The 57,671-nt window shown below is 72.1% G+C and carries 49 protein-coding genes (2 of these 49 cut by a window edge); 21 read left to right on the top strand and 28 right to left on the bottom strand.

Annotated features, from left to right (window positions below):
• Both M3148_RS10490 and M3148_RS10485 read right to left on the bottom strand, forming a co-directional pair.
• Positions 1–686: the 5' portion of a cation diffusion facilitator family transporter gene (locus tag M3148_RS10490; protein ID WP_251304645.1), read on the bottom strand. The gene continues 226 nt to the left of window position 1, outside the view; the window shows 686 of its 912 coding nt (coding positions 1–686); its start codon is at positions 684–686; its stop codon lies off the left edge, out of view.
• Positions 686–1,060: an ArsR/SmtB family transcription factor gene (locus tag M3148_RS10485; RefSeq protein ID WP_251304644.1), complete on the bottom strand. Its 375-nt coding sequence runs from the start codon at positions 1,058–1,060 to the stop codon at positions 686–688. Before M3148_RS10485 ends, M3148_RS10490 begins: the two co-directional genes overlap by 1 nt.
• Positions 1,061–1,143: 83 nt before the next feature.
• Here M3148_RS10485 and cmtR point away from each other — a divergent pair, with 83 nt between their 5' ends.
• Genes cmtR through M3148_RS10465 form a run of 4 tightly spaced genes read left to right on the top strand, consistent with a single transcriptional unit; the run spans position 1,144 to position 4,502 of the window.
• A complete protein-coding gene (gene cmtR / locus M3148_RS10480) occupies positions 1,144–1,503 on the top strand; it encodes a Cd(II)/Pb(II)-sensing metalloregulatory transcriptional regulator CmtR (RefSeq protein ID WP_251304643.1) in 360 nt (119 codons plus the stop codon).
• Positions 1,500–3,416 (top strand): heavy metal translocating P-type ATPase, encoded by a 1,917-nt coding sequence (locus tag M3148_RS10475; RefSeq protein WP_251304642.1) that lies wholly within the window; start codon positions 1,500–1,502, stop codon positions 3,414–3,416. The genes cmtR and M3148_RS10475 overlap by 4 nt, the downstream gene beginning before the upstream one ends.
• A 9-nt stretch (positions 3,417–3,425) precedes the next feature.
• Positions 3,426–4,253, top strand: coding sequence for a PhzF family phenazine biosynthesis protein (locus M3148_RS10470; RefSeq protein WP_251304641.1), 828 nt, complete (start codon positions 3,426–3,428; stop codon positions 4,251–4,253).
• Between the two features lie 12 nt (positions 4,254–4,265).
• The gene (locus M3148_RS10465; RefSeq protein WP_251304640.1) at positions 4,266–4,502 is read left to right on the top strand and encodes a hypothetical protein; all 237 of its coding nucleotides are present in this window, start codon (positions 4,266–4,268) and stop codon (positions 4,500–4,502) included.
• A 2-nt stretch (positions 4,503–4,504) separates the two neighbouring features.
• Here the strand turns inward: M3148_RS10465 and M3148_RS10460 are convergent, their stop codons facing one another.
• Together M3148_RS10460 and M3148_RS10455 are read right to left on the bottom strand one after the other, a co-directional pair.
• Positions 4,505–7,174: an HAD-IC family P-type ATPase gene (locus M3148_RS10460; RefSeq protein ID WP_251304639.1), complete on the bottom strand. Its 2,670-nt coding sequence runs from the start codon at positions 7,172–7,174 to the stop codon at positions 4,505–4,507.
• Between the two features lie 139 nt (positions 7,175–7,313).
• A complete protein-coding gene (locus M3148_RS10455) occupies positions 7,314–7,865 on the bottom strand; it encodes an AMIN-like domain-containing (lipo)protein (RefSeq protein ID WP_251304638.1) in 552 nt (183 codons plus the stop codon).
• A gap of 167 nt (positions 7,866–8,032) precedes the next feature.
• Here M3148_RS10455 and M3148_RS10450 point away from each other — a divergent pair, with 167 nt between their 5' ends.
• The 9 genes from M3148_RS10450 (at position 8,033) to M3148_RS10410 (ending at position 19,014) form a co-directional block, all read left to right on the top strand.
• The gene (locus M3148_RS10450; protein WP_251304637.1) at positions 8,033–8,644 is read left to right on the top strand and encodes a TetR/AcrR family transcriptional regulator; all 612 of its coding nucleotides are present in this window, start codon (positions 8,033–8,035) and stop codon (positions 8,642–8,644) included.
• A gap of 43 nt (positions 8,645–8,687) precedes the next feature.
• A complete protein-coding gene (locus tag M3148_RS10445; protein WP_251304636.1) occupies positions 8,688–11,252 on the top strand; it encodes an MMPL family transporter in 2,565 nt (854 codons plus the stop codon).
• Positions 11,253–11,591: 339 nt separating this feature from the next.
• Positions 11,592–12,581 (top strand): Gfo/Idh/MocA family protein, encoded by a 990-nt coding sequence (locus M3148_RS10440; protein WP_251304635.1) that lies wholly within the window; start codon positions 11,592–11,594, stop codon positions 12,579–12,581.
• Positions 12,582–12,642: 61 nt separating this feature from the next.
• Positions 12,643–13,998: an ABC transporter substrate-binding protein gene (locus tag M3148_RS10435; protein ID WP_251304634.1), complete on the top strand. Its 1,356-nt coding sequence runs from the start codon at positions 12,643–12,645 to the stop codon at positions 13,996–13,998.
• A gap of 192 nt (positions 13,999–14,190) precedes the next feature.
• Positions 14,191–14,997, top strand: coding sequence for a carbohydrate ABC transporter permease (locus M3148_RS10430; protein WP_251304633.1), 807 nt, complete (start codon positions 14,191–14,193; stop codon positions 14,995–14,997).
• Positions 14,994–15,878 (top strand): carbohydrate ABC transporter permease, encoded by an 885-nt coding sequence (locus M3148_RS10425; RefSeq protein ID WP_251304632.1) that lies wholly within the window; start codon positions 14,994–14,996, stop codon positions 15,876–15,878. The genes M3148_RS10430 and M3148_RS10425 overlap by 4 nt, the downstream gene beginning before the upstream one ends.
• Positions 15,879–15,893: 15 nt before the next feature.
• Positions 15,894–16,679, top strand: a complete 786-nt coding sequence (locus tag M3148_RS10420; protein WP_251304631.1) for a sugar phosphate isomerase/epimerase family protein — start codon at positions 15,894–15,896, stop codon at positions 16,677–16,679.
• 62 nt (positions 16,680–16,741) lie between these two features.
• Complete coding sequence (locus M3148_RS10415) at positions 16,742–17,941, top strand: ROK family protein (protein WP_251304630.1); 1,200 nt, start codon at positions 16,742–16,744, stop codon at positions 17,939–17,941.
• Positions 17,941–19,014, top strand: a complete 1,074-nt coding sequence (locus M3148_RS10410) for a Gfo/Idh/MocA family protein (RefSeq protein ID WP_251304629.1) — start codon at positions 17,941–17,943, stop codon at positions 19,012–19,014. The genes M3148_RS10415 and M3148_RS10410 overlap by 1 nt, the downstream gene beginning before the upstream one ends.
• Before the next feature lie 321 nt (positions 19,015–19,335).
• On the opposite strand, the gene M3148_RS10405 is transcribed toward M3148_RS10410, so the two are convergent.
• Both M3148_RS10405 and M3148_RS10400 read right to left on the bottom strand, forming a co-directional pair.
• Entirely contained in the window at positions 19,336–20,208 is an 873-nt protein-coding gene (locus M3148_RS10405; RefSeq protein ID WP_251304628.1) for an NAD(P)H-hydrate dehydratase, read from the bottom strand.
• The gene (locus M3148_RS10400; RefSeq protein ID WP_251304627.1) at positions 20,205–20,969 is read right to left on the bottom strand and encodes a histidine phosphatase family protein; all 765 of its coding nucleotides are present in this window, start codon (positions 20,967–20,969) and stop codon (positions 20,205–20,207) included. The genes M3148_RS10405 and M3148_RS10400 overlap by 4 nt, the downstream gene beginning before the upstream one ends.
• Between M3148_RS10400 and M3148_RS10395 the strand changes: the two genes are divergently transcribed.
• Complete coding sequence (locus M3148_RS10395) at positions 20,968–21,123, top strand: hypothetical protein (RefSeq protein ID WP_251304626.1); 156 nt, start codon at positions 20,968–20,970, stop codon at positions 21,121–21,123. The two genes, M3148_RS10400 and M3148_RS10395, sit on opposite strands and share 2 nt — an antisense overlap.
• A 70-nt stretch (positions 21,124–21,193) precedes the next feature.
• A complete protein-coding gene (locus M3148_RS10390; protein WP_251304625.1) occupies positions 21,194–21,598 on the top strand; it encodes a VOC family protein in 405 nt (134 codons plus the stop codon).
• Between the two features lie 101 nt (positions 21,599–21,699).
• Here M3148_RS10390 and M3148_RS10385 read toward each other — a convergent pair whose 3' ends face one another.
• The 9 genes from M3148_RS10385 to M3148_RS18325 all read right to left on the bottom strand — a co-directional run bounded on the left by M3148_RS10385 (position 21,700) and on the right by M3148_RS18325 (position 33,893).
• Complete coding sequence (locus M3148_RS10385) at positions 21,700–23,832, bottom strand: FAD/NAD(P)-binding protein (RefSeq protein ID WP_251304624.1); 2,133 nt, start codon at positions 23,830–23,832, stop codon at positions 21,700–21,702.
• Positions 23,829–24,671 carry an ABC transporter ATP-binding protein gene (locus M3148_RS10380; protein WP_251304623.1) on the bottom strand — a complete coding sequence of 281 codons (843 nt, stop codon included), beginning with the start codon at positions 24,669–24,671 and terminating at the stop codon, positions 23,829–23,831. Before M3148_RS10380 ends, M3148_RS10385 begins: the two co-directional genes overlap by 4 nt.
• Positions 24,668–25,780, bottom strand: a complete 1,113-nt coding sequence (locus M3148_RS10375) for a FecCD family ABC transporter permease (protein WP_251304622.1) — start codon at positions 25,778–25,780, stop codon at positions 24,668–24,670. The genes M3148_RS10380 and M3148_RS10375 overlap by 4 nt, the downstream gene beginning before the upstream one ends.
• Positions 25,777–26,862: an ABC transporter substrate-binding protein gene (locus tag M3148_RS10370; RefSeq protein WP_251304621.1), complete on the bottom strand. Its 1,086-nt coding sequence runs from the start codon at positions 26,860–26,862 to the stop codon at positions 25,777–25,779. The genes M3148_RS10375 and M3148_RS10370 overlap by 4 nt, the downstream gene beginning before the upstream one ends.
• Positions 26,859–28,064, bottom strand: coding sequence for a peroxidase-related enzyme (locus M3148_RS18330; protein WP_251304620.1), 1,206 nt, complete (start codon positions 28,062–28,064; stop codon positions 26,859–26,861). Before M3148_RS18330 ends, M3148_RS10370 begins: the two co-directional genes overlap by 4 nt.
• 501 nt (positions 28,065–28,565) lie before the next feature.
• Positions 28,566–30,080 (bottom strand): glycerol kinase GlpK, encoded by a 1,515-nt coding sequence (glpK, locus tag M3148_RS10360; protein ID WP_251304619.1) that lies wholly within the window; start codon positions 30,078–30,080, stop codon positions 28,566–28,568.
• Positions 30,081–30,126: 46 nt separating this feature from the next.
• Positions 30,127–30,876, bottom strand: coding sequence for an MIP/aquaporin family protein (locus M3148_RS10355; protein ID WP_308203237.1), 750 nt, complete (start codon positions 30,874–30,876; stop codon positions 30,127–30,129).
• Positions 30,877–30,940: 64 nt separating this feature from the next.
• A complete protein-coding gene (locus M3148_RS10350) occupies positions 30,941–32,671 on the bottom strand; it encodes an FAD-dependent oxidoreductase (RefSeq protein ID WP_440136920.1) in 1,731 nt (576 codons plus the stop codon).
• 142 nt (positions 32,672–32,813) lie between these two features.
• A complete protein-coding gene (locus M3148_RS18325) occupies positions 32,814–33,893 on the bottom strand; it encodes a DUF418 domain-containing protein (RefSeq protein ID WP_251304618.1) in 1,080 nt (359 codons plus the stop codon).
• 318 nt (positions 33,894–34,211) lie between these two features.
• Here M3148_RS18325 and M3148_RS10340 point away from each other — a divergent pair, with 318 nt between their 5' ends.
• On the top strand, positions 34,212–34,982 hold the full coding sequence (locus tag M3148_RS10340) for a fumarylacetoacetate hydrolase family protein (RefSeq protein ID WP_251304617.1): 771 nt from the start codon (positions 34,212–34,214) through the stop codon (positions 34,980–34,982).
• A gap of 2 nt (positions 34,983–34,984) precedes the next feature.
• Positions 34,985–35,413 (top strand): HIT family protein, encoded by a 429-nt coding sequence (locus M3148_RS10335; RefSeq protein ID WP_251304616.1) that lies wholly within the window; start codon positions 34,985–34,987, stop codon positions 35,411–35,413.
• 111 nt (positions 35,414–35,524) lie between these two features.
• Here M3148_RS10335 and M3148_RS10330 read toward each other — a convergent pair whose 3' ends face one another.
• The 6 genes from M3148_RS10330 to M3148_RS10305 all read right to left on the bottom strand — a co-directional run bounded on the left by M3148_RS10330 (position 35,525) and on the right by M3148_RS10305 (position 40,708).
• Positions 35,525–36,106 (bottom strand): DUF1349 domain-containing protein, encoded by a 582-nt coding sequence (locus tag M3148_RS10330; RefSeq protein WP_251304615.1) that lies wholly within the window; start codon positions 36,104–36,106, stop codon positions 35,525–35,527.
• 43 nt (positions 36,107–36,149) lie between these two features.
• Positions 36,150–36,620: a GNAT family N-acetyltransferase gene (locus M3148_RS10325; protein ID WP_251304614.1), complete on the bottom strand. Its 471-nt coding sequence runs from the start codon at positions 36,618–36,620 to the stop codon at positions 36,150–36,152.
• A gap of 183 nt (positions 36,621–36,803) precedes the next feature.
• Entirely contained in the window at positions 36,804–37,856 is a 1,053-nt protein-coding gene (locus M3148_RS10320; protein WP_251304613.1) for a CNNM domain-containing protein, read from the bottom strand.
• Positions 37,853–39,232, bottom strand: coding sequence for a hemolysin family protein (locus M3148_RS10315; protein WP_251304612.1), 1,380 nt, complete (start codon positions 39,230–39,232; stop codon positions 37,853–37,855). The genes M3148_RS10320 and M3148_RS10315 overlap by 4 nt, the downstream gene beginning before the upstream one ends.
• A gap of 148 nt (positions 39,233–39,380) precedes the next feature.
• Complete coding sequence (locus M3148_RS10310) at positions 39,381–40,343, bottom strand: M56 family metallopeptidase (protein WP_251304611.1); 963 nt, start codon at positions 40,341–40,343, stop codon at positions 39,381–39,383.
• The gene (locus M3148_RS10305; protein WP_251304610.1) at positions 40,340–40,708 is read right to left on the bottom strand and encodes a BlaI/MecI/CopY family transcriptional regulator; all 369 of its coding nucleotides are present in this window, start codon (positions 40,706–40,708) and stop codon (positions 40,340–40,342) included. Before M3148_RS10305 ends, M3148_RS10310 begins: the two co-directional genes overlap by 4 nt.
• A gap of 128 nt (positions 40,709–40,836) precedes the next feature.
• Between M3148_RS10305 and M3148_RS10300 the strand changes: the two genes are divergently transcribed.
• The 3 genes from M3148_RS10300 to M3148_RS10290 are packed head-to-tail and all read left to right on the top strand — an operon-like array spanning position 40,837 to position 43,650.
• On the top strand, positions 40,837–41,562 hold the full coding sequence (locus M3148_RS10300) for a DsbA family protein (protein WP_251304609.1): 726 nt from the start codon (positions 40,837–40,839) through the stop codon (positions 41,560–41,562).
• 4 nt (positions 41,563–41,566) lie between these two features.
• Positions 41,567–42,520, top strand: a complete 954-nt coding sequence (locus tag M3148_RS10295) for a cytochrome c biogenesis CcdA family protein (RefSeq protein WP_251304608.1) — start codon at positions 41,567–41,569, stop codon at positions 42,518–42,520.
• Entirely contained in the window at positions 42,517–43,650 is a 1,134-nt protein-coding gene (locus M3148_RS10290) for a PQQ-like beta-propeller repeat protein (RefSeq protein WP_251304607.1), read from the top strand. The genes M3148_RS10295 and M3148_RS10290 overlap by 4 nt, the downstream gene beginning before the upstream one ends.
• On the opposite strand, the gene M3148_RS10285 is transcribed toward M3148_RS10290, so the two are convergent.
• The 7 genes from M3148_RS10285 to M3148_RS10255 all read right to left on the bottom strand — a co-directional run bounded on the left by M3148_RS10285 (position 43,647) and on the right by M3148_RS10255 (position 56,708).
• On the bottom strand, positions 43,647–44,504 hold the full coding sequence (locus M3148_RS10285; RefSeq protein WP_251304606.1) for an ABC transporter permease: 858 nt from the start codon (positions 44,502–44,504) through the stop codon (positions 43,647–43,649). The two genes, M3148_RS10290 and M3148_RS10285, sit on opposite strands and share 4 nt — an antisense overlap.
• Entirely contained in the window at positions 44,494–45,453 is a 960-nt protein-coding gene (locus tag M3148_RS10280; RefSeq protein ID WP_251304605.1) for an ABC transporter ATP-binding protein, read from the bottom strand. The genes M3148_RS10285 and M3148_RS10280 overlap by 11 nt, the downstream gene beginning before the upstream one ends.
• Complete coding sequence (locus M3148_RS10275; protein WP_251304604.1) at positions 45,450–46,559, bottom strand: LolA family protein; 1,110 nt, start codon at positions 46,557–46,559, stop codon at positions 45,450–45,452. The genes M3148_RS10280 and M3148_RS10275 overlap by 4 nt, the downstream gene beginning before the upstream one ends.
• 278 nt (positions 46,560–46,837) lie before the next feature.
• Positions 46,838–49,108: a hypothetical protein gene (locus M3148_RS10270; protein ID WP_251304603.1), complete on the bottom strand. Its 2,271-nt coding sequence runs from the start codon at positions 49,106–49,108 to the stop codon at positions 46,838–46,840.
• A gap of 238 nt (positions 49,109–49,346) precedes the next feature.
• A complete protein-coding gene (locus tag M3148_RS10265) occupies positions 49,347–51,527 on the bottom strand; it encodes an OmpL47-type beta-barrel domain-containing protein (protein WP_251304602.1) in 2,181 nt (726 codons plus the stop codon).
• A gap of 81 nt (positions 51,528–51,608) precedes the next feature.
• Entirely contained in the window at positions 51,609–55,508 is a 3,900-nt protein-coding gene (locus tag M3148_RS10260) for a ThuA domain-containing protein (RefSeq protein WP_251304601.1), read from the bottom strand.
• Between the two features lie 144 nt (positions 55,509–55,652).
• Positions 55,653–56,708: a multicopper oxidase domain-containing protein gene (locus M3148_RS10255; protein ID WP_251304600.1), complete on the bottom strand. Its 1,056-nt coding sequence runs from the start codon at positions 56,706–56,708 to the stop codon at positions 55,653–55,655.
• A gap of 545 nt (positions 56,709–57,253) precedes the next feature.
• Here M3148_RS10255 and M3148_RS10250 point away from each other — a divergent pair.
• Positions 57,254–57,671: the beginning of a hypothetical protein gene (locus tag M3148_RS10250; RefSeq protein ID WP_251304599.1), read on the top strand. The gene runs 554 nt beyond the window's last position; the window shows 418 of its 972 coding nt (coding positions 1–418); its start codon is at positions 57,254–57,256; its stop codon lies off the right edge, out of view.

The following is a 57,671-nucleotide window of genomic DNA, read 5'->3' as shown; positions in this document are numbered from 1 at the left end:
GCGGCGGCGACGCCGTCCGGGTCGATCCCATCGGGAGCGTGCTGGGCGAGGACCGCGACCACCTGCCTGCCCAGTACGAGCGCCCGGATGATGACGAAGACCGCGATGAGCCCGGCGACCACGACGTCCCAGACGGGCTGGCCGGTGAGGATGATCAGCACACCTGCGACCATGACGCCCACCGACCCGGCGGCATCGGCGATCACCTCGTAGTAGGCGCCCTTGACGTTCAGGCTCTCCTTCGACCCGCTGCGCAGCAGGAGCATGGAAGCGACGTTGATGACCAGACCGGCGAACCCGACAGCGAGCATCGCGCCGGAGGCGACCTCCGGCGCATCGCCCAGCCGGCTGATGGCCTCGACCACCACGTACACCCCCACCGCGAGCATCACCAGTACTGCGAGGGCGGAGGCGAAGACCTCCGCCCGGTAGGAGCCGTACGTGCGTCGTCCCGTGCGGTCGGGTCGGCTGGCGATACGGGTCGCGACCAGGGCAGCGCCCAGCACCACCACGTCCGCGGCCATGTGTCCGGCGTCGGAGAGCAGGGCGAGTGACCCTGATACGAGCCCCGCGACGAGCTCGATGAGGAAGAAGCCCGCCGTGAGGGCGAAGGCGCCGGCCAGTCGTCGGCGGTGACGCCCACCGGCATGCCCGATCACCGGCGCGTGGCTGTGTCCCGCTCCCATCAGTCCTGCCCCTCGTGCCGGGCGTGCTCCCGCGAGATGTCCAGCAGCATCCGGACGTGAGCGTCGGCAAGCCGGTAGTACACCATCCGGCCCTCCCTCCGGTTGTCGACGACCCCGGCGGTGCGCAGAACCCGCAGCACCTGGGACACCGACGCCTCGGGGACGACGACGACCGCGGCAAGGTCACACACGCACAGCTCGCCCGCCTCCAGCAGCGCGTACAGCACCCTTGCGCGCCGTGGGTCCCCGAGCAGCTTGAACAGGCCGGCCAACCTGGCGGCCTCCTGCTCATCGGGGATCTGCTCCCGGGTCAGCGCCACCTTCTCCGGGTGGACGGCAGCGACCTCACACGAATCCAACGGCGTCACACTCATGCATCGACCATACATCTATGCAGATGTGCAGACGATGTCGCGCAAGAAGACTGAGGGGTCAGCATGTGCTGTATGGTCAGCGCATGCTGACCATTGCCTCGCGGCTGGACGTGATGAACCGGCTGGGCCGCGCCATGGCCGACCCCACCCGCTCCCGGATTCTCATGACCCTCCTCGAGAGCCCGAGCTACCCGGCGGTCCTCGCCCGGGAGCTGGGCCTGACCCGGTCGAACGTGTCGAACCACCTCACCTGCCTGCGGGACTGCGGCATCGTCGTCGCCGAGCCGGAGGGCCGCCAGACGCGTTACGAGATCGCCGACCCCCACCTCGCGGCGGCGATGACCGCGCTGGTCGAGGTGACGCTGGCCGTCGACGAGGACGCCTCCTGCGTCGATGCCGCGTGCACGGTGCCCGGCTGCTGCTCGAACGCGACCGTGGCATGAGTGCCACGACCCACGCCCCCGTCGAGCAGCACGAGGCCGAGGACGAGCACGACGCCCCCTGGTGGCGTGACCGTGCCGTCATGGTCCCCGTCGCCTCGGGCGTCGCCTTCGTCGCCGGGGTGGCCGCCGAGTGGTCCGGCGCCCCGACGGCGGCGCTGGTGCTGTTCTGGGTCGGCCTGCTGCTCGGGGCCTCCACCTTCGTCCCCGCCGCGCTGCGCAAGCTCGCCACCGGCAAGCTCGGCGTCGCGCTCCTCATGACGATGAGCGGCACCGGCGCCGTCATCCTCGGTCACGTGGGGGAGGCTGCGGCCCTGGCCTTCCTCTACTCCATCGCCGAGGCCCTGGAGGACAGGGCGATGGACCGCGCGCGAGCCGGGCTCCGCGCGCTCCTCAGGCTCGTGCCCGAGACTGCCACCGTCCTCGACGACGGCCGCACCCTCACCGTCCCGGCCCGGGACCTGGCCCCCGGGCAGGTCATGGTCATCCGGCCCGGCGAGCGCATCGCCACCGACGGCACCATCCGGACCGGGCACAGCAGCCTGGACACCTCGGCGATCACCGGTGAGTCCATCCCCGTCGAGGTCGGCCCGGGCGAGGCGGTCTCCGCCGCGGCCATCAACACCACGGGGGTTCTGCAGGTCGAGGTGACCGCGGCCGGCACCGACAACTCCCTCACCACGATCGTGGGCCTCGTCGAGCAGGCCCAGGCGGAGAAGGGGCAACGCGCCCGGCTGGCCGACCGCATCGCCCGGCCCCTGGTCCCCGGCGTCCTGGTCCTGGCCGTGCTCGTCGCGCTCATCGGCTCCCTGGCCGGTGACCCGCAGACGTGGATCACCCGCGCTCTGGTGGTGCTCGTCGCCGCCTCCCCGTGTGCGCTGGCCATCGCGGTGCCCATCACCGTGGTCTCCGCGGTCGGCTCGGCCAGCAGGTTCGGCGTCATCATCAAGAGTGGGGCGGTCTTCGAGAGGTTCGGCGACATCGGGCACGTCGCCCTCGACAAGACCGGGACCCTCACGAGGAACCGGCCCACCGTCACCGCCGTCGTCCCCACCGCCGACGTCACCGAGGAGCAGGTCCTCGCCTGGGCCGCCGCGCTCGAGCAGCACAGCACCCACCCGCTCGCCGCCGCGATCACCCAGGCCGCCCCCGCGGCCCCCGCCGGCCAGGGCGTCGCCGAGGAGGCCGGTCACGGCATCCGTGGCACCGTCGACGGCCACCAGGTACGGGTCGGCAGCCCTCGCTGGGTCGACCCCCGCCACCTCACCGAGCGGGTCCGCGAGCTCGAGGCCCAGGGCATGACCGTCGTCGTCGTCCACCGCGACGGCACGGCCGCCGGGACGATCGGGGTGCGTGACGAGCTGCGCCCCGAGGTTCCCGAGGTCGTCGAGACCCTGACCGCCCGCGGGATCGGCGTGACGATGCTCACCGGGGACAACGAGCGGACCTCGCGTGCCCTCGCCGCGCAGGCCGGTATCGACGACGTGCGCGCGGAGCTGCGCCCCGAGGGCAAGTCGGCCGCCGTGCGGGAGCTCAGCGCCCACCGGCCCACCGCGATGATCGGCGATGGCATCAACGACGCCCCCGCGCTGGCCGCGGCCGGCGTTGGGATCGCCATGGGAACGACCGGCTCCGACGCCGCGATCGAGTCCGCCGACATCGCCTTCACCGGCCAGGACCTCCGCCTCCTGCCCCAGGCCATCGCCCACGCCCGCCGCGGCCGGCGCATTGTCAACCAGAACATCGCCCTGTCGCTCGTCATCATCGCCGTCCTCCCGCCGCTGGCCGTCACCGGTGTCCTCGGCCTGGCCGCCGTCGTGCTCGTCCACGAGCTCGCCGAGGTGCTGGTCATCCTCAACGGCCTGCGTGCGGCACGGACCCACCACGCCAGCACGCTCGCAGACCGCCGCAACTAGGGTGCGGGCATGCTGCAGCGGCGATTCCTCCAGGTGGACGTGTTCGGGGCCGAGCCTTACGAGGGCAACCCGGTAGCCGTCGTCGTCGACGGGGAGGGCCTGTCCACCGAGCGCATGCAGCGCTTCGCGGCGTGGACCAACCTCTCCGAGACCACCTTCCTCCTCCCGCCCACCGACCCCGCCGCGGACTACCGGGTGCGAATCTTCACCCCCGGCACCGAGCTGCCCTTCGCCGGCCACCCGACCCTCGGCTCCGCGCACGCGTGGCTCGCCTCCGGCGGGACCGCGGCGAGCCCGGGGCGGCTCGTCCAGGAGTGCGGCGTCGGGCTCGTCGAGCTGCGCGAGTCGGGCGGCCGCTGGTCCTTTGCCGCCCCCGCCCTGCGCCGCTACGAGGCGCCCGACGACGAGACCCTCGCCCGCGCCGGCGACGCCCTCGGGCTGGACCCGGGCGACGTCGTCGCCGCGTCCTGGCTCGACAACGGCCCGCCCTGGCTGGCGCTGCGGCTGCGCTCGCGGGAGGCCGTCCTCGCCGTCAGGCCGCGCTACGACCGCTTCGGTGACCTCCACCTCGGCGTCGTCGCCGCGCCCGGCAGCGACGGGACCGCCGTCGAGGTCCGCGCGTTCGGCGCCGACTTCTCCGAGGACCCGGTCACGGGCAGCCTGGGCGCCGGCCTCGCGCAGTGGCTCACCGACACCGGCGTGGTCACCGCCCCGTACGTCGCCGCGCAGGGCACCGCGCTCGGCCGCGCCGGCCGGGTCCATGTCACCGCCCCCGACGGCGGGCTGTGGGTGGGCGGGCGGACGACGACGGCGATCGCCGGCACCGTCGCGCTCTGACGGAGGGTGGACATGGACTCCTGGCCGCTGTGGGGGCAGTGGGTGGTGCTGCTCCTCGTCGGGGGGACCTTCCTCGGCAGCTCCTGGTGGCTGGCGCTCGCCCGAGCCCGGGCTGCCGGAGTCGAGCCCGCGACGTGGGGTGAGAGGACCCGGACCGTCGTCGGGGCGCTGCGCCTCGCCGACTGGGCGGTGCCCGTCCTCCTCGTCGTGTTCCTCGTCCCGCTCGTGGTCCGGACCGTCGCGCTCTGACCTCAGCGCCGCCGCAGCGCCTTGTCCACCTCGACGACGGCGAAGACGACCACCCCGACGCCCAGCGGCACCAGCCAGTCCGTCAGCCCGACCGCGGTGGAGCCAAAGGCCGTGTGCATGAAGGGCGCGTAGACGAAGAGCAGCTGGAGCCCGAGCATGACGGCCACGCACACCCACGAGACCGGGTTGGTCGTGAGGAGCTCACGGCGCAGGCTCGTGGTGCGGCTGAACCGGCTGGCGAAGAGGTAGCAGATTTGCGCGACGACGAGGGTGTTGACGGCGACCGTCCGGGACTCCGCCACGCCCCGCCCGGCCTCCTGGCCGAGGAGGAAGACCGCGATCGTCGCGCCGCCGATGAGCACCGAGACGTAGCCGATCCGCAGCAGCCCCGAGCGCGGGAGGATCGAGCCGCCGGGCGTGCGTGGCGGGCGGCGCATGATGTCGGGCTCGGAGGGCTCGAAGGCGAGCGCGAGCGCGAGGGTGACCGCGGTGATCGTGTTGACCCACAGCACCTGGACCGGGGTGATCGGCAGCGTGAGCCCGAGGACGACGGCGACGAGGATGACCAGCCCCTGGGCGCCGTTGGTCGGCAGGATGAAGACGATCGCCTTGCGGAGGTTGTCGTAGATCGTGCGGCCCATCTCGACGGCCGACTCGATCGAGGCGAAGTTGTCGTCGGCGAGGACGACGTCGGCCGCCTCCTTCGTCGCCTCCGTCCCCTTGATCCCCATGGCGACCCCGACGTCGGCCCGCTTGAGCGCCGGGGCGTCGTTGACGCCGTCACCGGTCATCGACACGACCTGGCCGTTCGCCTGCAGCGCCCGGACCAGGCGGAGCTTGTGCTCGGGGCTCGTGCGGGCGAAGACGTCGTGCCGTGTCGCGAGGGTGCGCAGCTCCTCGTCGGTGGCGCGCTCCAGCTCGGCGCCGGTGACGGCCGGGGCGCCCTCCCCGATCCCCATCTCCCGCGCGATGGCGGTCGCGGTGCCGGCGTGGTCGCCGGTGATCATCTTGACGCGGATGCCGGCCTGCCGGCAGGCGCGGATCGCGGCGACGGCCTCCTCACGGGGCGGGTCGATGATGCCGTAGAGGCCGAGGAGGATGAAGCCGCCGGCGTCGACGTCCTCGGTGCTCACCGAGGTGGCGCCGTCGTCGGCGCGGCGGGCGGCGGCGCCCAGCACCCGCAGCCCGCGGGCGCCGAGCTCCTCGATCTGCGCCTCCCAGAACGCCCGGTCCAGCGGCGCCGTGGCCTCCAGGCCGGTGCCCTGGGAGTCGCAGCGGTCCAGCAGCCGGTCCGGGGCGCCCTTGAGGTGGATGACCGTGCCCCGCGCGGTGCGGTCGAGGGTGGCCATGTACTTGTAGGCGGAGTCGAAGGGGACGGCGTCGAGCCGGGCGTCGTCGTCGCCGACCACGCCGGCCTTGAGCGCGAAGGTGCGCAGCCCGCCGTCGGTCGGCTCGCCGGACAGCACCCACTCCCCTCCGCGGCGGGAGATGGTCGAGTCGTTGGCCCGGGCCGCCACCTCGGCGAGGGCGAGGACGTCCTGGGCCGTCGTCGTCGTGCCGGTGGCCGGCAGGATCTCGCCCTCGGGCGCGTACCCGGTGCCCGTGACGTCGACGCGGCCCGTGGGCGTGACGACCGTGCGGACCGTCATCTCGTTGCGGGTGAGCGTGCCGGTCTTGTCGGTGCAGATGACGGTGACCGAGCCGAGGGTCTCCACCGAGCTCATCCGCCGGGTGATCGCGTGGCGCCGCGCCATCGTCTGCACGCCCAGGGCGAGGGTGATGGTGAGGACGGCGGGCAGGCCCTCGGGGATCGCCGCGACCGCGAAGCCGATCGCCGCGAGGGTGAGCTCGCCGAGCGCGTCGTCGTACAGCAGCGCGCCAAGCCCGAACATCACGACGGCGAGGACGACGACGACGAGCGACAGCGCCCGCCCGAAGGCGTTCATCTGCCGGGTCAGGGGCGTCTCGAGGGACTCGACCTCCTCGAGCAGCGTCGTGATGTGGCCGATCTCGGTGTCCTGCCCGGTGGCCGTGACGACCCCGGTGCCCGAGCCCGCGGCGACGACGGTGCCTGAGAAGGCGATCGACGTGCGGTCCCCGATGCCGGCCTCCGGGGCGACCGGGTCGGTGCCCTTGTCCACCGGGACGGACTCACCGGTGAGCGCCGACTCCTCGATGCGCAGCGTGCTCGCGCGGATGAGCCGGACGTCGGCGGGCACCCGGTCCCCGGAGGTCAGGCGCACGAGGTCTCCGGGGACGAGGTCCTCGGCGGGGACGGTCTGCCACGCGCCGTCGCGCCGCACCTGCGCGTCCAGGGAGAGCATCTGGCGGATGCCCTCGAGGGCGTTCTCCGCCTTGCCCTCCTGGACGTAGCCGATGACGGCGTTGGTGAGGACGACGGCGGCGATGACGATCGTGTCGACCCACTCGCCGAGCACCGCGGTGAGCACGGCGGCGGCGATGAGGACGTAGATCATCGGGTCGGCGAACTGGCGCAGCAGCCGCCGCAGCGCGGACTCGCGCTCGGGCTCGGGCAGCCGGTTGGGACCGTGCCGCTCGAGACGGGCGGCGGCCTCCTCCCGGCTCAGGCCCTGGTCACCGGCGCCGAGGTGGGCGAGGACGTCGACGACGGCGCGGGCGTGGGCGGGAGCGGCTTCGGGGGGTGGCGTCATGGTCCCTGTCGCATCGGCGAGGCGGTACGGCTCGTCCCATTCTCGTCCCCGGTCGCGCCGTCCGCCTGGGCCCTGTGGTCGGGGCGGCGCGCGGACGGCGGGTGACCGGCCGACGTGGCCGGCCACCCGCCGTCGGGCACTACCAGCGGTGGGCGACGTCGATGACGAGCCGCGAGCCGGAGCCCGGGCCGTCGAGGACGAACACCCGGAAGGGCAGCCGGGCGCGCACGCCCAGGCCGATGGTCGTCTGGCCCTCGAAGCTGCCGCCGGAGGCGATCTGACGGAAGGTCGAGTAGCCGCTGACGTTGCGCAGCTCCTTGCGGTTGGAGGGGGTGTAGGTGCTGCGCCCCGTCACGGGGTCGTAGGTCGGTGCGTGTGCGACGACCTCGAGCTTGGCGCCGCCGCGCAGCGGGACACGAGCGCCGCTGCCCTCGGCGTACACCTGGTCGACGTAGCGGACCGAGTAGCCGCGCACGTCACCGTGGACGTCGATGACCATGCGGTCGTAGCAGGAGTGCTCGCCCGCGCGCACGCCGGTGATCGACGTGAGGGAGGAGCCGGGGCTCTGCGCCTTGGCGAGGGAGCCCCAGGAGATGCCGCAGTACGGCGCGGCCTGTGCAGAGGCGCCCATCGGGATGACGAGCGCGAACCCGAGAACGAGTCCGAGGAGGATGCTGACAAGTCGTTTCATCGCGATCTCCTTGAGGAGTGACCGCGGGCGGCAGCGTGCTGCTCGCGTGGTGTCGCGCAACCTACTCCGGACGCGCGCCCGCCGGAAGGGCCGAAAGGGCAACGTGTGCCGCACTGCACAGCGGGCAAAGTTGCACGGTGTGCACTGTGAGGCGGAGACTCGACGGTATGTCCGAAACGGCCGGCCGGCGCGAGCTCAACAAGGCGCGTACCCGTCAGGCCATGATCGACGCCGCCCGCGGCCTGGCGCGCGAGCGCGGCCTCGAGGACGTCACGGCTGAGGACATCGCCGACCGTGCCGGCGTCTCCCGCCGGACCTTCTTCAACTACTTCGCCGGCATCGAGGCCGTGGTCGCCGCGGGGCTGGCCGACCCGCTCGAGCGGATGGCGGACGCGCTGCGCCGGCGCCCCGCCCGCGAGGAGCCGCTCGTCGCGATCCGCGCGGCGCTCCGCGAGGAGCCCATCGGCGCCGAGATCCTCCTCGCCTGGCTCCCGACCGACCCGCGGGCCTCCCTGCGTGGACGCGAGCTCCACCTGCGGGTGTGGCAGCACCACGAGGAGTGGCTCGTGGACGTGCTTCGCGACCGGCTGGGCGGCGAGGACGACCTGCGGGTGCGGTCCCTGGCCGCCTCGGTCATGGCGATGTTCGAGATGGTTCAGAAGGCGTGGGTGCCCGTCGCGACCGCGCTTCCCGCGGACGACGCCGTCGCCGCCTTCAACGACACGCTCCAGCGGGTCCTCGACCATGCCGGCGCCGGGTGGCGCCGGTCCGCTTCCTGACGTCCCCTTTTCTCTGCACCACCACACTCCGGAAGGACCCCCTGTGGCCTCACTCCTGCACCGCCTCGGACGATGGAGCGCCCAGCACCGCTGGGCCGCCGTCATCACGTGGCTCGTCGTCATCGCACTCGCCGTCACCGGCGCCGCCACCCTCAGCGAGCCACTGAGCGATGAGTTCACCATCCCCGGCAGCCGGTTCCAGGAGGTGCTCGACGACCTCCACGAGGAGATCCCTGAGGCCGCCGCCGGTATCGGCACCGTGACCTTCTCCGCCGAGGACGGCTTCACCGACGCGCAGCGCGCCGCCGTCGCTGACGTCACCGAGCAGTGGAGCGAGCTGGACGGCGTGGTCGCCGCGATGAACCCCTTCGCCACCCAGGAGCAGCTGGACGGCAGCCTCGACGAGATCGAGGCCGGGCGCACCGAGCTCGAGGAGGGCCGTTCGCAGCTTGAGGCTGGTCGCGCCGAGCTCGACACGGGCCGCGAGCAGCTGGAGGCCGCCGAGGCCGAGCTCGCCGCGGGCCGGGAGCAGCTGGAGGCCCAGCGCGCCGAGCTCGAGGCCTCGATCGACATGATGCCACCCGCCATGGCCGCCGGCGCCGAGCAGCAGCTCGCTGCCGCCGAGGCCGAGCTGGCCGCCGGTGAGGAGCAGCTCGCCGCCAACCGCGCCGAGCTCGAGTCCGGTGAGGAGGAGCTCGCTGCCGCCGAGGCCGAGATCGCCGCCGGGCAGACCCAGCTCGACCAGGGCGAGCGGCTCGCCGAGCTCACCTCCGGCCTGCGCCAGGTCTCCGAGAACGGCACCGTCGCCATGACGCAGGTGCAGTTCGAGTCCTCGGGCGGGCAGCTCGACCCGGACGTCACCGCCGCGGTGCAGGAGATCGGCAACACGCTCACCGACGAGGGGGTCGAGGTGAACTACAGCGCCGAGATCGTCTCGGACATCTCCTCCATCCTCGGCCCGGCCGAGGTCGTGGGTGTCGTCGTCGCCGTCGTCGTCCTCCTCGTGCTGCTCGGGTCCCTCCTTGCCGCCGGCCTGCCGCTGCTCACCGCCCTCGTGGGCGTGGGCGTGGGCGTCGGTGGCTCGCTCGCCCTCAGCGGCGTCGTCGACATGACGAGCGTGACCCCCGCGCTCGCCCTCATGCTCGGCATGGCCGTGGGCATCGACTACTCCCTGTTCATCCTCAACCGGCACCGCATGCAGCTGGCCGACGGCATGGGGGTGCGCGACTCGATCGCCCTCGCCACCGGCACCGCCGGCAACGCCGTCACCTTCGCCGGCGCGACAGTCGTCATCGCCCTCGCCGCGCTCGGCCTCACCGGCATCCCCTTCCTCGCCGTCATGGGCTACGTCGCGGCGGGCACCGTCGTCGTCGCCGTCCTCGCGGCTGTCACGCTGACCCCCGCGCTCCTGTCCTTCCTCGGGGAGCGGGTGCTGCCCGCCAAGCAGCGCAAGCGGCTGGAGCGTACGAACGGCGCCGACTCCCGCGGCTGGGCGGCCAAGGTCCAGCAGCACCCGTGGCTGGCGATCATCGGGGTCGTCGCCATCACGGGCCTGCTCGCCATCCCCGCGACGCAGCTGCGCCTGGGCCTGCCCGACGGCAGTCAGGAGCCCGCGGACTCGACCGCCTACCGCACCTACGACCTCATCCGCGACAACTTCGGTGCGGGCGCCAACGGCCCCATCATCGGCGTCGCCACGCTCGAGGAGCCGACGCAGGACGAGGCGGCCCTCACCGAGGTGCAGCTCGACATCGCCGAGGACCTGATCGCCGTCGAGGGTGTCCAGTACGTCGTGCCCTTCGGGACGAGCGAGGACGGCGACACCCTCGCGTTCCAGGTCATGCCGGCCGACGGGCCCTCCGAGGAGTCCACGGTCGCGCTGGTCAACCGGCTCCTGGACAGCGAGGACGAGCTCGGTGCCACGCACGGGGTGGAGATGGGCTTCACCGGCCAGACGGTGGCCAACATCGACATCTCCGACCAGCTGGCCGACGCGCTGCCGATCTACCTGCTCGTCGTGGTCGGCCTCTCCCTCGTCCTGCTGCTCCTCGTGTTCCGCTCGATCTGGGTGCCGCTGCTGGCGTCGGTGGGCTTCCTCCTCACGGTGGTCGCGTCCTTTGGCGCCGTCGTCGCGGTCTACCAGCTCGGCCACCTGGCGGGGCTGTTCAGCGTCAACGAGGCGGGGCCGATCCTCAGCTTCCTGCCGGTGCTCCTCATCGGCGTGCTCTTCGGCCTGGCGATGGACTACCAGGTGTTCCTCGTCTCGGGGATGCGGGAGGCGCACGTCCACGGGGCCGACGCACGCGTCGCCGTCGTGCGCGGCTTCAACGTCAGCGCCCGGGTGGTCACGGCCGCGGCGATCATCATGGTCTCCGTCTTCGGCGGCTTCATCTTCGCCGAGCTGGCGATGATCCGGCCGATCGGCTTCGGCCTGGCCTTTGGCGTGCTCGTCGACGCGTTCCTCGTCCGGATGACGCTCACCCCGGCGGTGCTCAGCCTCCTCGGGGAGAAGGCGTGGTGGCTGCCGCGCTGGCTCGACAAGATCCTGCCGAACGTGGACGTCGAGGGCGCCAAGCTCGAGCGGCAGGTGGTCAAGCGACAGGTCTGAAACGGCGGCGCGCCCCGGCGGCAGCGAGCCCCGGGGCGCCGGCGCTAGCCTTCCGCTGAGGCTTCACCCCCGGTCGCTCGGACGCACGCAGACGGCAGTGGGCAACGGCCGGAGGCTCCGCACGTGCGCGCCAGCACCGTGCAACCCAGCCCTCTTCTTTCGAAGCAAGACCACGCGGCCGCCCGGCACATGACCGGACGGCCGTGAGGTCGTTCTGCGCTACTGCTAGCACCAGATGCCGTCGCCCGTCTCAACATCTGGACCGGGTCTTGAATATCCGATGTGATTGCGCGCACACTGCGAATAGGTTTTGCACCACACAAAACAAATGGAGGTGCTGTGCTCAGGGTCGGGCTCCTTGGTCTTGGCTTTATCGGCAGGACTCACCTTGCTGCGTTCAACGAACTCGAGGACGCGGAGGTGGTCGGGGTCGCGACGGCTGGCTCGCCCTCCGACGGGCCCTTCCGGCACTACACCGACCCGTACGCGCTAATCTCTGCTGCAGACGTCGACGCGGTCGTGATTGCGGTGCCGACCGATCTCCACGCCGACTTCGCTGTGGCCGCACTGGACCTCGGCAAGGACGTGCTGATCGAGAAGCCGGTGACTCTCACACTCGGCGAGGCTGCACGCATTGCCGGGAGCAGCGCGAAGGGTGGCGTGGCGATGGTGGCCCACGTCCTTCGGCACACCGCCGAGTACGTTGCTGCTGTCGACCTCATTGCCGGCGGTTCCCTTGGAGAGGTCCAAGGCGCCCGAAGTCATCGGATGTCGGCGCCGCCGCGCTGGTCAAGCTGGCTCGCGGACCCGGCGCGCAGCGGGGGCGCGCTCTTCGACCTGCTGGTCCACGACTTCGACCTCATGAACTGGATCCTGGGCGCGCCGACGTCCGTCGTCGCCTTGGGGCATCAGGACGCGCAGGGCGGCTGGGATCACGTCGAGGTGAGCCTGCGTTACGCCGACCGTCCGGCGCTCGCGCACGTGCACGGCAGCCAGCGCATGCCGAAGCAGTACCCCTTCACCGCAGGCCTCCACGTGGTCGGCGACCGCGGCGCGCTCGAGCTGGTCAACCGGCACGACGGTAGCCAGATCGACGGCGAAGCGGAGTCGGCCGTCATCCGCTACTTCGACGACGAGCCGCCTCGCCGCGAGGGCGTGGCCGCTGAAGACCCGTTCGTCGTCCAGGCACGCGCCTTCACGGCAGCCGTCCGTGACCGCCGAGTGCCAGCTGGACTCGGCGTCACCGAGGCGGCAATGGCGGTGCGCACCGCGGTGGCGGCGCACCGGTCCCTCGTCGCGTGCGAGGAGGTGGTCGTGTCCACCGTCTGACGTCGCGGACTCTCCGCCTGTGCAACCCGAACCAAGAACAACGTTGTTCGAAGGAGTCACCATGAAACGACGCGCTTCACTCCCGACGGCCGCTGTGCTCGTCATCGGCCTCGCCATCGCCGGCTGCGCCAGCGAACGCGATACCAACCCCACCGCTACCGCTGATGTCGACCCAGCGGTGGCCGAGTGGGCAGAGACGGTCAAGGAGCAGCACGAGGGTGAAACCGTGACCATCGCGGCGCAGACACACCCCAGCACCGAGGCCATGCAGACGATGACTCCTCAGTTCGAGGAGCTGACCGGGATCGACGTCGTCTGGGACGTCGTTGACCAGAACAGCCTCAAGCAGAAGATCGAGCTCGATTTCCAGAGCAACAACCAGGCGTACGACGTCGCCATGATCGACAGCTTCTGGATCAGTGGCTTCACCGAGAAGGGTGTTATCGCCGACATCTCCGACCGGGTCACCGACGCCGAGCAGACCCCGGAGTTCTTCGACTACGAGGACATCCTCCCTGCGTACCGCGAGGGGCTCGACAAGTACGACGGCGTCACCTACGGCGTGCAGATCGCGGGCGAGTCACGCTTCCTCGCTTACCGCACGGACCTGTTTGAGGAGCACGGGAAGGAGCCGCCCACGACGACCGACGAACTGCTGGAGCTCGCGGCCTACTTCGACGAGAACTCCGACGTCAGCGGCATCGCGATGCGGGCACAGAAGGGCATCCACTTCACGTCCGGGCTCATGACGCTCATGTACCAGTTCAGTGACGGATTTTTCGACCCGGAGACCAACGAGAGCATGGTCACGAGCGAGGACAACGTCCAGGCGCTGGAGTACTACCTCGCCCTGCTCGAGTACGCGCCCTCCGACGTCGCCAGCTATACCCACGAGGAGGCGCTCTCGGCCTTCATGGGTGGGCACGCGGCCATGTGGTTTGACGCGACCGCCATCGCCCCGTCGATCATCGACCCGGACCAGTCGGTCGTCGTCGACGACGTCGCCTTCGTGGGGCCGCCCGAGGGTGAGAACGGCACCTACGGCGCCCTGGCCGGCTGGAGTTTGGGCATCGCCGGGAACAGCGAGAACGCCGACGCGGCGTGGGCGTTCATTACCTACATGACCTCCGGAGCCATGGCCCCCACGTACGTGGAGCTCGGCGGCGTGCCGACCCGCACGAGCGTGCTGGAGAACCCAACGACGCCGGAGCAGGAACTTTACTACGGCGCGATGCTCGAGGCGCTGGACGCCGCTGGGGCGCTCGTCGACCGTGGCATCAGCTGGCTGCCCCAGGTGCCCCTGTCCGACGAGAAGCTGACGGTCATCGGCAACTACGGCTCGGAGGCGCTCGCCGGGAGCCTCACCGCCGAGGAGGCGCTGCAACGCGCCGACCGGGAGATCGCCGCTCTCGGCTGACGCCGCCCGGGTGGGCGGTCGCGTGGCCGCCCATCCGGGCCCTATCCCTACCCGACCCCACACGAGAGGTTGACGTCCTTGTCCGGCCGCACTCTTACTCGTCGCACGCACGCAGACAGGACCCGCCGCCAAGGGTGGCGCTACATCGCGCCGTCGCTGATAATCATGATCGGCGTAAGCGTGGTGCCGGCTGTGTTCCTGTACGTGACCAGCCTCTTCAACTACGACCGCGGTACGCCACTGAGCAGCGCCTCGTGGGTGGGCTTCGACAACTACGTCCGCCTCCTCAGTGGTGCCGATGACAACTTCTGGCCCGCCGTCGGGGTCACGCTGGGTTTCCTTGTCGCCGCGACCGCAACGACGGTGGTGCTGGGGACCATGCTCGCCGTCCTCCTGGACAACGTCACGCGAGCGCGGTCGCTCTTCACCACCCTCATGCTCGTCCCGCTCGTCATGGCCCCCGTCATCGCCGGACTCATCTGGCGGCTGATGTTCAACGACCTGTATGGGGTCCTCAACTCGCTGCTGCGCCCACTCGGGCTCGATCAGCCATGGCTGGGGTCGGGGCCGCTTGCCTTTATCTCCGTCGTCATCGTCGAGACCTGGCAGTGGACACCGTTCGTCGCCCTCATTATGTTTGCGGGGCTGCAGTCGATCGACCCCCGCCCGCGAGAGGCCGCGATGCTCGACGGCGCCGGGCCGCTCCAGATGCTTCGCCATGTGACGTTCCCGATGGTGGCGCCGTTCTTCGGACTGGTCGTGGCGCTACGCGTCATCGACTCCATGAAGATCTTCGACACCGCCTACATCCTCACCCAGGGCGGCCCCGGTAAGGCGACGGAGACGTTAGGCCTCATGGTCTGGCACTACGGCCTTTACCAGACGGGTTGGATCGGCCGGGCCTCTGCTGTCGCCGTGCTCCTCCTCGTCCTCGTCCTGGTCCTGTCCAACGTCGTCACGCGTTACCTCAAGCGCGTCGAGATGCAGGAGTCGGTATGACCGCCACGCTTCACGCACCCTTCCGGGCCCGTCGATCGTCGACCATGGGCGATCGATCTGCCGCGCATACGGGAGGCAGGCTACGTCGCAGCGCGTTCTACGGGCTGCTCATCGCCTGGACGCTCGCCTCCCTGTTCCCCTTCTACTTCACGCTCGCGACGTCCCTGAAGCTCAAGCGCGATGTCCTCGACCCGACGTCATGGTTCTTCGTCCCTACGCTCGACAACTACGTCGAGATCTTCACGAGCCGCAACATCCTGCACTACTTGGGCAACAGTGCGTTCATCTCGGTCGGTACCGTCGTCCCGTCCCTCGCACTGGGCCTGCTGACCGCGTATGGAATGACACGTTTTGGTGTGGTGAAGGAGCGGTCCGTCGCTGCGACGTTACTGTCGTTCCGAATGATACCGGCCATCGCCGTCGTTATTCCGTACTTCCTCATCGCCCAGTTGCTCGGGTTGATCGACACTCACCTGATCCTCGTCATCGCCTACACGACAATGAACCTCCCGCTAGCCATCTGGATGCTACGCGGATTCATGCGGCAGATCCCGATCGAGATCGACGAGGCCGCTCAGCTTGACGGTGCGACGCGCTGGCGGATTTTGTGGGGGATCCACCTGCCGACGATTGCCCCCGGCCTTGCGTCTACGGGAATTCTCCTCCTCATCCAGTCGTGGAACGAGTTCGCGTTTGCCCAGTTCCTCACCTCGACCGGGGCGCGCACGTTCCCCACGACCGCCGGCTTCTTCTTGTCCATCACCGGAACGAACTTCGGGGAGATGGCGGCCGTCGCGATCGTCGGCACGCTCCCGCCGCTGACGTTCGCGATCCTCATGCGCCGGAGGCTCGTCTCCGGCCTGTCATATGGTGCAGTCTAGAAAGGGTACTCATTCATGAACCTGATCATCGCCGGCCACACGAACAGCTACCACACCTATACCTTTGAGGAGGCGCTTCGCGGTATTGCGCGCGCTGGATTCACCTACGCCGAACTCACGGCCGTCCCGGACTGGGCGGACTTCGTCAAGCCGACCGACGACCCCGCGCGTATCCGGGGAGTCTTGGAGGACGCCGGCCTCGACTGCGTCGCGATGAGCATGCACCTCGAACCTGGCGACGAGCAGAGCGTGGCAGCGGCTCGGGAGCTCGTGGACTGGGCCGGCAGGTTCGGGCTTCAGCACCTCAACTGCGCGCTCGGTGAGGCTCCCGAGGGTAGCAACGAGTGGCACACCAACGTGGCGGAGCTCGTGCGGCGAGCCGACGCGGCGGGCGTCTCTTTCAACATCGAGGTGCACGGGCCGTTGGCGCGCACCGGCGCCGAGGTGGCTGCCGTGCTCGACCAACTCGGTGAGACGGCGGGCGGCATCAACTACGACACGGGGAACGTCGAGTTCTACGGTGGCGTGGCGATGACCGACGACCTCCCGGGCGTCGTCGACCGTGTCCGCCATTTCCACCTCAAGGACAAGCTCGGTGGGACGAAGGACTGGGCGTTCCCGGCGCTCGGCGGCGGACACGTTGACTTCGCCACGCTGGGCCAGCTCCTCGGTGAGCGCGGAGCGACGCCGGCAATGTCGGTCGAGCTCGAGTTCCACGGTGAGCCCTGGCCGCCGCTCGCCGTCGTCGACGACGCGATGGCCGTGTCACGCAACCACCTAGCAGCCGTTGGGCTCCTCTGAGAGCGTCCGTACACACGCCGCGCGGACGTGGAGAGCGGCGGGAAGGCATGAGGGGAACAGCGATGAGCACGACAGGGGCGGCAGGACGTCTACTGAGAGAGTTGGTGGACGGCGGCGCAATGTCGCGCGCAGAAGCGACGGCGCGCGCAGCCGTGTCGCGCAGCGCGGCCGGCACAGCGGTCGAGGAGCTGCTACGGCTCGGTCTCATCCGCGCCGACCTGCCACTTGCCAACGGCCGTGGCCGGCCGTCCTCCATGCTCACTCTCCGCGCAGATGGTGCGGCCGTCGTCGCCTGTGAGGTCGGGACGCATGAAACGGTGATCGCCACTCACCATCTCGACGGGACGCTCGATGACCGCAAGATCGTTGCCCTCGACGTCCCCTCCATGGCGCCCGAAGAGTCAGTGGTAGCCGTCGCTGCGCACCTAAGGCAGCGCGTGGAGACGGTCGGCCCTCGGTGCGTCGGCGTCGGGGTCTCGATACCGGGAATGATCAACCGCGCGACGGGCGTCGCCACCCTCGTCCTGCCGCTGAATTGGCGGAACGTGCATGTACGCGACATTTTGGAGCGCGAGCTGCAGGACATGTATGTCACGGTCGGGCAAGACGCCCTGCTCGCGGCACTTGCGGAGTTCCATCTCGGCGCCGGGGCCTCGGCCGACCGGATGCTGCTTCTCATCGCTGAAGCCGTCGGACTCGGCGGGGCGATCGTTGGCCTGTCGAGCGGTCAGCAACCCGCCAACCACTCGCTGCAAGCAGGGCACGTCATCGTTGATCCCCGTGGTCCGAGGTGTGTATGCGGAGCTGCTGGCTGCCTGGAGATGTATGCGGACGGCCGTGCCTTCGTCCGGGCACTGGGATTGGGACGGGGCGCGACCCCGGCAGACGTGAGCGCGGCCGTCGCCGCAGGGCTAGACGACAACGCCCTCCGAGCGCTGACAAAGGAGATTGTCGTGCCTTTCACCACGGGTCTCGTCAGCCTTGTCAATGCGCTAGGGCCCGACCGCGTCGTCCTCGCCGGTCTTCTCGCAGAACTTCCTCGTCTCGCAGGCGTTCGCCTGGAGGAAGTCCTGGCCCAGTCGGTCGTCGCCACCGCAGAGCGCGTCAGCGTGGTGCCCGCCGAGCTCGACGACGGTGTTCTGCGAGGCGCCGCCTACGACGCATTCAGCAGCCTGTTTCGCGACCCGAGCGCAGCAATCGGTGCCCGGCTGACGGAGGCAGGTACCGCCGTCGCCGGTGGGCGCATGGATAAGGAGGTTTGATGAAGAGGATCGGAATCATCGGCGCGGGCATCCGCGGGAGGCTCTTCGCCGAGGTGGTCCGGGCCAGCCCTCATGCGATGGTCGCGGGGGTCGCCGACCCACATGTGCGCCCAGAGTGGATAGGTGAGACGCCCTTCTACAACGACCACACCCAGCTGCTCCGGCAGAGCGCGCTTGATGGCGTCGTCGTCGCGACGCCCGACTACGCGCACCGGGACCCCGTCATCGCGGTAGCGAACGCGGGCTTGCCGATGCTTGTGGAGAAGCCCTTCGCGACCACGACGCAGGACAGCGAGGCGATGGCGGAGGCTATCGTGCGCAATGCCGTGCCAGTCACCGTCGGATTCGAGAACCGGTGGAACCCGCACCTGGTGAGAATTCGTGAGGCAATAGACGCCGGTGAGTTGGGTCGCCCGGTCTGGCAGCAGGCCGAGTTGTCCAACACTCAGTACGTACCGCTCGAGATGCTTTCCTGGGCGGGGCGGTCATCACCGGTGTGGTTTCTGATGCCGCACACGGTCGACCTGGTGACGTGGTTCGCGCGCTCCTCTGTGACGTCGGTCCGTGCCGTCGGGTCCCGCGGAATTCTCCGCGCCCAGGGGACAGATACGTGGGACGCGGTACAGGCGCTGCTCACCTTCGAGAACGGCAGTTCGGCGACACTGACCTCATCCTGGGTGCTGCCCGCATCGACGCCGGGCATGGTGGAGTTCACCTACGCCTTCAACGGAGCCACCGGAGCGGTCCGGGCGGACGTCATCGACCAGGGTCTTACCGTGCTCGCGGACGAGCTGCGCCGGCAGGCGCCGCTTGGCGGTCCGGTCGGTGGCCAGCTCGTCGGCGCACCGGTGTGGATGATGCAGTCGTTCCTCGACTCACTGGTACGCGGTGCCTTCGGTGCTTCCGGTTTGCGAACGGGTATGGCCGTGACTGCGACTCTCGTGGCGGTCGAAGAGAGCTTGAACACCGGGATGACGGTGGTGCCCTCGAAGTTGCCCGGATGGCTGCCGGATGCCGTGGCCACGGCCGACGACCCCGGGGAGGCCGGAGAGAGGTCCGCCACGGCCCCTTGACCGGTCTCCGGGCTGTGTCAGGGCGTCATCGCAAGGCTGTCGGTGAGTAGGCGTTCCAAAGCTCCAGGTGAGATGAGGTCGCGGAGGTCGGCGCGTGGTCGATCAACGCGTCGGCGCGGTGCCCTCTACCCTTCCTGGCGGCAGTCAACGTCGCGGTGAACCGCGTGGTGCGCTTCAACCAGTGCCGCCGCCGCGGACCAGCTGTAGGCCCCGGTCACCATCAGTCGACGTCTTCGTCGACCCAGCTGAAAGGCCTCGTCACACCCTCTCACTGCTGTGGTGCAGGCGTTCTTGCCTAAGCCTCGGCGTCTGTGGGGCCGGTCAGGTGCCGCCGAGCTCCTCGAGGACGGCGGGCAGGACGTCGAGGAGCTCGCGGGCGAGGTAGCCGATCCCGCCCACCGTCCCGGCCAGGCGGTCACCGGCCGTGGAGTGGAGGTGGGTGCCCCAGGCGGCGGCCTGCCCCGGGTCGGCGCCGCGGGCGAGCAGGCCGGTGATGGCGCCGGCGAGGACGTCGCCGCTGCCCGAGGTGCCCAGGCCCCGGTTGCCGGCGACCTTGCGCCACAGCCGCCCGTCGGCGGCGACGACGTCGTCGCAGGACACCGCGGCGCCGTAGCGCTCGGCGACGGTGCGGACGGCGCCGGGGAGGTCGTCGGCGAGGACGTCGTCGACGTCGAGGAGGTGGGCGATCTCGTCGGCGTTGGGCGTGAGGACGAGCCGGCCGTGCAGGGACCGGGCGAGGCCCTCCAGGCGCGGCAGGACCCCGACGGCGAAGGCGTCCAGGACGAGCGGGACGTCGTCGTCCACGCGCTCGAGCACCCCGGTGAGCAGGCTGACCGTGCTGCCGGGGTCGCTGAGGCCCGGGCCGACGAGGACGGCGGACGCGCGGGCGAGCTTGCGCTCCAGCGGCTCGAGCCCGCTGCCGGTGAGCGTCCCGCCGTCGTCCTCCTCGAGCGCCGTCACCCCCGCCTCCGGGACCGCGACGGCGAGGGCCGGCGCCACCGAGGCGGCGACGGCGACCGAGAGCTTGCCGGCCCCCACGCGCAGGGCCGCGAGCCCGGACAGCAGGACGGCGCCGGGGGCGCCCGCCGAGCCGCCGACGACGACGACCGCGCCGCGAGCGTACTTGCCGTGCCCGGGCTCGGGCAGCGGCCACCCGCGCAGGACGTCGGGCGTGAGGTCTGGCCGGTCCGTCACCGGACCTCGCCCGCCTCGTGCTCCACGGCCTGCTCGTCCGACGGCGAGTGCTGGGTGGTCACCGGGACGCCCCGGTCGCGGAGGTGGTCGGCGGAGTTGAACTCGGCGAGCGTCCAGCCGTCCGCGTCCTCCTCGCGGACGAGGCGGGTGACCGCGGCGTTGCGCACCGACTGGGTGCGGCTGATCTCGAGGATGCTCGCCTCGTCCATCTCCTCGCAGACGTAGCGGAAGACGAGGAGCACGGCGTCGTGGCAGGTGACGAGGACGCGACGGTGGCGGCGCTGGCGCTCGAGGTCGGCGAGGAGCGAGCGCACGCGCAGGGCGATGTCGGCCCACGACTCCCCGCCCGAGGGGCGGTAGTAGAACTTCCCGTGCCACTCGCGGCGCTCGGCCTCCTCCGGGTACCGCCGCCGGATGCCGGCGGTGGTGAGGGTGTCGGTGATGCCGAGGTCCCGGTCGCGCAGCCGCTCGTCCAGTCGCACGGGCACGTCGAGGCCGGCGACGTCGAGCGCGGTGCGCGCCGTCTCGTGGGCCCGGCGGAACGGGGAGGACCACACGGCGTCCGGGCGGTCCGCGGCGGGGACCTCGGCGAGCCACCGGCCCAGCGCGCGGGCCTGCTCGACGCCGGTGGGCGAGAGCTCGACGTCGGCGTCCCTGGCCGGGACGTCGATGACCTCGGCCCCTGACTGCCGGGCCTGCGCAGCGGCGACGTTCCCCAGGCTCTCCCCGTGGCGGACGAGTATCAGCTCGGTAGCACCCATGGGCGGCAACGTAACCGAGCGGCCCGTCGCCCGCTCGCGGTGGTGGGCGAGAAGTGAGCCTCGAGGGGGGCAGGGCTACATCGGAGTGGACCTGGCGCCCGAAGATGCCGCGGCGCTCGCGGCCACGGTGACGGGGGAGCGGGTGGTGGCCTGACCGACCGGCCCTTCCGGTGACGGGCGCACGGTGGCAGACTGCCGGGTCCCAGACCTCGAGGAGGACACTCATGGCCGTCCGCTGGTACAGCGTCGTCGTTGGCTGCCGGGACCCGCGGGCGCTCGCGGCGTGGTGGGCGCAGGTGCTCGGGTGGCGCACCGCGTACGAGGCCGACGACGAGGTCGTCATCATCCCGCCGCACATGTTCGAGGACGGGTTCGCCGAGCGAGTCTCGGCGCGTGAGCGCGGTCAGGGGCTGGTCTTCGTCCCCGTGCCCGAGGGCAAGACGGTGAAGAACCGTCTCCACATCGACCTCGCGCCGGAGGCCGACGACGACCAAGACGTCGAGGTGCAGCGGCTGCTCGACCTCGGCGCCCGGCGCGTGGACGTGGGGCAGGGACCGGAGGTCACCTGGGTGGTGCTCGCCGACCCCGAGGGCAACGAGTTCTGCGTCCTCAGCCCGCGGGACCTGTAGCGCGGGATCGCGCCACAACCGCGACCGGGAGGCCGCGCCATGCCGCGCTCGCCCGCGGCCCACTCGGCGTGCCGGGGCCCTTTGTGGCGGGATCCTGACGGTCAGGCCACGGGCAGGGCCTCCCGGGTGAGGGCGAGGACCTGCGCGGCCGCCCGGTCCGCCCCGGCGACGAGCGGCGAGGGGATACCCGGCGTCGCGCCGATCGCCGAGCCGGGCTGGACGTCGCCGGCCGGGATGCCGATGACGACGACGCGCGGGTCGGGCCGGCCGGCTGCGTCGAGGAGGTGGAACTCCTCGGGCGTCACGTCGAGGGTCCGCGTGGCGGACACCGTGCCGTCCGGGCCGCTGCGCGCGTGGAGGCGGGCACGGCCGGAGTCGAGCAGGGAGCGCAGGAGGGGGTCGTCGGTGACGTCGGCGTGGCCCTTGGACATACGCGTCTCGACGAAGGCCCGCACCCGGTGCTCGCGCCCGATCACCTGGGAACGGGCGACGAAGCGGCCGCGCTCCACCGTGACGGACAGCCCCTCACCGAGGAGCTCGACGACACCGCCCCGCACGAGCGCGAGCAGCTGAGCGGTGCGCTCCGGCGGCGGGCCGGACGCGAGCGCGAGGCCGAGCGCGCCGAACCAGCCGTTGACGTCGCGGACGGCCGACGCCGGGTGGATGGCCCCGGCGCGCACGAGCCCGGCGACCTGCCCGCGCAGCAGCGCCATCGCCCGGTTGACCTCCGCGCGCGGGCTGGCGAGCGGCCGGGTGATCGACTCGTGCTCCGCGGCGACCCACCGGCGCGTCCACGCGTTCCACTCCTCGAGAGAGGGGCGGCGCACGCCCGGCCGGTCGAGCCGCGTGACGACCAGCCACCGCTCGTCGTCGACGACGACATCGCGGACCAGTTCATCGAGGTCCGCGAGGTCCGTGCCCGCGATGCGAGCGAGCAGGGCCGGGGGGAGCTCGCCGTCGTCGTCGGAGATCGACGGGACGGTGCCCGGGTGGTGGCGCAGGAGTGTGAGGAGGTGGGCGACGACGAGCTCGCGGGCGAGCTGGGGCCAGACGTCGCGGGTGAAGTCCTGGTCGGGGATCGTCGCGGCAGCCGTGAACCACTCGCGGGTGGCCAGGCGCGGGGTGTAGCGCGGCGGGAAGCCGCCGTACCAGGACTTCGAGCGGTACGGCAGGCCGCGACGCGAGCCGACGAGCAGACGAGGCTCGCGCCCGGAGGGCAGGTAGGTGAGGTCGAAGGGGGAGTCGCCGGGGACGAAGCGGCCGCCGCGGCCGGCGGTGAGGACGGCGACGACGTCGAAGAAGTTCGCCCCGAGCCCTGCGACGACGACGTCCTCGCCCGCCGGGACGACGTCCCAGTCCCGCTCGGCCGGCATGCCCGGCTCGACGTAGACGAGCCCGTGGTCCTCCGCGGCGGCGACACGCTCCGCAGTCTCGCGCGACCGCTGCGCCTGGACCATCCCCTGCGCCAGCACGACCGCCGCGGCGGTGAACGCCCGCCCGTCGGCCAGCCGCACCACCCGCCGACCCCCACCCCCCGCCGACAGCTCACGTGGTACTGGCTCGATCTCGACGACGGTGCCCTCCACCGCGGTCAGCTCCACGCCGCCGCGAGCCAGGATCGCCTCGAGCTGCTCGCGGAAGTACACGCCCTGCAGACGCCGCGTCGGATAGGACCACGGCTGGACGGCCGCTGCTTCCTCGGCCACCCAGTAGGGGCGGGGCCCTGCGCTCCAGCCGGCGGACGCGGGCGCCGTCGGGCGCGGGACGCCGGCGATGACGTCGCGCGCCCACTGCACGAGGTCCGGCCCGGGCGTCACCGGCCCGGACATCGGGGTGGAGTCGTCGGGGTAGATGGTCGTGTGCGCGCTGTAGGTGTTGTTGAGGAGCTGCGGGCTCTGGTCGGTGCGCCAGGTCGCGCCGGCACCGACCTCGAAGCGGTCGACGACGACGACTCGCACCGGCCGCTCCGGCGTCCCGCGGGCCGTGAGGCGCTCGACGACGGAGACCGCGCGCGGACCACCGCCCACGATGACGACGGCGTGCGGTGCGCTGTCGGTCACAAGTGAGCCGTCGGCGGGGTGGGGGGTGGTGGGCGGAATCCGGCTGTCGGCGGGGAGGGGACGGGCGGGGTGGGAGGTGCCGGTAATAAGTGAGCCGTCGGCGGGGAGGAGGGCGGTTGGCGGAATCCGGCTGTCGGCGCGGTGGGGGGTGGGGGTGGGGGTGGGACGGGTCATGCGAGGGACTCCTTGGTGAGCACCGGGCGGACCTGGGTCTGGCCGGCGTCGTGGAGGACCTCGACGGGCAGGCCGTAGACCTCACCGAGGAGCGCGGCGTCGTAGGCCTCCGGCGCGGGCCCGTCCGCCACGAGCCGCCCGCCGCTGAGGAGCACGACCTGCTGGCAGAAGGTCGCCGCGTGGTTGAGGTCGTGGATCGCGATGAGCGCCGCGACCCCCTCCTCGCGTGCCACCTGGCGCACGATCTGCAGCGTCTCCACCTGGTAGCGCAGGTCGAGCGCGGAGGTAGGCTCGTCGAGGAGGAGGACCCGCGGCCGCTGCGCCAGGGCCCGGGCGATGAGCACGCGCTGGGCCTGCCCGCCGGACATGTCCGACAGCCGCCGCTCGGCGAGCTCGGCCAGCCCGAGGCGCTCGATCGCGTCCTCGACCACCGCGACGTCCTCGGCGCTCGGCCGCATCCCCATGTGCGGCGTGCGCCCGAGCGTCACCGCCTCGCGGACGGTCAGCTCGAAGGGCACCTCGCTCGACTGCGGCACGTAGGCCACGATCTTGGCGCGTTCGCGCGGCTTCATCGACAGCAGGTCGCGGTCCCCGAGGCGCACCGCGCCCTGCCGGGTGCGCAGCACGCCGGCGAGAATCTTCGTCAGCGTCGACTTGCCCGAGCCGTTGGGCCCGAGCAGCGCACACAGGGTCCCCGCCGCGACGTCGAGGTCGATGCCGCGCAGCACCTGGTGCTTGCCGTAGGCGAACTCGACGTCGCGGATGCTCAGCGCCGCGGGTGGTGCCGCCGCCGCGGTGACCGCTCCCGCCGTCGTCACCCGTTCCTGGACTGCAGTCACGTCGAGGCCCTTCGCGTCATGATGAGGTAGATGAAGACGGGCGCGCCGAGCATCGCGACGACGATGCCCACCGGCACGACCGACGGCGCGACGACGGTGCGGCCGATCGTGTCCGCCGCGACGAGCAGCACGCCGCCCGACAGTGCCGACATCGGCAGCAGGTACTGGTGGTTGGCGCCGATGATGAGCCGTGCGATGTGCGGCCCCACGAGCCCGACGAAGCCGATGACCCCGCACAGCGACACCGCGACGGACGCGAGCAGCACCGACACGAGGATGAGCCCCACCCGGACCACGGTGACGTTGACGCCGAGGGAGCGGGCGGCGTCGTCGCCGGTGAAGGCGATGGCGTTCACGTCCTTGGCGAACCACAGGAGCAGCGGCAGGAGCACGACGACGACGGCGCCCATGACCCGCACCTCGGTCCACGACGCGTCGTTGACCGAGCCGAGGGTCCACCGCACGATCGCCTGCAGGGTGTTCTCGTTGGCGACGTACTGCAGGCCCGCGGTGAGCGCCTCGAAGAGCTGGGTGACGGCGATGCCGAGGAGCAGCAGCGTCGCCACGGCCATCTTCCGCGCGGACGCGAGGCCGAGGACGAGCATCGTCACCACCCCGGCGCAGGCGAGCGCGGAGAGGATGACGAGCGCGTTGGACGAGGCGACCCCGCCGCCGCCCAGCAGGATCGCCAGCGACGCGCCGAAGGCCGCCGCGGGGGAGACACCGAGCGTGAAGGGGCTGACGAGCGGGTTGCGCAGCAGCCCCTGCATGACGGCGCCGGCCACCGACAGCGCCGCGCCCGCGGCGAGTGCGAGCAGCGCGCGGGGCAGGCGCAGGTCGGCGACGATCGCGTAGGACTGGGCGAACTCCGGCTCGATCGTCCCGCCGGCCACGCGCAGCCACAGGATGCGCATCGCGTCCGCGAGGCTCACCCCGGAGGTGCCCACCGCCGTCGAGCCGGCGACGACGACGACGGTCACCACCGCCGACACGACGAGCACGAGCAGCCGGTGGTTGCCCAGCACCCGCCGCAGGCCGCCGGGCTGCGCGACCTCGGGGGTGGGTGCGGTGCGGGCGGCGTCCGGACGTGCGGGGGCCTGGAGGGTCACTGCGCGCTCCCGACGGCGACGTAGGCGTCCTCGCCCGGGTAGTCCGTGACGCCCTGGAACTCGGTGGCCCAGCGCTCGAGGTAGCCGGCCGGGTCGAGGTCCGCCGTCCCCTCCGGGTGCAGCCAGGTGGCGAGGTAGGCGGTGGCGATCGCCTTGGCGAGCCCCGACGTCGCCCACCCGTTCGTCACGTACACCTCACCGTCCTCGACGGCGCTGATCCCGGACCAGCCCGGCCGCGCGGGGATCCCGGCGACGATCTCGTCGACCTCGCCGGCCGCGTAGGGCTCGGCCGACGGCGGCTGCTCGTGGACGACGACGGCGGGGTCGCGCTCGACGACGGCGGCCGGGTCGACGGTGATCTCGTGCTGGGCGTCGCCGCCGGTGATGTCGCCGAAGACGTTCGTGCCGCCGGCGCCGGTAATGACCTGGTCGAAGCCGGAGCCGGGCAGCGCGGTGATGTAGGGCTGGTCGGTCTCCCAGTAGACGGGGACGGGCTCGAGGCCCGCGACGCTGTCGGCGACGGCGGTGACGATCTCGTCGTGGAAGTCACGCACGGCCTGGGCGCCCTCGGGCTCGTCGAAGACCGCCCCGAGGAGGTCGATCGTCTCCTCGAAGACGTCGACGTCCCACGAGGTGACGACGACGACCGGGATGTCGAACTCCGCCAGCCGCTCCGCGGCCTCCTGCCAGGCGCCGTTGCGCGGGATGATCGCGACGTCCGGGTCCAGCGCGACGATCGCCTCGTAGTTGAGCTCGCCGATGCTCTCCCCGACGACGTCCTCCTCGGTGAGCCCGAGGTAGGGCGCGCGCTGCACGGTGCCGCGGTCGACGCCGACGACGCGGTCGCCCGCACCGATCGCCTCGACGAACTCGTTGTTGTAGGAGAGGGCGACGACGGCGCGTTCGACCGGGCCCTCGATCGTCACCTCGCGGTCCTGGTCGTCGATGACGGTGATCTCGCCGGCCGCGTCGGTGGTGGCGGCGCCGGAGTCGCTCGACCCCGCGACCTCGACCTGGCCGCACGCCGCCAGGGTGAGGGCCGAGGCGAGCAGGGCGGCGGTGGTGAGGGTGGTGCGCGTCATCGGGTCTCTCCGGAGGGGGTGGTCGGTGCGTTGGTCACGGGGGTGTCGGCGGGCAGGTGCGGCCCGCCGAGCGTGAGCATGAGGCGGTTGGCCCACGAGAAGAAGGCGACCGAGGAGACGAGGTCGACCAGCTCGACCGGCTCCAGCCCGAGCTCCCGCAGCCGCGCGACCTGTCCGGCGGTGGCCCGGGACGGTGCCGCCGCCAGCGAGGCGGCGAGGTCGATGACCGCCGCCCACCGCTCGTCCTGGCCGGCGCTCAGCGCGGACAGGTCGGTCGGTGCCCAGCCGGGGCCGCGGGGGACGTCGGCGGCGAGGAGACGGTCGACGTCGGCCGGGCGCCGGCTCATCTGGGCGGCCTTGCGGGCGTGGACGGAGGCGCAGAAGATGCAGTCGTTGACCTTGCTCGTCACCGCGGCGGCGAGCTCACGCTCGGCCCGCGGCAGGCCGACGCGGGTGAGGAAGACGGCGTGGTCGATCTGCGTGCGGGCGGCCAGCACGCCGGTCTCGCGTGCGAGCAGCCGGAAGTAGGCGCCGTCGCTCTTGCCGGCGAAGGCGGCGCGGTGCTCCTCGGTCAGCTCCTCGGCGGGGATCGGCTCCACCCAGGGCAGCCAGCCGAGGAGCTCGCGGGTGTAGGCGTGGGGCACGGGCAGCCCGTCGGCGGTGACGTCGGGGGCGTACTTGGCGCGGGCGGGCAGGTTCGCCGGCGGGGTGGCAAAGGCGCCGTCGTCGTCGTGGCCGGCGAGCAGGCGCAGTCCGGTGACCAGGCGCGCCTGGTAGGCGGTGACGGCGACGACCTGGGAGAGGAGGACGACGCCGTCCGCGTCGAGGCCGGCGGCGGTGAGCGCGGCGACGTCGTCGGGGCCGACGAGAGCCGGGGCGAGGGAGAGGAGGTCCGCGTGGCGCACGAGCGCGGCCACGGACTCGTCGGCGGTGGCGACGGAGAGGTCGACGGGGTCGTGCCGGTGGTGCTCCTGCGCGAGCCCGGGCGCGCCGTGCTGCTCGGCGACGCGCGCGGCCAGCGCCCGGCGCAGCGCGGGGGACAGGCGGCCGGGGTCGGTGAAGAGGTGGTCGTGCGCGCGCTGGGTGTGCTCGACGACCTCCGGCTTGGCCAGGCGCGCCTCGGCGGTGGCCGGATCGAGCTCGGCGAGGGCGCCGACGAGGTCCTCACGGGCGGTGGGCGGGCGGTGGGCGGTAGCGGTCACAGGTGCTCCAGGACTGGGTACGCGGCAGTGCCGCAGCGGTGGCGAGGGTGACCTCCGGCGTGCTCCTCGGGGCCTGGCGCGCGTCAGCACGGCCTCGGGAGGAGCGGGAGGTCAGCGCCGCGGTGGGCGCAGAAGGCGGAGGCGGGCTCAGCGGCCCGCGGGATCAACGCCTCAAGCGGGACAACAACACATGCACGCCGCGGCGCGCAGACACATGCACACGGCGGTGCTCGGCGCGAGATGCGGCCTGACACTCGTGTGCACGGTCATGGTGGTCCTCCCCAGCTCGCGGCGGACGCCGCGATCGTTCGGGCACGGCGTGCGTGCCCCCGACGTCTGCGACGCTACGCCAGGTGGGTTGAAGATCCAACCACGCGTCGGTGCCCGTCCCAGTCCGTGGACGCCTGGGCTCGACCGCCGGCGCTGCGTGGACTGCTCCCCGCAACGACGAACGGGGCCACTGGCGGTGACGGCAGTGGCCCCGTTCGGAGTGGGCGTCGGTCAGTCGACGTCCTCGTCGACCCAGTCGAAGGTCTTCGTCACGGCCTTCTTCCAGTTGCGGTAGAGGCGCTCGCGCTCGGCGTCGTCCATCGACGGCGTCCAGCGCTTGTCCTCGCCCCAGTTGTCGACGACGTCCTGCTCGCCCTCCCAGAAGCCGACGGCGATGCCGGCGGCGTAGGCGGCACCGAGGGCAGTGGTCTCGGTGACCTTGGGGCGGACGACGTCCACACCGAGGATGTCGGCCTGGAACTGCATGAGCTCCTCGTTGGCGACCATGCCGCCGTCGACCTTGAGCTCCTTGAGGTCGACGCCGGAGTCGGCGTTCATCGCGTCGACGACCTCGCGGGACTGGTAGGCGGTGGCCTCCAGGACGGCCCGCGCGATGTGGCCCTTGTTGACGTACCTGGTCAGGCCCACGAGCGCACCGCGGGCGTCCGAGCGCCAGTACGGGGCGAAGAGCCCGGAGAACGCCGGGACGAAGTACGCCCCGCCGTTGTCGTCCACCGACGCCGCGAGCTTCTCGATCTCCGGGGCGCTCTTGATGATCCCGAGGTTGTCACGCAGCCACTGCACGAGGGAACCGGTGACGGCGATCGAGCCCTCGAGGCAGTAGACCTGCGGCTGGTCACCGATCTTGTAGCCCACCGTCGTCAGCAGCCCGTTCTCGCTGTGGACGAGCTCGGTGCCGGTGTTGAGGAGGAGGAAGTTACCGGTGCCGTAGGTGTTCTTCGCACTGCCGACCTCGAAGGCCGCCTGCCCGAAGGTCGCGGCCTGCTGGTCGCCGAGGATGCCGGAGATCGGCACGCCCGGCACGAAGCCGCCCTCGCGGCCCTTGCCGTAGACCTCGGAGGAGGAGCGGATCTCCGGGAGCATCGACATCGGGATGCCCATGTCGGCCGCGATGTCCTCGTTCCACGTGAGGGAGTCGATGTTCATGAGCATCGTGCGCGAGGCGTTGGTGACGTCGGTGACGTGGACACCGCCGTCGGGCCCGCCGGTCATGTTCCACAGCACCCAGGAGTCGGTGGTGCCGAAGAGCAGCTCGCCGGCCTCCGCCTTCTCCCGCGCGCCGTCGACGTTGTCGAGGATCCACTTGACCTTCGGCCCGGCGAAGTACGTGGCGAGGGGCAGGCCCACGGTCCTCTTGTACTTCTCCGCGCCCTCGTCCCCGGCGAGCTCGTCGACGATCTTCTGGGTGCGGGTGTCCTGCCAGACGATCGCGTTGTAGACGGGCTTGCCCGTGCTCTTCTCCCACACGACGGTGGTCTCACGCTGGTTGGTGATGCCGACGGCGGCGAGGTTGCGGTGGGTGAGGTCACCTCGCGACAGCGCGAGGCTCACCACCTCACGGACGTTGCGCCAGATCTCGACGGCGTCGTGCTCCACCCAGCCGGCACGCGGGAAGATCTGCTCGTGCTCCAGCTGCCCGGTGGAGTGGATGGTGCCCGCGTGGTCGAAGACGATCGCGCGGGTGCTGGTCGTGCCCTGGTCGATGGCGAGGACGTAGTCAGCCATGTCGTTCCTTTCACGTCGCTGTGGACGGTTCGTTGGCCTTGAGCGGTCAGAGGAGCTGGACGGCGGCGAAGCCACCGAGGGCACCGCCGACGAGCGGGCCGAGGATGGGCACCCACGAGTAGCCCCAGTCGCTGCTGCCCTTGCCGCGGATCGGCAGGAGCGCGTGGGCGATGCGCGGTCCGAGGTCACGGGCGGGGTTGATGGCGTACCCGGTGGGGCCACCGAGGCTGTTACCGATCCCGACGACGAGCAGTGCCACGGCGAGCGGCCCCAGTCCCGAGGGGGTCTTGCCGAAGGCGACGATGACGAAGAGCAGGACGAAGGTGCCGACGACCTCGGTGACGAAGTTCGCGCCGTAGCTGCGGATCTCCGGACCGGTGGCGAAGACCGCGAGCTTGGTGGCCCCCGGCGCCTCCTCGTCGAAGTGCCGCTTGTACGAGAAGTACATGATCACGGCGCCCAGGACCGCCCCGATCATCTGGGCGAGGAAGTACACCAGCGCGTTGCCGAGCGTGTTGTCGATGGGCGCCAGGCCGAGCTCGTCGTTGCCGGCGAAGAAGGGCTGGTCACCGGCGAGCAGGCCGACCGTCACGGCCGGGTTGATGTGCGCGCCGGTGGAGTAGGCGACGTACACGCCGGCGAAGACCGCGAGCCCCCAGCCGAAGTTGATGAGCAGCCAGCCGCCGCCGTTGCCCTTGGTCTTGGGCAGGATCGCGTTGGCGACGACGCCGCAACCGAGCAGGGTCAGCATCGCCGTTCCCAGCAGCTCGGGTAGGAAGATCAGGGAGAAGTCCACGTTGTCCTCTCTTTCGCATGGAGTACCTGACGGCGCGGCGTTGCGGCGTCAGGGGTCTGGGGGGTCAGGCCAGGGGCACCATGGGCACGATGTCCTGGGCCTGCTGACGCGCACGCTCTCCGGCGTCGTCGTCGGGTGCCTCCGCCGCGGCCCGCTCCGCCTCGCAGCGCGCGGTGTAGGCGGCGATCTCCGCCTGCCGCCGCTCGTCGTCCCAGCCGAGGATCGGCGCGATGACGTCGACGATCTCCGGCACGGCGGCGAGGCCGCTGTCGCGCACCTCGTAGACGAGCCGGGTGCGGCGGACCATGATGTCCTCGAGGTGAAGGACGGCCTCGCGCTCGGCCGCGTAGGCGACCTCGGCGCGCAGGTAGGCGGGGGCGTGCTCGAGGGGACGGCCCAGGTCGGGCTGCTCCTCCACCATCGTCACGAGCTCCTCGAGCATGGAGCCGTAGCGGTGCAGGAGGTGGTCGACCATCGCGTGGGACCAGCCGAAGCGGGTGGCGTGCCGCTGGGCGCGCCGCCGCACGGCCTGCAGGCCGACGGCGCCGAGGAGAGGGATGCGGTCGGTGATCGAGGGCAGGCGCCTGGCCTCCTCCCCTAGGGCGAAGTCGACGGCGTCCTTGGCCATCACCCGGTAGGTGGTGAGCTTGCCCCCGGCGATGACGGTGAGGCCCGGGGTGGGGGAGGCGACGGTGTGCTCGCGGGAGACCTTCGCCGACGACGTGCCCTCCTTGGTCCCGGGCTGCAGCAGCGGACGCAGGCCCGCGTAGGTGCCGATGACGTCCTCACGGGTGAGGGGCGTCTTGAGGACGGCGTTGGCGTGCTCGATGACGTAGTCGATGTCCGCCTTGGTGGCGACGGGGTGGCGCAGGTCGTGCTCGTAGGGGGTGTCGGTCGTGCCGATGATCCAGTAGCGCGACCACGGGATGATGAACAGCACGCTCTTCTCGGTCTGGAGGATCAGGCCGACGTCCCCGCGGATCCGCTCGCGTGGTACGACGATGTGGATGCCCTTGGACGCGAGCACGTGCAGGCCGCCGTCGGTACCGGAGAGCGACTCGGTCTCCTCGGTCCACACGCCGGTGGCGTTGACGACGTGGCGAGCCCTGACGTCGAGGAGCTCGCCGGTCTCCAGGTCCTTGACCTGGGCGCCGGCCACCCGGCCGGAGGCGTCCTTGTGGAGGCCCACGACCTGCGTGCGGTTGGCGGCCAGCGCGCCGTAGGCGGCGGCGGTGCGCACGAGGGTGGTGACGAGCCTCGAGTCGTCGACGCTCGCGTCCCAGTACTGGACGGCGCCCACGGCGGCGTCGTGGCGCAGGTCGGGGAAGAGCTGCTCCATCCGCGAGCGGCTGCGGTGACGGTGGAGCGGCATCGCGCGCTTCCCGGGGGCGATGCCGGCGAGCGTGTCGTAGAGCGCGATACCGGCGCCGACGTAGGCGCGCTCCCAGACGCGGTGCTCGAGCGGGTAGAGGAAGGGCACGCGCTTCACCAGGTGCGGGGCGAGGTGCTTGATGAGGAGGTCGCGCTCGGTGAGGGCCTCGTGGACGAGGCTGAAGTCGAGCATCTGGAGGTAGCGCAGCCCGCCGTGAACGAGCTTGCTCGACCAGCTCGAGGTGCCCGAGGACCAGTCCTGGGCCTCGACGATGCCGGTCCGCAGGCCGCGCGTGGCGGCGTCCAGGGCGATGCCGGCGCCGGTCACCCCGCCGCCGATGACGAGCACGTCCAGCGGTTCGTCCCCGCTCATCTCGGCCAGGGCCGAGAGCCGTGTGTCCGCGGTCAAGGTGCTCGATGCCACAGGGGGTCCCTTCGATCGTGCGTCGGCGTTCCCGTCATGGTCCACGGCCCGGGGGAGGCCCGCAAGCGAGCCTTCGACTGGTTGTGCCGTACGCCACTCTAGGCCCTCCCGGGCGGCGTCTCGATGAGTTTCGTGCGGCTCCTCAGGCGTGGGCGGTGACGACGGGCGGCTCGTAGCGCCCCACCGTGAGGCGCCGCATGAGCCACTCGAGGGGTCCGCGTCCCACGAAGCGCATCCACAGGGTGCACACGACAAGGGTGACGACGACGAACCACCCGAGGACGGCGTTGGACTCGGTGAACCAGACGACGTCGTTGCCGAGGATCGCGATCGCGACGATGTGGACGGAGTAGGCCGAGAGCGCCATCGCGCCGGTCGCAGCCAGCGGCTGGAGGACCAGGCGCGCCACCTTCGCCACGGGCGGCAGGGTGGTGACGGCGAGGAGGACGGCGAGGACGGCGAGGGTGACACCGGCATTGCCGAGGAGCTCGAGGGTGGCGTCGGAGTGCGGGTCGGAGCGGACGAGCTGGGCGGTGAGCTCGGAGTGCGGGACGACGGTCTGCTGCAGGTAGGAGCCCCCGCCGTAGCCGACGACCGCGAGACCGACGCCGGTGACGCCCAGGAACCCCTGGACCGTGGGGGAGCGCAGGTCCAGCCGGCCCACGCACAGACCGAGGAGCATGTAGGCGATCCACACGAGCGCCGGGTAGTAGCCGGTGAGGACGAGGCCGAGGAGGTAGTTCGCCTCGAGTGCCGTCTCGACCGGCGCGGTCCCGTCCGCGCCGGCGGACAGGAGCAGCGCGAGCAGCGTCGGGCCGACGACGGCCGCGACGGCGGCGAGCACCCCCACCAGCCAGGGCCGCAGCCCGATGAAGGGCGCGACGAGGAGGAAGGTCACCGCGTAGGACGGCAGGATCACCGCCACCGGCGTGCCGAGCAGCTCGAGGAGCAGGCCGATGACGAGGACGACCCCGGCGCGCGTGGCGATGCGCAGCCAGCCGTGGGCGAGGGCCGGGCCACGCGGCACCGTGCGCCCGCCGGTGAACAGGGCGATCGACACCCCGGCAAGGATCGCGAACATCGCCGACGGCCGTCCGTCCGCGACGACGAACCACGACGGCGAGTGCAGGCCGTCGGGTCCCGAGTGGCCCAGGTGGGCGACGAACATCCCGACGACGGCCAGCCCGCGGGCGATGTCGACCCCGACGATCCGTTGGTTCACGCGCCCAGCGTAGGGCGCCCGCCCCCGTCACCGCCCCCGCCCATCTCCCGCCGACAGCGGAGTGGTGACGGAACGCCCGGCCCACCTCCCGCCGACAGCCGGACTGCGCCCCGTCGCCGGCCTGCTCCCCCAGGCGGAGGGGGCCTCCGCGTAGGGCGCCCGCGTCTGCGTCGCACGTCTCCGTCATCGGTCGCCAGTCCCCGCACCTCCGGGGGAGTGGAAAGGGCGACGCATCCGTGGGCACACGGTCACTGACCACCTCGGGCGGGTGGCCGGTCGGTGACCCAGTGGCGCGCGCCGGCCCGGTACCGTTGGCCCATGCGCATCGCACGGTTCACCACGGGCGACAGCCCCCGCTACGGCATCCTCGAGGACGGCTCCACCGACCTGGTGGTGCTCAAGGGGGACCCGCTGTTCATGCCGGTCGCCACCACCGGTGAGCGCGTCGCGCTCGACGACGTGCGCCTCCTCTCGCCCGTCATCCCGCGCTCCAAGGTCGTCGGTGTGGGCCGTAACTACGCCGAGCACGCCGCGGAGATGGGCAACGAGGTCCCCGAGGAGCCGATCCTCTTCCTCAAGCCCAACACCTCCGTCACCGGTCCGGACGACCCGATCGTCGTCCCCGGCTACGCGCAGGAGGTGGACCACGAGGCCGAGCTCGCCGTCGTCATCTCGCGCATGGCCAAGAACGTGAGCGCGGACCAGGCGCTGGACTACGTCTTCGGGTACACCGTCGCCAACGACGTCACCGCCCGCGCCGCGCAGCGCGGGGACGCGACGTGGACGCGCGGCAAGGCCTTCGACACCTCCTGCCCCACCGGCCCCTTCCTCGCGATGGACCTCGACGTCTCCGACGTCGCGGTGCGCGCGTGGGTGGACGGGGAGCTGCGCCAGGACGGGCGCACCTCCCAGATGGTGCGCGGCGTCCCCGAGCTCATCGCCTACGTCTCGACGATCTTCACCCTGCTCCCCGGCGACATCATCCTCACCGGCACGCCGGCCGGCGTCAGCCCGGTGCGCCCGGGGCAGCGCGTGGAGGTCGAGGTCGAGGGCATCGGTCGTTTCGGCAACAACGTCGTCAAGCGGTAGCGGTGGACGACGACGACAGCGCGTGCGTCTTCTGCCGGATCGTCGCGGGTGGCGAGCCCGCAGAGACGGTGCTGGAGACGGCGGACGTCGTGGCCTTCCTCGACGTGCGCCCCGTCTTCAAGGGCCACGTCCTCGTCGTCCCGCGCGCGCACGTCGTCACGCTGCCGGACCTGCCCGACGAGCTGGTGGGGCCGTTCTTCGCGCAGGTGCGGGCGGTGGCCGCGGTGGTGCCCGGGGCGCTCGGCGCCCAGGGCACCTTCGTCGCGATGAACAACGTCGTCAGCCAGAGCGTCGCGCACCTGCACGCCCACGTCGTCCCGCGGACGAAGGGCGACGGCCTGCGCGGCTTCTTCTGGCCGCGGGCCCGCTACGCCGCGGGCGAGGCGGCCGAGTACGCCGCGCGGCTGCGCGCGGCGCTGGAGGCCGGGTAGCTGCTCACGAGGCGCCGTCGCACTCTCTCCGAGCTCCTTCGTCGGTCCTGCGCGGCTGTGCCGAGAGGACCGCCGAGCGGCATCCTCCGGCGGGCGTCACCGGGGCGGGGGTCAGTGCAGCGCGGCGTCCGCGTCGGTGCGGCGGTAACCGGTGAACCGCACCGTGAGGCCCTCGTGCGTCGGGGCGGCGCAGTACAGCCCGGCCGTGACGTCGGCGCCCGGGTCGAGGTGTGCGACGCGCACGAGCCGGAAGGGCTCCTCGTCGGCCCGGGCGCGGACCGTCACCGCGTCCCCGGCCCGGCTCGCGCGAACGGTCACGCGCCGGCCGACCCACTCGGGCACCGGTGCCACCGACCAGTCGGACACGCCGTGGGTGACGACGGCGCCCACCTGCGCGGCGCCGTCGGACACCTCGACGCCGGCCTTGACCCACTCCTCCGACGAGACGCGGAGGAACAGGCCCGCCTGGTCGAACTCGCCGTCGTAGTCGAGGAGGAAGTCCACCTCCACCGCCCCGGTGGCGGGCAGGGGCTCGAGCAGCGCGTGCTCGGTGTCGTGGACGAAGCCGTAGGCGGTGTGCCGCCACGCGTCGCTGCCCTCGGCGGCGGTCACGTGCAGCTCGTGGCCGATGACGGCGGCCGAGACAGGCGGCGTCGTCCAGGTCCCGCGGGTCAGGAGGTCGGCAAGGCTCATGGCGGCACCGTAGCGCCCGTCCGGAGCGCGGCCGGGCGCGGTCTCAGGCGCCGATCTGGGGGCGCAGCTCGCGCTCGTAGTAGAAGGCCCGGCCGCCGGGGCGCGCCTCACCGCTGACGAAGCCGTGGCGCTCGTAGAAACGTTGGGCATCGACGTCCGGCTCGTCGACGTTGATCTCCACCAGCGACACGCCCTGGTCGCGCGCGTCGGTGAGCAGCCGCTCGATGATCGCCGTCCCGATGCCCTGCCCGCGCCGCTCGGGCACGACGTAGAGCTCGTCGAGGAGCAGCACTGGCCCCGCGTACCAGACGTTCGGCCGCGAGGTGAGGAGCGCGACGCCCACCGCAGGGTCTCCGGCGAGCAGCGCCGTCGTCCGGCCGGCGGGGAGCAGCTGCCCGAGTCGCGCGGTGAGGACGGCGACGCCGGGGGAGTGGCTGTCGTACTCGACGTTGAAGTCGTGCAGGAGCCGCGCCACCACCGGCGCGTCGGGCGGCTGCGCCCATCGGACGTCCATGGGGCCACGGTACGGAGAAATCCGTGCGGCGACGAGATCCCGCCACAAAGGGGAAGGAAGCCGCGGTGCGACAAGGGTGAGGTCCTGATCTTTGGCATGACGACCGGGCTGAGGGTGGCCTTTGTGGCGGGATCCGGCTCTCGGCGAGGGGGCGCGACACTCCTGTCGCCGAGAGCTGAGCTGTTACCGGCCGCCCGCGACGGGCGCCCCGCTGCCCGGGGCGGCGGCGGTGGTGCGCGGGAAGAGGTGCGCGAGGACGTCGGCGAGCGTCGCGACGGCGCCGCCGTGCTCGCCGGTCCGGACGACCGCAAGGTGGGTGGACGTCTCCCGCATCCGGGTGAGCGCCTCGTGCAGCGGCATGCTCGCCCCGAGCTCGAGGACGGGCTTGACGAGCGGGGCGACGGGCGCGTCGTCGTCGAGCAGGAGCGTGTCGCGCACGTGGACCACGCCGGTGGGAGCGAGCCCACCCCGGGGGCACACGAGGATCCGCAGGTGGCCGCTCTCCTGGGCCACGCGCCGCACGTCCCCGGCCGTCGCCGTCTCCGGCACGGTCACCGGCGCGGGGTGGCCGGCCACGAGGTCGGCCACGGTGAGGCGTCGCAGGTCCAGCGCCCCGGACAGCTGCGCGGAGTAGGCCACCTCCAGCGCCCCCACGCTCGCGGAGTGCTCGACGAGGTGGCGCAGGTCGTCCGGGTTCTGGCCGGCACCGACCGACTCGACCGGCTCGACGCCGACCTTGCGCAGGCACCAGTTCGCCGCCCGGTTGAGCGCGAGGAGGAGCGGCCGGATCGGCACCATGAAGGCCCGCATCGGCAGCGCGAGCATCGTCGCCGACCGCTCCGGGTGGGCGATGGCCCAGGACTTCGGTGCCATCTCCCCGACGACGAGGTGGAGGAAGGTGACGATGACGAGCGCGAGCACGAAACCCACGACGTCGGCCACCCAGTAGGGCGCCCCGAGGTCGCTGACGGCCGGGGTGATCCAGTGGTGGACGGCCGGCTTGGTGATGGCGCCGAGCGCGAGCGTGCACACGGTGATGCCGAGCTGGGAGCCGGCGAGCAGGACGGTGAGCTCGGTGGAGCTGCGCAGCGCTGCGCGGGCGGCGCGGCTGCCGGCCGCGACGTCCTCGAGGCGGTGGCGCTTGGCGGCGAGGAGCGCGAACTCCACGGCGACGAAGAAAGCGCTGAGCGCGATGATGACGACGGTCGCGGTCGCGACGACCCAGGGGTTGCTCATCGGCCGGTCTCCTCGTCGTCGTTGGCGGGGCGGTCGGCGAGGGTGACGCGCACGAGCGAGGGCACGTGCCGCTCGACGTCCAGCACCTCCACGTGCAGCTGCTTGTCCGGTGGCGGCTCGGGCAGGGCGAGGTTCGCCGGGTCCGGCGGGAGGTCGACGACGACGGCGGTGCCGACGCCGGGCAGCGAGCCGTGGACCTCGATGGCGAGACCGGCGACGGTCTCGTAGTCCCCGCGGGGCAGGTCGTGGTCGATGGCGCGCTCCACCTCGTCGATGTGGACGTCACCGGCCATGGTCCAGGTGCCGTCCTCCTGCGGGGTGAGCGCCGGCGTCTCGGGGGCGTCGTGCTCGTCGGTGATCTCGCCGACGATCTCCTCGGCGACGTCCTCGAGGGTGAGGACGCCGGTGAAGCTGCCGTACTCGTCGACGACGCAAGCCATCGCGTTGCGGCTGGCCGACAGCTCGCGCAGCGCGTCCGGCAGCGCCATCGCGGTGGGCAGGACGAGCGCGGGACGCTGCAGCTCGGCGGCCGTCGCGTCGTCGGGCACCGTGCCGGTGAGGAGGTCGACGAGGTGGACCACGCCGACGACGTCGTCCTCCTCGTCCAGCACCGGGTAGCGGGAGTGGCCGGTCGCCATGAGCGCGCGGATCTCCGCGACGGTCCGGTCGGCGCGGACGGCACCGACGCGGGCGCGGGGGATCATCGCGTGCTCGACGTCCTGGCGGGGGAAGTCGAGGATGCGGTCGAGGAGCACCGAGAGGTCGGCCGGGAGGTCACCGCTGGCGCGGGAGTCGGCGACGATGTGCTCGAGGTCGCGGGCCGTGGCGGAGTGCTCGACGTCGTGGACCGGCTCGATGCGTAGGACGCGCAGCAGGGCGTTGGACGCGGCGTCGAAGACCGTGATGAGCCAGCCGAAGGCGGCGAGGTAGAGGTTCGTCGAGCGGGCCAGCCACAGGGCGACGGGCTCAGGCTTGGCGATGGCGAGGTTCTTGGGGAAGAGCTCGCCGAAGAGCATCTGGATGATGGTCGAGAGCAGCAACGCGAGGACGGTGCCGACGGCGATGCCCACGCCGGTGGGGACGCCGACCCCGCCGAGCGCCTCACCCAGCGCCTGGCCGACGAGCGGCTCGGCGACGTAGCCGACGAGCAACCCGGTCACGGTGATGCCGAGCTGGGCGCCGGAGAGCATGAAGGAGGTGCGGCGGGTGACCTTGAGGGCACGTTGCGCGCCCTCGTCACCGGACTCCGCGCGGGCGGCGAGCCGCGAGCGGTCGACCGCCATGTAGGCGAACTCCTGGGCCACGAAGTAGCCCGTCACCGCGGTGATGGCGAGGATGACGACGATCCCCAGCAGGAGGGAGAGCACCCAGATCATCGGCTGCACTTCCTGGCGGTGCGGATGGTCTGGGTGCTGGTACTACAGGATTCGTCCATGGTCCTTCGGAGGCTGGGGTCAGGTAGGCGCCATGCTATGTGGGCACGCCGCCGGCGGCGCACCGGTGGTCCGCGGAGCTCCCGCGGGATCAGCAGGCGCCCTGGACCAGCACGGTGGCGTAGGGGCCGAGGACGAGGAGGACGGCGGCCGTGACGGTCGACAGGTAGCCGGCGACGGCGGCGGTGGCGAGCCGGGACGGCGGTGTCGCGGCGGCGGCCAGTCGCCCGATCCGGGAGTGGACGTGGCTGGTGCCCGCGTGCAGGGCAGCGCCGACCGGAGCGGGACCGGGCCGGTGCAGCGCGAGCAGCGCCCCTGCCAGGGCGCGCCGGTCGTGCGAGCGCAGAGCGGCGTCGTCGGCCGCCATCTCGGCGTAGGCGGCGACGGCCTGGGGCGCGGCCCGCACGAGCGGGACGACGCCGAGCACGCTGCGCAGCCCGCGCAGCATCCCGAGCACGAGGTGGTGGCGTCCGCGCAGGTGGGCGCCCTCGTGGGCGAGGACGGCACCGAGCTGCTCGTCGTCCAGGGCCTCCACGGTCCCGCGTGAGAGCACGACGCCCGCGCGGGGCAGGGTGTAGGCGGTGGGCTCACCGGAGGGCAGCAGCCACACGGGTGTCCCGCGGACGACGCCGCGCTCGGCTGTGGCGCTGAGCAGCGCCACGTGCGTCGTCCCCTCGCGGCGCAGCCGGACCGCCGCCAGTGCGAGCGCGCCAAGGAGCCCCGTCCCGAGCAGGGCGGCGCCGAGGATCGGCGCGGCGGGCGGAAGGCTCACGGACATCGCCGGCATGCCGAAGGGGTTGGTGGCCGCCAGGCAGCGACGGCACACCGCGCCCGCCGTCCCGGGCAGGGCCGGACCGGTGGCCAGCCAGCCGAGCAGCGGACCCAGCGCCAGCAGGCCGAGGACCCATACCGTCACCCCGCCGGTCCAGGCTGCGATCCCGGCCCGGGGGCGGCGCGTCAGGGTCGGTGCGAGCCGGGTGAGCGCGCGCGGGCCCGCCACGGCGCCCGCGCCGAGGAGCGCGGCGAGTCCGACGACGACGAGCACACCGGTCATGTGGTGGCTCCGTCGTCGGTGAGGAGGCTGCGGAGCACGGCGACGTCGTCCTCAGACATCGACCCGAGGAAGTGGAGGAGGGAGCTGTGCCGGTCGCCGCTGGTGGCCAGCGTCTGGGTCATGAGCCCGGCGGTGTACTCGCTGCGTCCCAGGAGCGGGCGGTAGGCCCAGCTGCGGCCGACGGCGATCTTCTCGGCGAGGCCCTTACGGGTGAGGTTGGTGAGGACGGTCGCGATCGTCGTGTAGGCGAGGGGTTGGCCGGTGCGCTCCAGGACGTCACGGGTGGACAGGTCGTCGGGGCACTCCCAGAGGATCTCCATCACGTGGCGCTCGAGCGGACCGAGGCTGGGCACGCCGTCAGGCACGGGCCGCTCCCACCGGGAGGAGCGGGTCGGGAGGCGAGCAGCGCATCTGGCGACTATAGGCGATAGTAGCTACTATTCGGCGTAGTACTCAGGCGCGAGGCGCCCCTCCTCCACCAGGCAAGGTTTTGATGTCTTCCTCCACCGGGCGCCGCGCGCCCTGGCTCGTCCCCGTGCTCATCGTCGTGGTGGCCGCCCTCCTCGTGGCCGCCTCCGTCCTCGTCTCCGGCCGGGGGCGGGACACGGCGGACGACGCCGGCGCCGGTGCCACGCCGGCCGCCGACGTCGTCATGCCCGAGGAACCCCCGCAGCTGGACCTGGCCCGCCGTGAGACCGGCGACCCGCTCGCTACCGGGCCCGTCGACGCACCGGTGAGCCTGGTCGTCTACTCCGACTACCAGTGCCAGTTCTGCGCCGCCTGGTCCGCGGACACCTCTGCGCGGATGCTCGAGTACGCCGCGGCAGGGGACCTGCGGATCGAGTTCCGGGACATCGCGATCTTCGGCGAGGAGTCCGAGCGGGCGGCGCGGGCCGCCTACGCCGCCGGGCTGCAGGGCCGCTACCTCGACTACCAGGCCACCCTCTTCCCCGAGGGGACCAACCTCCCGCCACGCGGACTGCGGGACCCCGAGCTCGTCGCCAAGGCCGAGGAGCTGGGCCTGGACGTGGACCGGTTCACGGCCGACCTGGGCTCTGCGGAGGTGGCGGCCGCCGTGCAGCGCAACGTCGACGAGGCCGCGGCCATCGGTGCGTTCTCCACCCCCGCGTTCCTCCTCGACGGCCGACCGCTCATCGGCGCCCAGCCCACCGAGGTCTTCGTCGGCGCGGTCGAGCAGGCACTGGCCGAGGCGCGCTGAGGGCATGGAGGTCTCCCTCGCCGCCGCCTTCCTCGGGGGTGCGCTCGCCCTCCTGAGCCCCTGCGGCGCGCTCCTCCTGCCGGCCTTCTTCGCCGCCACGGTCGGCAGCCGGTTGCGGCTGCTGCTCCACGGCGGGCTGTTCTTCCTCGGCCTGTGCCTCACGCTCGTCCCGCTGGGCCTGGGCGCCTCGCTCGTCGGCTCCCTGCTCACCACGCACCGTGAGCTCGTCATCACGGGTGCCGGGTGGCTCATCATCGTGTTCGGTGCGGCTCAGGTCCTCGGCCTCGGCTTCGACGTCTCGCGTCTCCTCCCAGGGGCCCGGAGCGTGCAGTCCACCGCGCCGCGCAACGGCGCCGCGGCGCGTTCGCTGCTGCTCGGCACCGTCTCCGGGGTGGCCGGCTTCTGCTCCGGCCCCATCCTCGGCGCCGTCCTCACCATGGCCGCCACCGAGCCCTCGCAGCTGCTGGCCGGGGTGATGCTCGCCGTCTACGGCGCGGGCATGGTCGTGCCGCTCGTCCTCATCGCGGCCCTGTGGTCGCGCCTGGGGACCGCCGGCCGGGCCCGCCTGCGCGGCCGCGCCTGGCAGGTGGGCTCGGTGCAGCTGCACAGCACCTCGGTGGTGACGGGCCTGCTGCTCGTCGTCGTCGGCGTGGTGTTCCTGCGCACCAACGGGATGGCGAGCCTGCCCCAGCTCGTGCCCGCCCAGCTGCTCGGGCGGCTGCAGTCCGCGGTCCTGTCCGTCGGCGCGGCCGTGCCCGAGCCGCTCCTCATCGTCGTCTCCGCGCTGGCGGCGCTGGGTGCGTGGGCGTGGTGGCGACGGCGGTCCGACGTCGGCCCCCTCGCCGGCGACGACGGTCCCACCGGCGCCGACCTCTTCCAGCGCAGCGGTCTGGCCACCTTCGACCTCGACGGCGGTCGCGCGCCGTCCGTCGGCACGGGCGGGGAGGAGCGACCATGACGCGGCGCTGGGCAGCAGCCGCCGCCGTCGTGGCTGTCGGGCTCCTGGCGGCGTGCAGCGAGGAGGAGCCGGCCGTCGAGCCGCAGCCCGTCCCGCTCGAGGGGCGGGCGCCGGTGTCGACGTCCGTCGAGGAGGGGTCGCTGCCGCTCGCCCTGAGCGGCCAGCCGGTGCTCGACCCCGGGTGGAGCCAGGTCCCGCAGGAGCTCGACGGCGTGCTCCTCGGTCTCGTGCACCCGCAGGACTCCGAGCCGCTGCGCTTCGTGGCCGCGGGCGAGGACGGGACGCTGCTGTGGCAGGCGCAGCGTCCGCCGTCGTGCACGGGCTTCACCCTCACCCGCGCCGAGGGGCGGCCCGTCGCCGTCCTCACCGACGTGGCGCCGGGCACCGAGCAGCTGACGGAGACCACCGCCAGCGCCTACGACCTGCGCACCGGGAATCTCCTGTGGGGACCGCAGCCGGTGCCCGGCCCGCACCAGGGGCCCGGACTCGTCTTCGCCGCCCCGGCGCCCGGTGCCGCCATGGGCGAGACCGGTCCCCGCGTGGCCCTCGACCCCGCGACGGGGGAGGAGGTCGCGCTGGAGGAGGGCGCCGTCGTCGTCGGGGAGTACGCGGGCGTCGTGCTCACGGCGGGGGACGGCGTGCTCTCGGCCAGTGGCCCGGAGACCGCGTGGCAGGCCGGTCTCGACGAGCTCGGTCTGGGCGCCTCCCCGGTGGCGCTGCCGGGCGTCGCGGCCCCGGCGGGGACGGCGCTCCTCGGTGACCCGGGGCAGGGCGGCGTGCTGCTCGACCTCGCGAGCGGCGAGGTCCTCGCCCACGGTGTCGGGGACGCCGTCCGCGAGCCGCTGTCCGGCACGCTCGTGACCCTCGAGGGGGACCGCGTGGTCGGCTACCCCCAGGGCGGCGCGCGTTGGGAGCGGCCGGCGCCTGGCGCGCGGCTCTCGGCGGCGGGCAACGTCTTCGCCTACCTGCGCACGGACACCGCGGTGCAGGCGCTCAACGTCGTCACCGGGGAGGTCGCAGTCGCCTACGACGAGGCGACGACGTCCCCCGCGGTCCCCGTCCTCGTCACCGGGCGGGGCGCCACGGTGGTCGAGGGCGCGGACCTCGCCCTCGTCCCGACGAGCGACTAGGAGAGCACGTCCTTGGTGGTGAAGCGGCCGTAGGCGAGGGCGCCGAAGACGGCGACGTAGCCGAGCTGGAGCAGCGCGTTGTCGGCGAAGGAGCCCCAGTCGACCGGCTGGCGCAGGAGGTCGGCGAAGCCGAGCCAGTGCTCGCTCAGCAGCCACGGGTGCAGCCAGGCGAGCTGATCGAGAGAGCCGAGCACCTGGACGACGATCGCGAGCACGGCCGTCGCCGCCATCGCCCCGACCGGCACGACGGTGAGCGTGGAGAGGAACAGGCCCACGGCCGCGAGCCCGAGCAGGGAGACGGTGACGTACAGGGCGACGAGCAGCGCGCGCACGAGCGCCTCCCAGGCACCGATCGTGTCCCCGGACAGGAGCGTCACCGGACCGACCGGGAAGAGCAGCGCGCCGATGATCGAGCCCGCGACGACGATGCTCAGCGTCGCCGCGAGGCAGAAGGCCGCTGCCCCGGCGAACTTCACGAGCAGCAGCCGCCCGCGCTGGACCGGCGCGAGGAGCAGGTAGCGCAGGGTGCCGAGGCTCGCCTCGCCGGCCACGGTGTCCCCGGCAACCACGCCCACGGTGAGGGGCAGGAACAGCGGGATCGTCACGACGAGCCCGGTGATCGAGACGAACAGGCCGTTCTGGGTGACACGGTCGAGGAAGGGCGGGCCCTGCCCCGGAGCGGGCGGGTCGGAGGCGACGCGCACGACGACGGCGATGAGCACCGGGATCGCGGCGAGCGCGAGGAGCATCGCCCAGGTGCGGCGCCGCCCGAGCACGAGCCGGAGCTCGGAGGCGAGCAGGGAGCGGCCGCTGCCGCGGGTCTGCGGCTCGGCGGGTGCGGTGTCACTGGGCAACGTCGAAGCCCTCCCCCGTCAGCGCGACGAAGCGGTCCTCGAGGGTGTCCTGCTCGACCTCGAAGCCCCGCAGGCGGACCTCGGCCGCCACGAGCGCGGCGGCAAGGGTCTCGAGGGGCGGCGCACCCGCGGGCAGCGCGGCGCGGACGGTGGCGGTGCCGTCAGCGCGCGCGACGCCGTCGTCGTCCTCGACGGCGAGGCCGAGCCGGGCCAGCTCGGCGCGGGCCGGGGCGGGGTCGGGGGTGAGGACGCGCAGGCGGCTGCGGCCCAGGCCGCGCAGCTCGTCGAGACTGCCCTGGGCGACGAGGCGCCCGGTGCGCATGACGGCGGCGTGCGTGCAGATCTGCTCGATCTCGGCGAGGAGGTGGCTGGAGACGACGACGGTCGTGCCGCCGTCGGCGAGCGAACGGACGAGGCTGCGGACCTCGCGGGTGCCCTGCGGGTCCAGACCGTTGGTCGGCTCGTCGAGGACGAGGAGGTCGCGCGGGCGCAACAGGGCGGCGGCGATCCCCAGGCGCTGCTTCATCCCCAGGGAGTAGGCGCGCACCCGCTTGTCCCCGGCGTGGCTGAGCCCGACCCGCTCCAGGGCGCGGGCCACCCGCTCGGAGCGCGTGCCGGAGGAGGCGTGACGGTCCGCGGCGTCCAGCCGGCGCAGGTTCGCCTCCCCGGAGAGGAACGGGTAGGCGGCCGGGCCCTCGACGAGCGCGCCGACGCGCGGCAGCACCGCCCCCAGGGCCCCGGGCATCTCGTGGCCGAGGACCTGGACGGTGCCGGCGCTCGCGGCCGCGAGGCCGAGGACGATCCGGATCGTCGTCGTCTTGCCCGAGCCGTTGGGCCCGAGGAAGCCGAAGACGCTGCCGCGCGGCACGGCGAGGTCGAGGTCGTCGACGGCGAGCTGGCGCCCGAAGCGCTTGGTGAGGCCGTGCGTCTCGACGGCGAGCTCGCTCACCGGCCCGCGAGGTCCAGCAGGTGGGCGGGGGTGACGGCGCCGGCGAGGACCCGGCCATCGTCGGTGAGCAGGACCGACACGAGTGCGGTGGACAGGAGCCGGCCGCCGTCGACCCGCTCGGTGAGCTCATCGAGCATGGGGTCCTCGGGCACCTCGACGTCCGGCACGACGACGACGGCGCCCCAGCCCTTGCCGAGCACCTCACCGGGCGGGGTGGCGCCGGTGGCATGGTCCGGGGCGGCGTGCGTGCCGGCGTCGGCGGGCAGCTCGAGGACCTCCTCCTCGAGGGTCGCGCCCGCGGGGGCGGTGAAGTCGAAGAGGCCGGGGTCCGGCTCGGCGAAGGTGATGCCGGTGTACTGCGCCCGAAGGGCCGGCTCGGCCTGCCCGCGGGCGGTGACGGTGACACCGAGCGGGAAGCCGGTCTCGCCGTCGACGGCGATCGTCACGCCGCCCACGAGCGTCTCCTCCGCGCGGGGCGTGAGGGTGAGGGTGTAGGCGTCCCGGCCGGCGACGCGCTCGTGCTGGCCGACGCTGAGCTCGGTGCTCGGCTCGAGCGCCTCGACGGCGCTCGCGGCGAGCTCCTCCGGCGTGGGCAGCGTGCCGGTGGGCTCGGGACGCTCGCCCTCGTGGCCCTCGGGCAAGACGAGGTGGGTGGCCGCGTCGGCCTCGGAGTCGTAGAACCACACGTCGTGCGCGGTGACGACGACGTTGCGCTCGGCGAGCCCGTCGGTGTGCTGGAACCGGGCGCCCTGCTCGCCGACGAAGACCCGCCCGGTGTTGTCCCCGGTAAGGAGCTCGAGCGCCGACAGGACCTCCTGCGCGTCCTCGCCGCCCTCCGGCGCCGCGGCGCCGGCGGCGTCCTCCATCCCCGGGCCGCCCGGACCGAGGTCGATGGCCGAGGGGACCGGCAGGCCGAGGTCCGCGCTCGTCTCGAACGCGCCCGAGTAGGCACGCACGTCCTGCTCGAGGAGCAGGGTGAGGACGTCCTGCGGCGACTTGTCCGGAAGGTCGACCGCGCCCGCCTGCGACGTGATCGTCACGGTGCCGGCGATGAGCGCGACGACGGCGCCGGCGGGAAGCCAGCGCTTCCAGGTGCTGCGAGCCATGGGGATCTCCTCGGGAGTTGCTGCCTGTCTCGACGGTACGCCTGCCCACCGACACCGGCGAGGTCTGCACGTGGAGGTCCCGTGAACACCGGGACGGAGCGGCCCACCAACGCCGAGCGCCGGATTCCTCCGCTGAGGAATCCGGCTCTCGGCGTAGGGGTGAGGCACCCGCGAAGGGGGGAGGAATCCGGCTCTCGGCCAGGGGTGAGGCACCCGCGAAGGGGGGAGGCACATACGCCGAGCGCCGGATTCCTCCGGCAGCGCGGCCCGTCAGCCTCTCATTCCGCCGGCGCGAGGAGGGCGGTGACGTCGGGGACGCGCCAGGCGCGGAGCAGACCCGGGTGCAGCACGAGCAGGTCGCTACCCGACTCGGCCACGACCGGAGCGGTTCCGCTGGACGTCGAGACGGGAAGCGGCACCCACGACCACTCCCGGGCGTCCGCCGACAGCCACAGCACCGGACCGACGTACGTCTCCGTCCGCACCGTCCCGCCGGCCGCGTACCCGTCGGCCAGTGGGACCACCGCCCCCCGGTGCAGCCCCTCACCCAGCGCGTGGACACCGCTGAAGGTCGACAGGTCCGCTGAGGTCCACGAGCGCGAAGCCGCGCCGTCGCTGCCGAAGACCATGACGCCGTCGTCGTCGCTGACGCAGCTGTCGAGCCGGGACCCCGCGATCGCGTCCGCCAGCACCGACGGTGCCCACGCGTCATCGGCCCACCGCCAGGCGGTGGCGCGTGCGTGCCCCTCGGCGTCGTCCATGGACCCCACTGCGACGGGACCGAGGGGCGACTCGCAGATGGCGTGGACGACGGAGCCCTGGCCGTCGGGAAAGGAGAGCTCGCCGTCCTGGCGCGTCCACTCCTTGCCGTCGGGCGAGGCCCACATCTCGGCGCGTCGGACGAGGGTGCCGGCGGGCTCGTGGTCGGCCCGGAGGGCGAGGAGCCAGCCGTCCTCCGTGGCGGCCAGCGCGGTCGGGACCTGGCCCGGGGCCGCGTCGATCGTGCGGCCTCGCTCCCAGACGCCGTCGTCGTTCCGGCTCCAGGTCGCCGTGACGAAGCGGTCGCCCGACCAGTGGCTGGTCACGAGCGTCGAGCGACCCGTGCGTGCGTCGGTCACGACGATGGGTCTGGACTCCTCAGGGAGGTCCTCCGGGCCCCACGCGGACGGGACGAGGCCCTCGGTGGGGGAGAAGGTCAGCAGCGTGCTCCTCGAGACGACCCGCCACGTGTCCGGCTCCTCGATGTGCGCGGTGGTGCTCGCCGCGACACCGAGCCGGTCCCCGAGGTCGGCAAAGGCGAGGCCGTCCGGCTCGGTCGCGTAGGAGACGAGCTGTGTCTCCTTCCGATCGGCGGTGGTCTCGACGTCGACGATGACCTCGGCTGCCGAGCCGCCGTTGACGCTGCTCAGCAGCGCGATGCGGTCACCCAGCTGCATGGGCAGCGCCCACGGGTCGAAGCCGAGCGACGGGCTGTACAGGACACCGCCCCAGGAACCGGCGGCGTCACGCCGGGCGACGCCGACCCGGAGCGACGCCTCGTTGAGCATCGCGGCTGCGACGGTGGCGCCCTCCGGGTCGTAGGTGGGCTCGGTGAACCACACGTCGGCGCGCTCGCTCGCCCACCGGTCGGGGTCCCACTCCCACAGCGAGACGATGTCGTCGACGGCCCACGAGCGGCCGTCCGCCGACGACCACGACGCCGGCTTCGTGTACCCGGCGGTGCGCACCGACCCGGTGGCGACGAAGGTGTCGCCCGCGGCGACGACGCCGCTGATCCCGAAGGTGTCCGGGCCCATCTCGACCGTGTCGAAGGACGCCCCGTGGTCCTCGGACACGTGGGCCCGCGGCGCCGTGACGTCGCCTCCCGGGCCGACCGCCGTGATCGCCAGGACGCGGTCGCCGACGGCGGACAGGCCCGACACGGCGAGCGCCTCACCGTCCGTGGGGGCCGGCAGGATGGTGATGGCGGTGTCTCCGGTGGCAGTGTCGAGGACGACGACGCGGGGCACGTGTCCCGTCGCGCCGGCACCGAGGAGGTAGACGCGTCCGTCGCTCACGGCGACGTGTGAGGCAGCGAGGGCGGTGACCTCCTCGTCGAGGTCGACCGCCTCCCACGTGGTGCGGTCGGTGGAGGTGAGGAGGAAGGTCCGCAGCATGCCGTCGACGGCGGAGCTCCCGGCGATCGCGGTGAGGGCAGCGTCCGAGCCGACCCGGGCAGTGCCGACGTCGCCCGGGACCGGGACCTCGGCCTGCTCCGTGAGCGCGTCGACGCCGCTGGCCTCCCAGATGCTGACGTTCGCCTCGTCGGCCCGGCCGTGGGCGACGGTCGTGACGGCCAGCCGCGGCCGGTCGCCGGACTGGGGGACGGTCGACCACTGGCCGACCCGCCTCGAGGTGCTGACCAGCGACTCCGGCAACGCGACCTCCTCGAAGGTGATCCGTTCCTCGAGGGAGGGCTCACGCTCCTCGTCGCCGCTGCTGCAGCCCGTAAGCAGGAGCGCCGCGGCCGCTACGGCGGCACCGGCCCGGACACGCGTCGTCGCTGTCATGGATCCCCCGATCTCTTCCCGCGGAGCATCCCATCGCTGACCTGCGTCTCGCGGGGTACGGGACGGACCTGTGGATAACCGAAGGGAGGGGGCAGGCGCCCGGCGGCGGGAAAGATCCTGTTGTCGGCGACAGGGACGTTGCCCCACACGGCGGGAGAGCCCCGCACATGCCGAGAGCCGGATCCCTCCGGGGGAGGAATCCGGCTCTCGGCGTTGGGGGGTACTGGGTGGGGCTGAGCTATGCGCCGATGGTGCTGCGGGCGGCGGCGCGCAGGATCGTGCTGAGCTCGCGGGCGGTGAGCACGCCGTCGGCGACGTGCGGGCGCAGGACGTCACCGACGTGGCGGACGAAGGCGCCACGGGTGGCGTAGTCACCGTCCTCGTCGACGAGGTCGCTGAGGCAGCCGCCCTCGGTCTCGGCGTTGGCCACCCCGGTGTCGAAGCCGTCGATGACGACGGTCGCGCGGGTGTCGGTGCACTCGCCCGGCTCCGGCTCCTCCGCCTCGACCACGGTGAAGCTCACCGTGCCCTCGGCGGTGTTGCCGGCGACGTCGGTGGCCCGGTAGTCGACCGTGTGCGCGCCCGGCTCGGTCACCACGAGAGGCTCGGCGTAGGTGGTGAAGTCACCACCGTCGAGGGCGTACTCGACGATGTCGACCCCGGAGCCGCCGTCCTCGTCGGTCGCGGTGATGCTGACGGCCGCGGAGCCGATGTAGGCGCCGTCCTCATCCTGCTCGCCAGTCACCGTGGCGGAGACCTCGGGGGCCGTCTCGTCCGGCTCGGGCTCGACGACCTCGTCCACCACGGTGAGGCTCACACTGCCCTCGGCGGTGTTGCCGGCCGCGTCCGTGGCGCGGTAGTCGACCGTGTGTGCACCGGGCTCGGTCACGACGACCGGCTCGGTGTAGGCGGTGTACGCAGCGCCGTCGAGCGAGTACTCGACGCTCGCGACGCCGGAGCCACCCTCCTCGTCGGTGGCGGTGATCAGCACGGTGGCGAAGCCGACGTAGGCGCCGTCCTCGTCCTGCTCACCGGTGACCTCGACGGTCAGCTCGGGGGCGGTGACGTCGGGCTCGGGCTCGACGTCGGCCTCGACGACCGTGAAGCTCACGCTGCCCTCGCCCACGTTCCCGGCGAGGTCGCTCGCCCGGTAGTCGACCGTGTGCGCCCCGGGCTCGGTGACGGTGACGGGCGAGTGGTAGTGCGTGAACGCAGCACCGTCGAGGGAGTACTCGACCATCCCGAGGCCGGACCCGCCCTCCTCGTCGGCAGCGGCGATCGTCACGGTGGCCGCGCCGACGTAGGCGCCGTCCTCGTCCTGCTCGCCGGTGACGCCGGCCGTCACCTCGGGCGCGGTGGTGTCCGGCTCGGGCTCGACGACCTCGTCGGCCACGGTGAAGCTCACGCTGCCCTCTGCGGTGTTGCCGGCGACGTCGGTGGCCCGGTAGTCCACGGTGTGCGCACCCGGCTCGCTCACCACGAGGGGTGCGGTGTAGGCGGCGTACTCCCCGCCGTCGAGCGAGTACTCGACGGTGTCGACGCCGGAGCCGCCCTCCTCGTCGGCGGCGTTGAGGGTGACCGTCGCGGACCCGACGTACGCGCCGTCGTCGTCCTGCTCACCGGTCACCTCGGCGGTGACGGTGGGGGCGGTCGTGTCCGGCTCGGGCTCGACGTCGGGCTCGACGACCGTGAAGCTCACCGACCCCTCGGCGGTGTTGCCGGCGACGTCGGTGGCCCGGTAGTCCACCGTGTGCGCACCCGGCTCGCTCACCTGGAGCGGCGCGGAGTACGGGGCGTAGGCACCGCCGTCGAGGCTGTACTCGACGGTGTCGACGCCGGAGCCGCCGTCCTCGTCGGTGGCGTCGAGGGTGACCGTCGCGGACCCGACGTACGCGCCGTCGTCGTCCTGCTCGCCGGTGACGTCGGCCGTCACCGTCGGTGCGGTCGTGTCCGGGTCCGGCTCCCCACCGTCACCGGTGACGACGAGCTCGCCCCACATGGGGCCGTGGCCGGGGATCGCGCAGAAGAAGCGGTAGGTGCCGGGCGTGAGGGTGACCTCGACCTCGTAGTAGCCGCCCTTCGCGTCGAAGGGGTTGGCGACGATGTTGAGGTCGACGTCGTGGTTGTAGCCCGGGGTCGAGGTGTCGAAGGTGAGGGTGTGGGGCATGCCGGTCGTGTTCCCGGTGGCCCGGCTGTTCTCGAAGATGATCGTCGCCGTCCCGGCGACGGCGGTCTTGGGTTGGGTGAGGTACGCGGTGACGCTGTTGCCGGCGGTCCAGGTGAGCGTCTGGTCAGCGGCCCCGGCGGTCGTGGGGACGAGGGTGAGCCCGGTCAGCGCGGCGAGGAGCGCGACGACGAGCCGGCGGAGGGTGCTCTGGCGCTGCGTCCTGGGGCGGGGTGGGGAGGCGAGCTGGGACATGGGGTGGTTGAACCTTCCGGGTGTGCTGCGAGGGGTGGACCGGTGCGGCGGGACGTGCCCGCCGCACCGGTCCGAGGCGACCTAGGACAGGTCCCGCACACGGACGTTGCGGAACTCCATGAGGTCGTTGTTGCCGTGGTTCTGCAGGCCGATGAACCCACTGGCGAACTGGCGCAGGTCGGTGGGCGGGTCACCTGCGCGCGAGGACTCCTGCCCCGGCGTGTTCTCCCACTCGTTGATGACCTCGCCGTTGCGGATGATCGTGTACTGCTGGCCGACGACGCGGATCTCGTAGTCGTTCCACACGCCCCGCTCGGTCACGCCGGCCTCCTCGAGGGTGTTCGGTGCGAAGTTGTACACCGACCCCGTCTTCTGGGGCTCACCGGAGGGACCGTCGTAGATCTGGATCTCGTGACCGCAGTTGATCGCGACCCAGGCCTCGGACTGGCCCTGGCCGCACTCCGGCTGCTCGGCGGCAGTCGGGTCCGGGAAGCGGACGAACACGCCGCTGTTGGCGTAGGTGTTGCCCTCGGACACGTCACGGAACTGCAGCTTGAGGGAGAAGTCGGAGAACTCCTCGGCCTCGTACCACAGCATCCCCAGGCCGCCGCGGGACAGGATCGACCCGCCCGGCAGGAGCTCGAAGCTGCCGCCCGGTGCCTGGCGCCAGTTGTCCAGGGACGCGGACGTCCCGTCGAAGAGCCAGCGGTAGCCGGTCTGACCCGGCCGCCCGACGTCGGAGCGGGTGGCCCCGCTGCTCAGCTGGGCACCCTCGCGGCCGGTGATGACCTTGTCGTTCTTGAGCTGGCGGACCAGCTCGTTGACGTGGCGGATGAACGCGCCGTGGGTGTCCCACTGGCCCTCGTCGTTGATGAGGTCGGCGATGGTGCAGCCACCGAGGTCGTCGTTCGCGACGCCCGTGTCGACCTCACCGATCCACACCGTGTCCCGCGCGTCCGGGACGGCGCACTCGATGGCGACGGCGGTCTCCACCGTCTCCGTCGTGCCGTCCGCGTAGGTGACGGTGAGGGTGGCGGTGTAGTCCTCGACCCGGTCGTAGGTGTGCTGCGGGTCGGCCTCGGTGGACGTCGTGCCGTCCCCGAAGTCCCAGTGCCACGACACGCCGCCGGAGCGGGAGCCGGTGAACTGGACGGTCAGCGGGCTGCTCTGGACGCTCGCCGCGTGCGCGGTGGGCGCCGGGGTCGCCGGGCCACCGGTGTAGGCGATGCGGATGAGCTTCTGGTTCTCGTGCAGGGTGAAGAACGCGCTGCCGTAGTCGAGCAGGTACAGCGCGCCGTCCGGACCGAACGAGGCGTCCATCCAGCTCTGCAGCTGGTTGCTGCCGCCGCCGGCGCGGATGATGTGGCGCAGGTCCTCGGCGAAGGCCGGGGGAGCCTGCTCGTCCACGCCCTCCGGGTCGGCCGTGATGGCCACCCGGTTGTTGGAGTTGGACTGGTCACCGATCAGCCACTTGCCCTCCCAGTACTCCGGCCAGGCGATGTCGCTGTCGGGGTTCACCTGGGAGGTGCGGTAGGTCGGGCCGGACATGACGGCCTGGCCACCACCGCGCAGGTAGGGCTGGGTGTAGGTGACCTCGTCCTCCTCGTAGCTGGGGACGCCGTTCTCGTCACGCGGGAAGACCGGGCCACCGCCACCGGGGGCGTACCAGATCATGTTGTCCCGGGCGTCGGGGATGTCCACCAGGCCGGTGTTGCGCGGCGAGGTGTTCTCCAGGTTGTCGCAGTCGTACCAGTCGGTGAGGACACTGGCGTCCTCGTTGCTCCGGTCGCGGTAGGGCTGACGGTTGCCCATGCAGTAGGGCCAGCCCTGGTTCCCGGCCGAGGTGATGATCGTGGCCGTCTCGTACTTGGCCGGGCCGAGCTCGGGGTCGGGACCGAAGGCGTCCGGCCCCACCCAGGCGGCGGTCAGCCAGTCCGTGTCCGGGTCGATCTGGATGCGCGAGGGGTTGCGCACGCCCATGACGTAGATCTCCGGGCGGGCCTGGTCCCCGTTGCCCTCGTCCCCGGTGAAGAGGTTGCCCTCGGGGATCGTGTACGTGCCGTCCTCCTCGGGGTGGATCCGCAGGATCTTGCCGTTGAGGTCGTTGGTGTTGCCCGACGTGCGGCGGGCGTCCTGGAAGGACAGGCCCTTGTAGTCCTGGGTCCAGTTGTTCCCGGAGTAGCCGTCCGAGCCCTGGGAGGAGTTGGAGTCACCCGTCGAGACGTAGAGGTTGCCGTCGTCGTCGAAGTCCATGCCGCCGCCCGCGTGGCAGCAGCTGTGGATCTGCGTCTCCCACTCGAGCAGGTCCACCCGGGTGTCCTGGTCGATGCCCGGGGTCTGCGGGTCGTAGGTGAAGCGTGAGACGGTCCGCATGCCGACCCGGTTCTCCGTGTCGATGGAGTCGTAGGGCATCCAGTAGACGTAGAGCCAGTTGTTCTCGGCGAAGTTCGGGTCCGGCTCGAGCCCCAGGAGGCCCTCCTCGGACTTCACGAGCTCCCCGCCGCTGCCGCGGTTGCCGAAGACGTCCAGCACGGTGAGCAGGGTGACCTCGTCGGTCTCCGGGTCGTACTGGTGGATGCTGCCGCAGCCCAGGCCCACGTTCTCCGACTCCCACGAGGGGATGGCACCGGTCGGGCAGGCGCCGCGGCCGATGTAGAAGACCGTGCCGTCCTCGGCGATGCTCACCCCGTGGGACTCGCCGATCTGGTCGAGCGTGCCGGGCGTGTTCGGCGTCGTGAGGCGCTCGATCTCGTAGTTGTCGCCGATCGTGGCCTGGCAGTCCCCGCGCACGAGGCCGGCGGACCACTGGATGGCACCGAGCACGTGGCTGCGGAACCCGTCCTCGTCCCAGCTGCCGGCGGTGCCGCCCATGCCGGTGTAGAACGAGCGGCCACCGTCGTAGTCACGGCACCAGGAGATGGGGTGGAACGGGCCGTTGGCGGTGTCGCCGGCGTCGTAGTCCCACTCCTGGACCTGGGCCACGGTGTGGACCTCACCGATCGGGTTGGTGTCCCAGTTGAGCCACTTGTCCGAGCGGGTCCAGTTCAGCGGCAGGCCCTCGTTGGCCGGGTGCTGACGGTCGACGACGTTGACGGTCGCCTCGTTCACCGGGATCTCGACGACGGGTGGGTCGATCGACTCGTCGGTGAACAGGAGCAGGTCGGCGAGCTGGGTCGCGGACTCGCCCTTGTTCGCCGTGATGTCCAGCTGGAAGTACTGGTAGGCCACGTCGTTGTCGAACTCGTAGGTCTTGCGCTGGAAGCGCTGAGGGAAGTCGTCGCTGCGAGCGTCGAGGTCCACCCACGTCTCGCCGTCGACGGAGCCGCGCAGCGTCCACGTGGCCGGGTCGCGCCCGACGAAGTCGTTGGCCGAGGTCATGACGTAGTTCGTCACGACGGCGGGCTCGACGAGCGCGAGGGAGATCGTCGCGGTGCTTGCGAAGGAGAGCCACTTGGTGCTCGGGTCGTCGTCGATGAGGTTGACGGCGCGCTCGTTGTTGGGCTGCTGGCCGGTCGCCGAGATGGTGGCGACCTCCTCCGGCGTGGCACGGGCACCGGCGGTGCGGGCGCCGAGGAGCCCGGTGAACCACTGGGACTCGGGCTGGGCCTTGACGGCGTCGCGCACCCCGAGGAAGCCTCCGCCGTCGTTGACGAAGTCCTGCAGGGCGCCCTCCTGGGCGCCGTCGAGCTCGGTGCCGTCGGCGGAGAGGAAGACGACTCCACGGTAGGAGTCGAGGTTCTCGTCGGTGAAGTCGGCCGGGTCGCTGGAGACGGTGACGTCGAAGTCGTTCTCGGCGCCGAGCTCCTCGATCGCGGCAGCGGCCTGAAGGACGGGGTCGTCCTGGGCCTCGGGGTCCCCGTGGAACACGAGGACGTTGACGTCCGCGGCCGTCTGGGCGGCGCGATTCTTGGCGACGGCGGAAGCTGCTGTGCTCCCACCACCTGGTGTGGCAAGCGCGGGACCGGCGGACATCGTGAGCATGAGTGCCGCGCTCGCGCTGAGGACTCCGGCCTTCCGGAGCCGCTGTGCCCGTCCGGCTGTGGACGGGCGTGGGTGTGTCGTGGTCAATTCTCCCCCTGTGTGACGAACGGGTGCGGCCGGGCGTCGGTGCCGTGGCCGCCGATGTCAGTGGTGGCCGCTCCCTTCGTGGTTGTGGAACCAGTCGATGGACTCCTGCGCGCCGTCGGGCATGCTCCCGTCCGCGTTGCGAACGAGGAAGATGCCGGACATGCCGGCGTCGGAGTGGAACTGGACGTGGCAGTGGTACATCCACGCGCCCGGGCCGACGTCCTCGCCGGCGATCACCTGGAAGCCGAAGGAGTCACCGCCGTTGAGGTCGCGGTTGTCGATGATCTGGCTCGAGTCCCGCGGGCCCTCGAGGTAGCCCGTGCGGGTGTTGGCCCAGCGGTGGGCGTGCAGGTGGAAGGTGTGGAACATGTCGCCGTGGCCGATGCAGATGAACTCGACCGTCTCGCCGTGGTTGGCCTCGAACATCGGGGTGTTCGGCGCGAGCTTGTTGTTGATGAGCATCCCGTTGAAGACCATCGTGAACTGACGGTCGGGGAGGATGTCGCCCTGCCGGCGGACGATGAGTCCCCCGTAGAGCCCGGCGGCGACGCCGCCCGTGCCGTGCGGGGTGCCCATCGCGTGGTCGTGGTAGTGCCAGTAGCCCGCGGTGCCCGGGCGAGCCCAGCGGCCCAGCGACCTCTCCCCGGTGGTGCGCCAGACGTAGGTGCGCGTCTCGCCCGGTCCGTTGTAGGACCTGTTGAACGGGGACCCGTCGGAGTTGACGTCGTAGAGCACGCCGTGGGGGTGGATGGAGACGTCACGGTCGGTCGTGTTGACGAGGGTGATCTCCATCGTGTCGCCCTCGTACATCTCGAGGAGCGGCCCGGGGATCGTCGCCTTGCCGGGCTCCAGGCCGTAGCCGGTCTGCCCGTTGCCGAGGTCCTCGACGTACATCGTGATCTTGTGGACGGTGCCCGCCGTGGCGCGTGCGGTGGCGGGCGAACCGGCGGCGGCGGCTGTCATGCCGCGGCCCGTCGCGACCGCCGGAGCGGCGCCCGCGGTGGACCCGAGGGCGGCCACGGAGGCCGGGACGAACATTGCGGCAGCGGCTCCGGCGAGGACGCTGCGGCGTGAGAGTGCACCGTCGGTGCGCGGAGTGGACGTGTCTGTCATGTGGAGGCTCCCGTCGTCTCGACAGACACCTCGGCCGTACGCACCTCGCCGGCAGGACCCCCCGACGACGACGCGTGCGCAGCTGGAGCGTGCGCGTCGTTGCGACTACCGAGGCGTGAGGCATATCACCAAACGCCATGACTCTAGACGGACTTCTGGCGTACGTCAAGCAAAAGATGAAACGTCAATTGCGAACGCACAGACGGAGCCGGGTTGTCGCATCAACTTTTGTGCGTCAATTTTCTAAAGGGGCTTGCCAGTTCGGCGCAGAGACGATTGACTCCCTCCTGGGGGTTGCCCCGACAGTGATGTCGTCAAGAGGGCAGGAGTGACAGATGGAGTCACGAAAGTCGCGCTCGTCGCACGTCCCGGTGCCCGCACCGGCAGTGCCCCGCCCGATCCCGGGCGCGAGCGTGGAGGTACCGGCGTCTCGCCGCGCGCAGCTGTGACGAGCCGGTGCCACCCTCGCCATCCACCGCCTCCGTGCGCAGGCCGCCGACGCCGTCGTCGCTGTGCCGGGGAATGTCACCTCACAAGGAGAAACCATGCGTAAGAGAATGACCACGGTCCTCATCGGGGGACTGGCGCTCGCCGGGTTCGGGGTAATCGCGCCCGCGCAGGCAGCGCTGACCACCTCCTGCGACGGCGAGGCGGGCGGTGTCACCGTTCCCGGTGACCTCGTCGTCCGCGCGGGCGACGCCTGCTCGCTCGAGGACACGGTCATCAACGGCAACGTGCGGGTGGCCGCCGGTGCCGACCTCGTCGCCGACGGCCTCACGGTCAACGGCAACGTCACCGTCCAGAGCGAGGGCTACCTCGACCTCGTCAACTCCACCGTCACGGGCAACGTCGTCAACCGCGGCGCCTACGGCGTCTACCTCGACTACACGACGGCGAACGCCTACACGGCCAACGCCGACGTCAACCCCGACTCCTTCCTGTGGACCTACGAGGCCGACTTCG

Source organism: Georgenia satyanarayanai (assembly GCF_023715365.1).
In the GTDB taxonomy this organism is placed as follows: Bacteria; Actinomycetota; Actinomycetes; order Actinomycetales; family Actinomycetaceae; genus Oceanitalea; species Oceanitalea satyanarayanai_B.
Note: the sequence above shows the minus strand (reverse complement) of the source record. Positions and strands in the feature narration are given on the sequence as shown.

Coding starts and splice junctions, on each gene's coding strand:
- M3148_RS10270 (WP_251304603.1), bottom strand. CDS start 49,108: ATGACAGCGACGACGCGTGTCCGGGCCGGTGCCGCCGTAGCGGCCGCG.
- M3148_RS10315 (WP_251304612.1), bottom strand. CDS start 39,232: ATGATCTGGGTGCTCTCCCTCCTGCTGGGGATCGTCGTCATCCTCGCC.
- M3148_RS10385 (WP_251304624.1), bottom strand. CDS start 23,832: ATGACCCGTCCCACCCCCACCCCCACCCCCCACCGCGCCGACAGCCGG.
- M3148_RS10450 (WP_251304637.1), top strand. CDS start 8,033: ATGTCCGAAACGGCCGGCCGGCGCGAGCTCAACAAGGCGCGTACCCGT.
- M3148_RS10290 (WP_251304607.1), top strand. CDS start 42,517: ATGACGCGGCGCTGGGCAGCAGCCGCCGCCGTCGTGGCTGTCGGGCTC.
- M3148_RS10410 (WP_251304629.1), top strand. CDS start 17,941: ATGAAGAGGATCGGAATCATCGGCGCGGGCATCCGCGGGAGGCTCTTC.
- M3148_RS10320 (WP_251304613.1), bottom strand. CDS start 37,856: ATGAGCAACCCCTGGGTCGTCGCGACCGCGACCGTCGTCATCATCGCG.
- M3148_RS10475 (WP_251304642.1), top strand. CDS start 1,500: ATGAGTGCCACGACCCACGCCCCCGTCGAGCAGCACGAGGCCGAGGAC.
- M3148_RS10340 (WP_251304617.1), top strand. CDS start 34,212: ATGCGCATCGCACGGTTCACCACGGGCGACAGCCCCCGCTACGGCATC.
- M3148_RS10325 (WP_251304614.1), bottom strand. CDS start 36,620: ATGGACGTCCGATGGGCGCAGCCGCCCGACGCGCCGGTGGTGGCGCGG.
- M3148_RS10300 (WP_251304609.1), top strand. CDS start 40,837: ATGTCTTCCTCCACCGGGCGCCGCGCGCCCTGGCTCGTCCCCGTGCTC.
- M3148_RS10330 (WP_251304615.1), bottom strand. CDS start 36,106: ATGAGCCTTGCCGACCTCCTGACCCGCGGGACCTGGACGACGCCGCCT.
- M3148_RS10395 (WP_251304626.1), top strand. CDS start 20,968: ATGGGCGGCAACGTAACCGAGCGGCCCGTCGCCCGCTCGCGGTGGTGG.
- M3148_RS10295 (WP_251304608.1), top strand. CDS start 41,567: ATGGAGGTCTCCCTCGCCGCCGCCTTCCTCGGGGGTGCGCTCGCCCTC.
- M3148_RS10425 (WP_251304632.1), top strand. CDS start 14,994: ATGACCGCCACGCTTCACGCACCCTTCCGGGCCCGTCGATCGTCGACC.
- M3148_RS10455 (WP_251304638.1), bottom strand. CDS start 7,865: ATGAAACGACTTGTCAGCATCCTCCTCGGACTCGTTCTCGGGTTCGCG.
- cmtR (WP_251304643.1), top strand. CDS start 1,144: ATGCTGACCATTGCCTCGCGGCTGGACGTGATGAACCGGCTGGGCCGC.
- M3148_RS10420 (WP_251304631.1), top strand. CDS start 15,894: ATGAACCTGATCATCGCCGGCCACACGAACAGCTACCACACCTATACC.
- M3148_RS10435 (WP_251304634.1), top strand. CDS start 12,643: ATGAAACGACGCGCTTCACTCCCGACGGCCGCTGTGCTCGTCATCGGC.
- M3148_RS10400 (WP_251304627.1), bottom strand. CDS start 20,969: ATGGGTGCTACCGAGCTGATACTCGTCCGCCACGGGGAGAGCCTGGGG.
- glpK (WP_251304619.1), bottom strand. CDS start 30,080: ATGGCTGACTACGTCCTCGCCATCGACCAGGGCACGACCAGCACCCGC.
- M3148_RS10415 (WP_251304630.1), top strand. CDS start 16,742: ATGAGCACGACAGGGGCGGCAGGACGTCTACTGAGAGAGTTGGTGGAC.
- M3148_RS10275 (WP_251304604.1), bottom strand. CDS start 46,559: ATGGCTCGCAGCACCTGGAAGCGCTGGCTTCCCGCCGGCGCCGTCGTC.
- M3148_RS10255 (WP_251304600.1), bottom strand. CDS start 56,708: ATGACAGACACGTCCACTCCGCGCACCGACGGTGCACTCTCACGCCGC.
- M3148_RS10390 (WP_251304625.1), top strand. CDS start 21,194: ATGGCCGTCCGCTGGTACAGCGTCGTCGTTGGCTGCCGGGACCCGCGG.
- M3148_RS10265 (WP_251304602.1), bottom strand. CDS start 51,527: ATGTCCCAGCTCGCCTCCCCACCCCGCCCCAGGACGCAGCGCCAGAGC.
- M3148_RS10470 (WP_251304641.1), top strand. CDS start 3,426: ATGCTGCAGCGGCGATTCCTCCAGGTGGACGTGTTCGGGGCCGAGCCT.
- M3148_RS10485 (WP_251304644.1), bottom strand. CDS start 1,060: ATGAGTGTGACGCCGTTGGATTCGTGTGAGGTCGCTGCCGTCCACCCG.
- M3148_RS10370 (WP_251304621.1), bottom strand. CDS start 26,862: ATGACGCGCACCACCCTCACCACCGCCGCCCTGCTCGCCTCGGCCCTC.
- M3148_RS10310 (WP_251304611.1), bottom strand. CDS start 40,343: ATGACCGGTGTGCTCGTCGTCGTCGGACTCGCCGCGCTCCTCGGCGCG.
- M3148_RS10465 (WP_251304640.1), top strand. CDS start 4,266: ATGGACTCCTGGCCGCTGTGGGGGCAGTGGGTGGTGCTGCTCCTCGTC.
- M3148_RS10460 (WP_251304639.1), bottom strand. CDS start 7,174: ATGACGCCACCCCCCGAAGCCGCTCCCGCCCACGCCCGCGCCGTCGTC.
- M3148_RS10260 (WP_251304601.1), bottom strand. CDS start 55,508: ATGCTCACGATGTCCGCCGGTCCCGCGCTTGCCACACCAGGTGGTGGG.